Source organism: Curtobacterium sp. MCBA15_013, assembly GCF_001865095.1.
GTDB lineage: Bacteria > Actinomycetota > Actinomycetes > Actinomycetales > Microbacteriaceae > Curtobacterium.
This window is the reverse complement of record NZ_MJGQ01000015.1, coordinates 227,933-274,425: the sequence shown is the minus strand read 5'-3', so window position 1 is coordinate 274,425 and position 46,493 is coordinate 227,933. Positions and strand designations below refer to the sequence as shown.

Below are 46,493 nucleotides of genomic sequence, written 5' to 3'. Positions count from 1 at the left end.
GCTGCGCGCTGCGCTGCGCGCGCCCCCTCGTGCACCGGCGCGATCTGCTCCCGCACAACCGAAGTCCCTCCGAACCACGTCGTCGCGTGGTTCCGAGGGACTTTCGTTGTGCGGAGCGCGCGCGGCCGCGCGCGGCGCGCCTGCGCGCCCGCGCTACCGCCGGCGGCCGCGGCCCGTCGCCGGCTCGACCGCGGGGATCCGCACGTCCAGCGAGCCCGGGTCGATCTTCGCGCGGAACGCCACGATCTCGCCCACCGGGTCGCCGTCGATCTCGAACTCGTCCGGCTTCGCCAGGCGCAGCGTGAACTCCTCGCCGCGCAGGTACCGCAGCGGGCGCTCCTGCTTCGCGGCCGTGGTGATCCGGCGGCCGATCACGGTGTCGGACAGGGCCGACCGGCGGAACCACCGCAGGATCCCGTTCTCCCAGAACACCCGGGCGGCGATGCGCACCCAGCCGAAGAACCCGCGAGGCCGCATCACGACGATGTCGAACACCCCGTCGTCGATCTCGGCATCGGGCAGGAGCATGGCGTTGGCCTGGAGCATGCCGCAGTTGCCGACGATGACCGAGTGCGCCCGGACCGAGCCGTTGCGCGCCGACTCGTCGAGCCGGTACTTGAACTCGAAGCCGTCGGTGTCCCGGACGGAGCGGAACAGCGAGTCGAGGTAGGCGAGCCACCCGACGCGCTTCTTCAGCTCGGGGCGCGTGTTCGCGAGCATGCGGGCGTCGAGCCCGAGGCCGGCCATCACGACGAAGCCGAACCGGTCGCGGGAGCCGTCGGGACGCTCGACACCGAGCAGTCCGAAGTCGATCGAACGGTCGTGCCCGGTGAAGATCGCCTTGGCCATCCCGCCGAGGTCGTCCAGCGGCAACTTCATGTTCCGCGCGAGCAGGTTTCCCGTGCCGCTCGGCAGCAGCGCCAGCGAGGCGTCGGACCCGTGCACCACCTCGGCCACGGCGCGGACGGTCCCGTCCCCGCCCGCGGCGGCGACGACGTCGGCACCGGCTTCGAGCGCGGCGCGGGCCATGCCGCCGCCCGGGTCCTCCTCCGTCGTCTCGAACCAGAGGGTCTCGGCCCAGCCGGCCTCCTGCTGGTGCTTCTCGACGGTGCGCTTGAGGGTCGGCAGGTGGACCTTGACCGGGTTGTAGACCACCGCGGCCGTCCGCTGCTCGGTCTGGAGGGCGTCCTGGTCCGCGGGCGCGGTCTCCGAAGGGGTCGACATGCACCAACGGTACCGATCGAAGCCTGGAGGCGCGGGTCGGGCCCGCACCGCGCCTCCAGTCCGTCCGCAACTCGGCCCCTTTAGGATGGTGCGGTGATCGATCCCCAGCTGCTGCGTGACAACCCGGACGTCATCAAGGCCTCGCAGGAGGCGCGCGGCGCCTCCGTCGCCGTCGTCGACGAGGCCGTCGCCGCGGACGCGGCACGGCGGAGCGCGATCACCTCGTTCGAGTCCCTCCGGGCCGAGCAGAACGCCTTCGGCAAGACCGTCGCGAAGGCCCCGAAGGACGAGAAGGCCGCGCTCGTGCAGCAGGCCCAGGCGCTCGCCGCGAAGGTGAAGGAAGCGCAGGCGACCGTCACCGCGGCCGAGGAGTCCTTCAACGCGGTGGTCCGGAGCATCCCGAACGTCGTGCTGCCCGACGTGCCGAAGGGCGGCGAGGACGACTTCGTCACGCTCCGCACCGTCGGCACGAAGCCGGAGTTCGACTTCGAGCCCAAGGACCACGCCGACCTCGGCGAGCACCTCGGCATCATCGACATCCCGCGCGGCGTGAAGGTCTCCGGCTCGCGGTTCTACTTCCTGCGCGGCCTCGGTGCCCGGCTCGAGATCGCCCTGATGTCGCTCGGCCTCGACCGTGCGATCGCCGCCGGCTTCGAGCCGCTCATCACCCCGACGCTCGTGCGCCCCGAGACCATGGCCGGCACGGGCTTCCTCGGCGAGCACGCGGCCGAGGTCTACCGGCTCGAGGCGGACGACCTCTACCTGACCGGCACGAGCGAGGTCGCCCTCGCCGGGTTCCACGCCGACGAGATCCTCTCCTTCGACGGTGGCGACGGCCTGCGGTACGCCGGCTGGTCGACCTGCTACCGGCGCGAGGCGGGGTCGGCGGGCAAGGACAACCGCGGCATCCTGCGCGTGCACCAGTTCAACAAGCTCGAGATGTTCGCCTACGTCCACCCGGACCAGGCCGAGGCCGAGCACGCCAAGCTCGTCGGGTACCAGGAGCAGATGCTGCAGGACCTCGGGCTGCACTACCGCGTGATCGACGTTGCGGGTGGCGACCTCGGCACGAGTGCGGCGCGCAAGTACGACATCGAGGCGTGGGTCCCGACGCAGGGCACCTTCCGCGAGCTCACGTCGACGTCGAACTGCACGACGTTCCAGGCTCGGCGCCTCGACATCCGGTACCGCACCGAGAGCGGGAAGACCGCGCCGGTCGCGACCCTGAACGGCACGCTCGCGACGACCCGGTGGATCGTCGCGATCCTCGAGACGCACCAGCAGGCCGACGGCTCGGTCGTCGTGCCCGAGGTCCTCCGTCCCTACCTGGGCGGCGTCGAGGTGATCGAACCCCGATGAGCACGCAGGGTCGGTTCGTCGACGGTTCGGCCGGTGCGGGTGCGCCGGCCCGGACGAAGCGCTGGTTGGTGGCGCTCGACATCGACGGCACCACCATGCGCGAGGACGGTGTCGTCACCGACACCGTGATCGCCGCGCTCCGCGATGCCGAGGCAGCCGGGCACGAGGTCATGCTCAGCACCGGTCGCAGCGAGGGCATGACCGTCCCGCTGCTCGACACGCTCGGCATCCAGCCGAAGTACCTCGTCTGCGCGAACGGCGCGCTGACCCTGGGACGCCGGTCCGACGGTTCCTACGAGCGGGTGCACGTCGAGCAGTTCGACCCGAGCGAGGTCCTCCGGACGATCCACGGCGCCCTCGAGAACGCCGCGTTCGGCGTCGAGGACCAGACCGGTCACTTCCTGCTCTCCGGCAACTTCCCCGACGACACGATGACCGTCGCCGGCGAGCACGTCCCGTTCGAACGGCTGCTCGGCGTCGAGGCGACCCGTGTCGTCGTCATCTCGCCCGGCCACGACACCGAGGACTTCCTGCAGATCGTCGAGCGGATGGGGTTGCACAAGGTCTCGTACTCGGTGGGGTGGACGTCGTGGCTCGACATCGCACCCGAGGGCGTGACGAAGGCCACCGCGATGGAGCGGGTCCGTGAGTGGCTCGACATCCCGCGCTCCCGCGTGTTCGCCGCGGGGGACGGTCGGAACGACATCGACATGCTCCGGTGGGCCTCGACCTCGGGGCGCGGCGTCGTCATGGGGCAGGCACCCGAGGACGTCGTGGACGCGGGCAACGAGCTCACGGGCGGCGTGACCGACGACGGCCTGGCGGCTGCGCTCGACTCCCTGCCGCGCTAGCCCGGTAGACTTCCCGGGACGCGATCACGTCTCGCCACGTGGTCGTGTCGCTGGAGGGTTGTCCGAGCGGCCGATGGAGCCTGTCTTGAAAACAGGTGGGCAGAGATGTCTCGTGGGTTCGAATCCCACACCCTCCGCCATGGACACACGCCTGCGCTTGATCCGCGTCAACGACGCCGCGACGCTCGCGGCCGTCGTCAGTGCGAGCGCCGACCACCTGCGGCCGTGGGAACCGACCCGTTCGCCCGCCTACTTCACCGAGGCGGGGCAGCACGACGTCATCGTCCAGGCCCTCGCGGCCGAGCGTGCCGGCACGTCCGTCCCGTTCGTGATCGAGTCGGTCGACGGCGAATTGCTCGGCCGGATCACGCTGAGCGGCATCACCCGCGGTGCCCTGCAGTCGTGTGCGATGGGGTACTGGATCCGCGCCGACCGGGTCCGGCAGGGGCATGCCTCCCGAGCGGTCCGGGCCGCTGCGGCGCACGCGTTCGAGGTGCTGCGGCTCCACCGTGTCCAGGCGGAGACCCTGCCCGAGAACGTGGGCTCGCAGCGTGCACTGCAGGCAGCGGGGTTCACGCGTTACGGCCTGGCGCCCGAGTACCTCAGGATCGCCGGGGCGTGGCGCGACCACGTCATGTTCCAGCTCCTCGCTCCGACCGACCGGTGAGCTCCCGGCTCAGCTGACGAGCCCCGTCACCACGTCGTGCACCACCCGGGCGGCACGCGCGGCCGCATCGTCGAGGTGCTCCTTGAACTCGTCGCCGTCCGGCGCGCACAGGTCGCTGATGCACCGGACGGAGACGAACGGCATGGCGTGGACGTGCGCGAACTGCGCGATCGCCGCCGACTCCATGTCGACCGCCGCGACCGCGGGGAACGCCGTCCGGAGCAGACGCGCTCGACCCTCGGTGACGAAGATCTCGCTCGAGCCGATCGTGGCCGAGCGGAGGCGGTACCCGGCGTCCGAGGCGAGTGCCAGCTCGACGAGCCGGTCGTCGGGCTCGTACCCGGTGGGCATGCCCGGGACCTGGCCGAGCGCGTACCCGAACGCCGTCGCGTCGGCGTTGAGGTTGACGTAGCGGTCCCCGACGACGACGTCGCCGATCTCGACGCCGTGCATCAGCCCACCGGCCGTCCCGACGCTGATCACCGGGATGCCCGAGCCGAAGTCGTGGAACGCGTGGGCGACCGCTGCCGTGGCGTTCGTGAACCCGATGCCGCTGCGGCGCACGGCGACCGTGGCGCCACCGACGTCGAGCAGGTGGTGTTCGTCGTGGCCGCCGACCGGACCGTCGAGGATCGGGACACCGCCGAGGAGCCCGGCGAACGCGGACACCTCTTCGCTCATGGCGGCGATGACGACCGCGATCGGGGGAGGGAGTTGCACTGATCGATGATCGCACGGGCCGCCGACCGTCGGGACACCGGGACACCGGGACACCGGGACGCGTACCGTGCACCGTGCGCGAGGAGATCCAGGGGGCGGTGTGGTCGAGGTCGTCGAGTACCGAGCGGAGTGGCCGCGGCGCTTCGCGGTGCTGCGGACGGCGTACGGCGCGGCGCTCCTCGCCGCCGGGGTCCCGCACCGCATCGAGCACGTCGGGAGCACGGCGGTGCCCGGCCTCGCGGCGAAGCCCGTGATCGACGTCGACGTGGTCGTCGGGGCAGCGGACGTGCCCGCGGCCGTCGAGGCCCTCGCTGCGATCGGCTTCGTGCCGCGCGGCGACCTCGGCATCCCGGGGCGGCAGGCGTTCCGCACGCCCGAGCGCTTCGCCCCGAGCAACACCTACGTCGTGGTTGAAGGATCGCTCGCGCTCCGCAACCACCTCGGCGTGCGCGATGTCCTGCGCGCGGACGACGCACTCCGCGAGGAGTACGCCTCCGTGAAGCGTCGGGCTGCCGCCGAGGCGCTGGACATCGACGACTACCTCGTGCGCAAGACCGCGGTGCTCGACCGGGTGTTGCGCGCGGCGGGTCTCACCGACTCCGAGCGCGCGTCGATCGCCGATGCCACCGCGGGCATCACCGGCCGAGGGGCCCACGGCTGACCCCTGACGCGCGGGTGTGACCCGACCGGCTGCGATCGTCCGACTCGCGGCGGTCGTGCGCACATCGTCCCGCCGTCGTGACCGTTCCGGTTCGCGGATCACGGGATTCGCGAACCGGAACGGTCACGCGCCCCGCAGAGCCCGTCGTCCCGCAGCGTCCCGACGCTTCAGCGCGCCGCGGCGTGTCCCGACGCCTCGCCGCTGTGTGTCCCGACGCCACGCCGTCGCGCGGAACGGCGGGCCGGGCAGCGAGCACCGCCGAGCCCATCGACAGCGCTGGCGTCAGGCCGACGCCAGCGCCGGGTAGAGCGCGGTGAGCGGGGCGCTCAGTCCCGCGCGGACGTCGCGGCTGACCTGGTCGGCGAGGACCTCGTGCTCGCCGGCCTCGAGGGCGTCGTAGATCGCCGCCACGATGTCCGCCGGGTCGGCCTTCTCGACGTCGAGGTCGGCCGTCATGCCGGTGTCCGTGTAACCGAGGTGCGCTCCGAGGACCTGGGTCCCCTGGGGTGCGAGCTCGAGGCGCAGGGAGTTCGTGATCGACCAGAACGCGGCCTTCGAGGCGGAGTAGCCCCCGGCCAGCGCGATCCAGCTGAGCACCGAGTGCACGTCGATGAGCGCGCCCCCGGCCAGCGACGGCGCGAAGGCCTTGGCGACCCGGAGCGCACCGAAGACGTTCGTGGCGAAGACGTGCTCGACCTCGTCGACCGAGGTCTCGAGGAGCGGCGCGGAGCCACCGATGCCGGCGTTGTTCACGACGACCGTGGCATCGGCTGCTGCGCGGGCGGCGGCGTCGACGCTCGCCTGGTCGGTGACGTCGAGGGCGAGCGGCACGATGCGCTCGTCGTCCCAGGTGCGCGGGGTCCGGGCCGTGGCGTAGACCTTGGCGGCACCGCGGTCGAGGGCCTGCTGGACGAACGCGGCGCCGAGGCCGCCGTTCGCTCCGGTGACGAGGACGGTCGCGTCGGTGAGGGTGGTCATGATGGGCTCCTGTCGAAGAAGGGTGGGTACGGAAAGTGAACCTAGCACGGTGTGTCTGGATTCCGAACCCAGGTAGGATGAACACATGCTCGGCATCCTCGGCGGCGACGAGCGCTGCCCCATCGCGCGGTCCCTCGACGTCCTCGGCGAGAAGTGGACGCTCATGATCGTCCGCGACGCCCTCGCGGGGTCGACCCGCTTCAGCCAGTTCCAGCAGAGCCTCGGGGTCCCGCGGGAGGTCCTCACGGCGCGCCTCGGCTCCCTCGTCGAGGGCGGCGTGCTCGAACGCCACGCCTACAAGCCGGACGGTGGACGGGTCCGTGACGAGTACGTCCTCACCGAGGCCGGCCGCGACCTCTCGCTGGTGCTGCTCGCTCTCGGCGGGTGGGCGGACCGGCACCGGCCGTCCGAGCGCACGTCCGACCTCCGCTTCGTCGAGGCCACCACCGGCGAGCCGGTCGAGGCGGTCGCCGTGACGCGCAGCGGGCACCGCCGCGTCGCGCTCGACGCGCTCGAGGCGGTCATGGAGGGCTGATGGTGCGAGCAGGCGGGCTGGCGTGACCAGCGTCGGACGGGAGGCGCGGGTCGGCCCCGCACCGCGCCTCCCGGACCGCAGGCGCGTGCGTCAGCGACGCACGCCGCACCCGCAACTGGCGCCGAGCACCAACTCGGCGGGGACGAGGTCCCGGTGCCACTGGTTGTCCGCGTCGAGGCCGAGCACCCGGTCGACGGCGGCGGTCGCCATCGTCTCGATCGGCTGCCGGACCGTGGTGAGCTGCGGGTTCGTGTAGTCGGCCTCGACCGCGCCGTCGAAGGAGACGATCGCGACGTCGTCGGGCGCGGACAGTCCGAGCTCGAAGAGGGCGCGCAGCAGCCCGACCGCCTGCATGTCGGAGCTGACGAAGACCGCTCGGGGGCCGGAGCCCTCGCCGAACATGCGGAGACCGGCCTCGTAGCCGCCCCGTCGGGTGAAGTCGCAGCGGACGATCGGGCCGTCGGGCAGCCCGGCGTCGCGGAGTGCTCGCATCCAGCCCTGCTCGCGGAGCTCCATCGAGCCGGCGTGCCCCATCACCAGGCCGATCGAGCGGTACCCGTGCTCGACGAGGTGCTGCGTGCCGTCGTACGCGCCACGGAGGGCGTCGACGCCGATGCTCGCGTAGTCGGGGACCTCGAAGAAGGTGTTGAGCAGGACCATCGGGATGCCGGGGTCCGTCACGGTGGACAGGTCGGGCCGCGTCATGATGCTCGTGACGATGATGCCGTCGACCTGCCGGGCGGAGAGGCTGCGCAGGCGCTCCCGTTCCTGCGCGGCGTCGCCGTCGCTGTTGGCGAGCAGGACGTCGTACCCGCGCGCGGCGGCGGCGTGCGTGACCGCGACCCCGAGCTCGGACCAGAACGGGTTGTCGAGCTCGGGGACGATGAGTCCGAGCATCTTCGAGGACCCGGTGCGGAGGGCTTGAGCGCTCGCGTTCGGGCGGTAGCCGAGCACGCGGATCGCCTCGCGGACACGTGCCGCGGTGGCCGCTGCGACCGGACGGGGTCCGTCGTGCACGACGTAGCTCACGACGGAGGTGCTCACGCCGGCGTACCGGGCGACGTCGGCGCGGGTGACCGCCCTCGGGGTCGTCGGGACGGTCACGGGTGCCACCTTCGTCGGGTCGGAAGTCGCGTTCGGGTGCCGGCCCGTGCGGACCGACACCCGAACACCACTTGCTAGTCGCTGGCGATACTAGACGAGCCCACCGCCTCGACCGTCTCCGGGGCGTCGCCGAAGTCCGGCACCTCGAGGCGGACGCCGCCCTGCAGTGCGGACTGGTGGGCGATGATGCCGGGCAGCGTGAACCGGGCGGCGGTCCAGGCGTTCACCGGCGGCAGGGTCCGGTCGACGACGGCGCGGACGAAGTCGTCGGCGAGGAACTGGTGGCTGCCCTCGTGTCCGGTCGGCACGCCGGCGTACTCGGCCGGCAGGCGCGACGTGTCGTGCACGGCCGCGTAGCCCGAGACGAACGCGTCACGGAGCGAGGGGTCGACGCCGGCGAGGCGGGGGTCGTCGAGTTCCATCGTCGCCTGGGTGTCGATCTGGTCGCTGATGTCGTGCGAGTCCTCCTTGTCCTGCCAGACGCTGACCTTGGCGAGCTGCTCGAAGCTCGCCTCGGTGCCGAAGTAGCGGAAGCGGGACTCGCGGATGTGCGACGGGTAGCCGACGCGGCGCATCTCGTTGATCCGCATGACCCCGCCGTTGTCGAGCTCGAACAGCGCGGTGGCGTTCGAGAAGTCGTTGTCGAACTGGCTGATGTCCTTGTCGAAGACCCCGTCGCCGCGGTCGTCCTTGACGCCGATGCAGCTGACGCTGACCGCGTGCCCCGGGATCGCACCGAGGACCCCGCCGACCGAGTGTGTCGGGTAGAGCATGGGCGGGTAGCTGGCGGTGCGCTTCCAGTCCTCGCCGCCGCTGAACTGGTACGCGGCGTAGAAGCCGAGGTCCATGTCGTGCACGTAGTCGCCCTCGGCGTAGAAGACACGGCCGAAGGCACCCTCGGCGACCTTCGAGCGGGCGAACACCGTCGCGGGGTTGTAGTAGCTCGTCTCGCCCATCATGTAGGTGAGCCCGGTCTCGCGGACGGCCTCGATGATGGCCTGGATCTCCTCGACCGAGATCGCCATCGGCACGGCCGAGTACACGTGCTTGCCGGCGCGGAGGGCCTTGACCACGAGCGGCCCGTGCGTCCAGCGCTGCGTGAAGATCGCGACGGCGTCGACGTCCGAGGCGAGCACGGCGTCGAAGTCCGGGAACGTGCCGTCGAGGTGCTGCGACTCGACGAGCTCGGATGCCCGGTCGTCGACGAGGTCGGTGACGAAGACGCGGTCGACGTCCGGGTGCAGCTTGAACAGCTTGGCGAACTGGGGGGCGAACTGGCCCGCGCCGACCATTCCGACAGAGATCATCAGTGACCTTTCCAGGTGGGGGATGCGTCGCCGGGCAGGTCGCTCCGATGCGATCGAGGGCCATCCTGACACCGATGTCTACACGTGACAACCCCTGATTCAAACCAAGAAAAAGCCTCTTGCCACCCGCTGTCCCCACGTGTAGATTCCCGGCTCACGGACTGCTGCACGTCAGTCCACCGCAGACGAAGGAGTCGCGATGGCCACCGAGAGCCCTGTGTCGTCACCCTTGACGACGGCCAGCACGAGACGGAGGAGTCGGGCGACCGACCTCGCCCGTGCCGGCACCACCTCCCCGCGACGCCGGCCCAGGAACGACCTCTGGCTGGCGCTGATCTTCATCGCCCCGGCATCGGTCGGCTTCGCCGTGTTCCTCGCGTGGCCCACCGTCCGGGGCATCTACCTCAGCTTCACGTCGTTCAACCTGCTCACACCGCCGGTGTTCACCGGCCTGCAGAACTACGAGCGCCTGGTGCAGGACTCGATCTTCTGGCACTCGATGGCGGTGACGGTCGAGTACGTCCTGCTCAACATCGGGTTCCAGACGATCCTCGCGCTGTTCATCGCCGTGATGATGCACCGCCTCACCAAGTCGACCTTCGTCCGGGGCATCGTCCTCGCGCCGTACCTCGTGTCGAACGTCGTCGCGGCGCTCATCTGGCTGTGGATCCTCGACACGCAGCTCGGCATCGGCAACGAGATCCTGTCGGCGATCGGTGTGGGCCGCATCCCGTTCCTGCAGAGCGACTTCTGGGGCATCCCGACCATCGCGTTCATCAACGTCTGGCGGAACGTCGGCTACACGGCCCTGCTCATCTTCGCGGGCCTGCAGGCGCTGCCGGAGCAGGTGTACGAAGCCGGCCGCATCGACGGCGCCAGCGAGTGGAAGATGTTCTGGCGCATCACCGTGCCGCTGCTCCGACCGATCCTGTCGCTCGTGCTCATCATCACGATCATCGGGTCGTTCCAGGTGTTCGACACCGTCGCCATCGCCACCCAGGGCGGACCCGCGAACGCCACGAACGTCGTGCAGAACTACATCTACAACCTGGCGTTCGGCCGGTTCCAGTTCGGCTACGCGTCCGCCGTCTCGGTGGCCCTCCTCATCGTCCTCAGCATCATCACGATCATCCAGTACCGACTCTCGCGTTCCGGCGAGAGCGACCTGGACTGACGGCCAGAGCACACGGAAGCGAGTCGAAGATGACCAGCACCCTGCCCCCGGTGGTCGAACCGCAGACCACCCGCGCGATCACCACCCGCGGCGGCCCCCGACCGCCTCGTCGGACGCCCTCCGTCGGACGGGTCATCGCCTGGATCGCGATGATCGCCGTCATCGTCGTGACCCTGTTCCCGTTCTACTGGATCCTCCGCACCGCCCTGTCCTCGAACGGTGCGATCTCGGCCGACCCCACCTCGCTCCTCCCCACGGGCTTCAGCCTCGGTGGCTTCGAGCGCGTGTTCGGCCTGCAGTCCACGAAGGAGGCGCTCGCCCAGGGCGGGTCCGGCGCTGCCATCAACTTCTGGCAGTACCTGCTGAACTCCGTGCTCACCGCGACGATGATCACCGTCGGCCAGGTGTTCTTCTCGGCCGGGGCGGCCTACGCGTTCGCGCGGTTGCGGTGGCCCGGGCGGGACCGCGTCTTCGCGGTCTTCCTCGCCGGACTGATGGTGCCGACGATCTTCACGCTCCTGCCGAACTTCACGCTGATCAAGTCGCTCGGCCTCGTCGACACCCTGTTCGGGATCGCCCTGCCGTCGATGCTCATGACGCCGTTCGCGGTGTTCTTCCTCCGGCAGTTCTTCCTCGGGATCTCCCGCGAGGTCGAGGAGGCGGCACTCATCGACGGCGCCGGCAAGGTCCGGGTCTTCTTCCGGCTCATCCTCCCGATGGCCTCCGCCCCGATCGCGACGCTCGCCGTCCTGACGTACATCACGGCGTGGAACGACTACTTCTGGCCGCTGATGGTCTCGTACACCGACAGCTCCCGCGTGCTCACGGTGGCGCTCGGGGTCTTCAAGTCGCAGTCGCCGCAGTCCGGCACCGACTGGGCCGGGCTCATGGCCGCGACGCTCGTGGCGGCGCTCCCGATGATCGTGCTCTTCGGCGTCTTCGCCAAGCGGATCGTCAACTCCATCGGCTTCTCCGGCATCAAGTAGGGATCCGCACATGACGAACTCCATCACCCGCCGCGCCCTCTTCGCCGGCGGAGCGTCCGCCCTGGCGCTCGGTGCGCTCGCCGCCTGCTCCACCACGGGCACCCCGAACCCGCGGAGCGGTGCGACCGGCACGGTGTCCTACTGGCTCTGGGACTCGAACCAGCTGCCGGCGTACCAGGCCGTCGCCAAGGCCTTCGAGCGCGAGAACCCCGGCATCACGATCAGGATCACCCAGCTCGGGTGGGCCGACTACTGGACGAAGCTCACCGCCGGGTTCATCGCCGGCACCGCGCCGGACGTGTTCACGGACCACCTGTCGAAGTTCCCGCAGTTCGCCGACCTCGACGTGCTGTACAAGCTCGACGAGCTCGAGGCGACGTCGGGGATCCGTGACGACGACTACCAGTCCGGGCTCGCCCAGCTCTGGAAGGGGCGGGACGGCCACCGGTACGGCTCGCCGAAGGACTGGGACACGGTCGCGATGTTCTACGACCAGAAGGTCATCGCGAAGGCCGGGTACACCGCCGACGACCTGGCCGCCCTGTCCTGGAACCCCGATGACGGCGGCACCTTCGAGCGCGCCGTCGCGCACCTCACGATAGACGGCAAGGGGCGCCGCGGTGACGAGCCGGGTTTCGACAAGACGGACGTCGCCGTCTACGGGATGAGCGCCAACGGCAGCGGGGGCGACGGGTTCGGGCAGACCCAGTGGTCGCCGTTCACCGGGTCGATCGACTGGTTCTACACGAACAAGAACCCCTGGGGGAACCGGTTCCGCTACGACGACGCCGGGTTCCAGAAGACGATCTCGTGGTACTTCGGGCTCGCCGAGAAGGGCTACATGCCGAAGTACGGGGTCTTCTCCACGACGACCGGACCGGACGTCCAGCTCGGCTCGAAGAAGGTCGCGCTCTCGTTCAACGGCTCGTGGATGATCGGGACGTACGCGAACCTCCCGGGCATCGACGTCGGCATCGCGCCGACGCCGACCGGGCCGATCGGGCACCGCGCGTCGATGTTCAACGGTCTCGGCGACTCGATCACGAAGCAGGCGCGGAACCCGGAGGCAGCGGCGAAGTGGGTCGCGTTCCTCGGCAGCGCTGCCGCCCAGGAGATCGTCGGCCGGGCGGGCATCGTCTTCCCGGCACGCCGATCGGGGACCGACGCAGCGGTGGCGGCGTACGCGAAGCGGGGCCTCGACGTGACGGCCTTCACCGAGCAGGTCGAGGACGGCACGACGTTCCTGTTCCCCGTGACCCGGAACCCGGCCGACGTGCAGGCCCTCGTGCAACCGGCGTTCGACGACATCTACGCGAACGGCAAGCCGATCTCGACGCTGACCGGCGTGAACGAGCAGGTCAACAACCTCCTCGCCCTCACCTGAGCCGCCGTCGGTCGACCGCCTGGAGGCGCGGGTCGGGCCCGCACCGCGCCTCCGGTCCGCACGTGGGGGACTGGAGGCGCGGGTCCGGCCCGCACCGCGCCTCCAGTCCGCCCGTTGGGACGCCGACGCGCGGGTCCGGGCCGCACCGCGCCTCCAGTCCGCCCGAGGGGACGCGCACGCCGACGCGCGGACGTGCGCACCCTGACGACGACTGCGCGTGGTGGAACGCGCGCACTCGTCGTCAGCGCGCGCACTCCCGCCCGCGCCCGCCCGCGCCCGACCGCGCCCGCCCGCGCGCCCCGCCGCCCGCGCCCGCGCGCCCTACCGCTCCGGCGCGCGCTGGAACCCGATCTCGAGCAGCAGGTTCGCGTGCGACCGCTGGTCGCCCGTCGCGATGACCAACCCGGTCTCGGGCGCGCGGACCGCGTCGTAGAACGCGAACCGGTCGAGCGCACCGAGCGGCACGTCCGGCCCGAGGATGCGCCGGTAGCCCTCGTGCGCCGCGACGACGGTGTCCGCCGGAGCCTCCATGACCGTCGCCGCCTCGACCGGGACCGCGTCGAGCAGGGTCGTCAGGACCTCGTCGACGTCGAGCAGTCCGGGGCGGAAGTTGAGGTGCACGAGCGCGGCGCCGGGACGCATCGCCGTCGCGAACGGGTAGTTCCCATCGGCGACCAGGACCTTGGAGCCGTGCCCGAGCGACGCGAGCGCGCTCAGCGTCGGTTGGTGGGTGAGGGTGTAGCGCAGCATCATGCCTCCGTGGGGGTGACGAGTCGGGCGACCGATCCACCGGCGACCAGACGGGGTGCGACGACGACGTCGACGGGAGCCGGGTCGGCGTCGGGGTCCGTCAGGCGCGCGTGGATCAGGTCGGCGGCCCGGACGGCGAGCTCGTGCGTGGGCTGCACGATGACGGTGAGCTTCGGGACGGTGGCCTGGGCGAGCTCGAGGCCGTCGAACCCGAGCACCGAGAGGGCCCGGCCGAGGGTCAGCCCGGACTCGTTCAGTGCGATGACGGCTCCGAGGGTGAGTTCGTAGTTCGCGCAGAAGACCGCTGTCGGGCGGTCCGGCTGCACGAGGAGCCGCTGCATCGCCGCCTGCCCGTGCTGCACCGTGAGGGGCCCCTCGACGACCGAGTCCGGTCCGAGGACACCGCCCTCCCGTTCGACCACCGCACGGAAGCCCGCGGTGCGCTCCCGCATGGTGGAGACCGCGGGGTCACCCGCGACGACCCCGACCCGGCGGTGCCCGTGGTCGAGCAGGTGGCGGGCGGCGAGGGCGCCGGCGCCGCGGTTGTCGAGGAAGACGCCGTCGGTGGCGAGGGCGTCCGCACGCCAGTCGATCTGCACGACCGGCACGCGCTCGGCCGCACGCGCCAGGGCCTCGACGTCGTGGTCCGACGGCACCGCGATGATGCCGTCCACCATCCGGCTGAGGAGCAGGTCGACCGCGCCCGCGGCGGCGTCCGGGCTCGACGAGACGATGACGCTCGTCCCGTGCGCCCGGAGTGCGCTCTCGACCCCGGCGATCACGGTGAGGTGGAAGTCGTTGTCGAGCGCCGGCAGCAGGACGCCGATCGTGCCGGACCGCCGGGAGCGCAGGCTCCGGGCGAACCCGTTGGGCCGGAACCCGAGCGTCGCCGCGGCCCGTTCGATCGCCTGCGCGTTCTCGTCGCGGACGGTGCCGCCGTTGTAGAACTTCGAGATCGTCGCGAGCGAGAGCCCCGTCGCCCGCTGCAGGTCCTTGTAGGTCGCCGTCACCCGACGCCCCCGGGGATCGTGCCGTCCTCGTCCCACAGGTCGTGCCAGCTGTCGGCGCCTGACCACAGGAACACCTGCCCCTTGATGAGCCGGACGCCGCGGTCGACGTCCTGCATCGCCCGGAGTTCCTCGTCGGTGAGCGGGTCCGTCAGCGCGCCGTCGAGGTTCGCGCGGTACTGCTCGGGCTTCACCGAGAACGGGATCGGGACCTGCCCGCGCGCGACCGCCCACTTGAGGCAGACCACGGCGGGGTGCACGCCGTGCGCCTCGGCGATCCGCCGGACGACGGGGTGGTCGACGTCCACGGGGTCGTCGTCCTCGCGGTCGCGCTCCGGGCGGGACGGTGACCCGAGCGGCGAGTAGCCCACGGGCTGGATGTCGTTCGCGCGGCAGAAGTCGAACAGCTCCGGTTGCTGGAACGTCGGGTGCAGCTCCATCTCGTTGAGCGCCGGGAGGACCCGGGCGTCGCGGAGCAGCAGCCGCAGCTTCGGGACCGTCGTGTTCGACGTGCCGAGGTGTCGGACCAGTCCAGCGTCGACGAGCCCCTCGAGCGCCCGCCAGAGCGCGAGGTACGCGGCGTGGTCGTAGGGGCGGGCCGACCGGTCGCGGTCCTCGACCGAGGCGTGCGGCGCGTGGTGGTTCGGGAACGGCCAGTGCACGAACACCGCGTCGAGGTGGTCGACCCGCAGGTCCCGGAGCGACCGCTCGACCGACGCGACCGCATCGGTCGGGTCGTGCGCGTCGTTCCAGACCTTCGACATCACGAAGAGGTCCTCGCGCGGGACACCGCTCGCCGCGATCGCGGCACCGACCTCGGGCTCGTTGCCGTAGACCGAGGCGCAGTCGACCAACCGGTAGCCGGCGTCGAGGCCGCCGCGGACTGCCGCCGCCACCTCGTCCGGGCCGTACCGGTCGGAGCCGAACGTGCCGAGTCCGATCGTCGGGATGCGTGCGCCGGTCCGCAGGGGTCGGCTCGTCGGGACGTCCACGGTGGCCTGCTTCCTGCGCGTCGTCGCGCATCACTCAACGTTTCACCCATGCGGGTGCAATGCACGCTACCGTAGAACCGTCTCCAGGACGAAACGTTTCGCTCGACTCGAGGAGGAGTCATGCCCGAACCCCACGACCTGCCACGGATCGACCCGGCAGCCCTGCCGGCGCCGGTCGACGTCAGCGACAACTCGGTGGCGCTCGCTGCCGTCGCCGCGGTCGTCGGTGCCGGCCCGTACGAGGCGACCTGGGAGTCGCTCCGCGGGTACACGCCACCGCGCTGGTACGAGGACGCCAAGTTCGGGGTCTTCCTGCACTGGGGCGTCTACTCGGTGCCGGCCTTCCGGAACGAGTGGTACTCGCGGGACATGTACCGCGCGGGCACGCCCGAGTTCGAGCACCACGTGGCCACCTACGGACCGCAGTCGGAGTTCGGCTACAAGGACTTCATCCCGTCGTTCACGATGGAGCACTTCGACCCGCAGGACTGGGCGACCCTGTTCCGTCGGGCGGGCGCGCAGTTCGTCGTCCCCGTCGCCGAGCACCACGACGGCTTCGCGATGTACGACACCGACCGCTCCCGGTGGAGCGCGGCCCGGATGGGGCCCGAGCGCGACGTGTTCGGCGACCTGCTCCAGGCGGTCGACGACGCGTTCATGGTCCGCGGCGCTTCCTCGCACCGGGCCGAGCACTGGTTCTTCATGAACGGGGGCGCCCGGTTCGACTCGGACGTGCTCGACCCGCGGTTCATCGACTTCTACGGCCCGGCCCAGCGCGAGGAGACCGCGCCGAACGAGCGACACCTCGAGGACTGGCTGCTCCGGACCGTCGAGGTCATCGACAAGTACCGGCCGCAGGTGCTCTGGTTCGACTGGTGGATCGAGCAGCCCGCGTTCGAGCCGTGGCTGCGCACCCTCGCCGCGTACTACTACAACCGTGCCGCCGAGTGGGGGCGCGAGGTCGTCATCAACTACAAGTGGCAGGCGTTCGCGGACGGCGCCGCCGTCTACGACATCGAGCGCGGTGCGATGGGGGACATCCCGCCGGTCGTCTGGCAGAACGACACCTCGGTGTCCAAGTCCGCCTGGTGCTGGATCGAGGGGCACGACTACAAGACCGCGCGCGACCTCGTCGCCGAGCTCGTCGACGTCGTCGCGAAGAACGGCGTCCTCCTGCTCAACGTCGGCCCGAAGCCGGACGGCACGATCGCCGAGCCCGAGCAGCGGCTGCTGGAGGGCATCGGCCGGTGGTTGACCGCCAACGGCGAGGCGATCTACGGCACCCGTCCCTGGCGCGTCTTCGGCGAGGGTCCGACCCACGTCCAGGCGGGGTCGTTCGTCGACGGCGCCGCTCCGGCCCACACGTCCGAGGACGTCCGGTTCACCACCCGCCACGACGTCACCGGCGAGTACGTCTACGCGGTCCTGTTCGCCGACCCGGCGGACGGTGTCGCGCGCATCCGCTCGTTCGGCAGCGGGACGAACCTGCTCGGACGGCCGATCCGCAGCGTCGAGGTGCTCGGCGCCGACGGCGAGGTGCAGTGGACGCAGACCGCCACGGCGCTCGAGGTCGTGGTGCCGACCGGTACCGATCCCGATTCCGGCCCGGTCGTGAAGGTCTGGCTGCGTCCGGAGGAGCGGCAGGAACGGACCGACTCGCTGCACGGGTGAGCGAGCGGTCCGACGGTGACCACCCTCGGACTGGAGGCGCGGTGCGGGCCCGCACCGCGCCTCCAGTCCGTGACACTGGAACCGTGGAACGACGCGCAGTGATCCTGGAGGCCGCCGCCCGTGAGTTCGAGCGTGTCGGCTTCGCCGCCACGACGATCGCGGCCGTCGCCCGCGAGGCGGGCGTCTCGCAGGGCGCCCTGCATTTCCACTTCCCCACCAAGCTGTCCCTCGCGCTCGGGGTCATCGACGAGCAGAACGTGCGGACGTTCGACGTCGTGAGCCACCACGACGCGTCGCCCGCCGAGGCGCTCGTCCGGGCCTCCCGCGGCATCGCCGGCATGCTGCTGACCGACCCCGTCGTGAGCGCCGGCATCCGGCTCTCGCTCGAACGCGGCGAGTTCGGTGCCGCGACCGCCGCCTTCTACGACCAGTGGATCGGTGGGATCAGTGACCTGTTCCGCCTCGCGATCGCGAGCGGCGAACTCCGGACGGACCTCACACCCGAGCAGCTCGGCGCGACCGTCGTCCCGATGTTCACCGGGGTCCAGCTCGTCTCGGCGGTGCGGACCGGCCGGCAGGACCTCTTCCCCGCGGTCGCGACGATGTGGCGGATGGTGCTCACCGCAGTCGCGGAACCCCGGCACCGGCCCCGCTTGCTGGGGGTCGTGGCGGACGCGTTCGGCACGGCAGACTGACGCCGTGGACACCAGCGAGCACGGCACCCCTCCGTACGGCGACCCCGCGCTCGCGACGTCCGGGGTCGAGCGGGTGGGGTGGTCCGCGAGCGTCGTCGCGCTGCACGTCGTCGCGACCGTGCTGCTCGCGGTCGGGTTCGTCGCCGTCGCGGTGACGCTCTGGTCCCTGTTCGTCACGGTCGACGACGGTGGCGGCGCGAACATCGGCGCCGGGATCCTCGGGGTGTTCGGCCTGGGCGTCGGTGCGCTCGGGCTGGTCGTGCTCGCCGCTGCGGGCAGTGCGGCCGCGGTCACCCGTGTCCGACGCCGACGAGCGCACTGACGCGGGACGGCCCGGGGGCCGGGTCGCTGCGGGTCAGCGGTCGTGGAGCTCGCGGTCGCGGAACCACTTCAGCAGCCAGGCCGCGCTCGTGCGGTCGAAGGACCGCGGGAAGTCGACGCCGTCGGTGAGGAACGGGCTGAAGCCCTCCTCGGCGGCGATGTCGGAGTCGTCGAGCGACCGGTAGGCCATCGACCAGCCGTCGAACCGACGGCGTTCGATGTCCTCGCGCACGAGGGACTTCACCTCGCCGTGGCGGGGGTCGCGCGCGATCGCGGCGAACCGGTCGTCCACGCTCCACGCCGGGCCCTCGAGCAGCTGCATGAAGCGGCCGTCCTTCGCCAACAGGATGCCGGAGACCCCCAGCGCCTCGTTCCGGAGCCGCGACCCACGCAGGAGTTCGGTCAGGGCGGCGTCGTCGAAGGGGGTGGCCGCCCGGCTCATGTAGACGATGGAGACGAGCACGGCTCCATCTTGGCGCGGGCCGCCGACGACACGAAATGGTGTCCGCTAGACGTAGTCCCGTCAGTCCGCGGACGGGGCCGGTGCGCCGACCGGGGGCTCCCGCACGTCGAGCGTGGTGCGGTTCCGGGTCGCGGGGGCGGCGAGCAGCGCCACGACGAGGAGTGCGGCGGGGACGAGCATCGCCGCCTGCAGGCCGAGGTGCTCGCCGAGGAACCCGAGTGCCGGAGGACCGGCCAGGAACGCGATGTAGCCCGCGGTCGCGACGACGGACACCCGTCGGTCGCCATCGGTCGGGTGGTCGCCGGCGGCCGAGATCGCGAGCGGGAAGCCGAGGGCGATGCCGAGACCCCACACCCCGGCGGCGGCCGCGGTCAGCACGGGGCTCGGCGACACCACGACGAGCAGCACGCCGACGGTGCCGACCGCCGCGCACACCCGGACGACCGGGGCGCGACCGAACCGGGCGACGAGGGGCGTGCCAGCCGTCCGCCCGACGAACATCGCGAGGGCGAAGCCGGTGAAGACGAGGGACCCGACGGCCTCGGGGGCGCCGTGGTCGGTCGTCATGAGCAGCGGGAGCCAGTCGCTCGCGGCACCCTCGGCGAACGCCATCGCCAGGGTGATCACGGCGATGAGCAGCACCTGCACCGTGAGCACGGCCCGGAGCCGCGGAGCCGGTGCGGCCGCGAACGACGCCTCGGGCGCAGCGCGGGGGACCGGACGGAGGTTCAGGGCGGCGAACGCGGCGAGTGCGGCCATGACGACGGTGGCGCCGAGCAGGTGCCCGAGGACCGGCGTCCGGGCAGCGGTCACCGCGATGCCCGCCACCCCGCCGAGGACCGTGCCGAGACTGAAGCAGGCGTGGAGCAGCGGGACGACCGGCCGACCGATCCGCCGTTCGACCGCGGCCGCCTCGACGTTCAGGCCGATCTCGGCGACGCCGGACCCGAAGGAACAGCCCGCCCCACACCCCGGCGGCGAGCTGCGCGGGGGCGGACAGGGCGACGAGGAGCATGCCGACGACGGGCAGGACCCCGCCGAGGACGATGAGCGGCCGGGTCCCGAGGCGCCGGACGAGCACACCGGCGCCGAGGATCCCGATCATCGAGCCGATCGAGAGCCCGAGGATGACGATGCCCATCGCCTCGATCGAGGCCCCGAGCGCGTCGCGGATCGCGGGCGTGCGGGTGATCCACGAGGCGATCCCGAACCCGGTCATCGTCGACGTGGCGAAGAGTGCCGCGCGGTGGCGCTCGATCATGGGTCCATCAGAACGTCCCACCGTGGTCGAGTCAAGGGAACGGCGCAGACCGCCGGTGCGAGGTCAGCGCAGCATCCCGAGCGAGCGCGCCGTGGACACCGCAGCCGTCCGCGAGGCGACCCCGAGCTTCGAGAACACGTGTACGAGGTGGGACTTGACCGTCGCCTCGCTGATGTGGAGCCGCGCCGCGACCTCGCCGTTCGCAGCGCCGGCGGCGACGAGCTCGAGGACCTCGATCTCCCGCGCCGAGAGCGACACCTGCGGGGTCCGCATCCGGGCCATCAGCCGGCCGGCGATCGCGGGCGCGAGCGCGCTCTGGCCGGACGCCGCCGCCCGGACGGCCGCGATCAGGTCGTGCGGCGGCGCGTCCTTGAGGAGGTACCCGCTCGCGCCGGCCTCCACCGCGCCGAGGATGTCGCCGTCGGAGTCGTAGTTCGTGAGCACGAGGACGTACGGCGCGGCGTCGAGCGCACGGATCCGCCGGGTGGCTTCGGCACCGGAGGTGTCCTGGCCGAACTGCAGGTCCATCAGGACGAGTTCCGGCGAGAGGTCGACGGCGAGCTCGACCGCGGTCCCCGGCGTCGCCGCCTCGCCGACGACCTCGAGGTCGTCCTCCGCGTCGAGCAGCGCGCGCAGGCCGGCCCGCACGACCGGGTGGTCGTCGGCGATCAGGATCCGGATCACGGCACCTCCAGGACGGCGACGAGGGTGGTGCCGCGTCCGGGTGCCGAGTCGATCTCCAGCCGTCCGCCGAACTGGCCGACGCGGTCCCGGGCCGCGCGCAGGCCGAACGAGTCGGACGCGACCGCTCGCGACAGGGCGGTGACCGGGTCGAAACCGACGCCGTCGTCCGAGACCGTCAGTCGCGCCTCCTGGCCGTCGACCGCGAGTGACAGCGCGACGTGCGTGGCGTGCGCGTGCTGCACCACGTTCGCGACCGCGCCCTGGGCGATGCGCAGCAGCGCCGTCTGGACGTCCATCGGCAGCACCACGTCGGGCACGTCGACGGTCACGGTCAGGCCGTCGCCGGACCACTGCTGCTCGGCGAGCCGCCCGAGCGCCGCCGGGAGTCCCTGGTCGAGCGACGGCGGCGTGAGCTCACGGATGAACCGCCGGGTGTCGGCGAGTCCGTCCGCCGCGGTGTCACGTGCGAGCCGGATGTGCTCCAGCCCGGGGCGCTCGCCGTCCGCGCGTTCCGCGGCGTGCAGGAGCATCTGGATGCTCGACAGGCCCTGCGCGACGGTGTCGTGGATCTCGCGGGCGAGGCGAGCCCGCTCGGCGAGGACGCCCTGTTCGCGCTCGGTGGCGGCCAGGCGGTCACGGGTCGCGATGAGTTCGGCGACGAGCGCCTCGCGCTCCGTGGCCTCGCGCGCGAGGGCGCGGTACCCGAGCCCGATGAGCAACGCCACACCGGCGCCGACGAGCGGGCCGACGACCCCGCCGACCGTGAACCCGCCGTGCAGACCGAGCGCGACGACCGCGACGAGGGTGGCGACCACCACGGCGACCGGACCGACCACGCGGGGGAGGACGTGCAGGTACAGGAAGAACAGCGGGAAGACGAGGTACGCGGCCTCGGGCACGAGCACGAGCAGGGCGATCCAGACGAGGCTCAGCGCGACGAGCCAGACCCCGCCGGCGATCGCACGACGGCGCTCGGGGGTGCGGGCGGCAACGGCGCCGAGCAGGTAGACGCCGGCGAAGACGACGCTCAGCCCGAGGGGCACCCAGGGCCGCGGGCCGTCGCTCACCAGCACACGGATGACGACGAGGGCCAGGAGCGCGGCGGACAGCACGTGCAGGCCGGTCCGGAGACCGACGAAGACCGGGGTGAGCGTGCTGTGCGCCATGACGGTCCCAGCGTACGGAGCCAGGTGCGGGACCGGATCAACCGAAAGTTCGATCGGGGGACCAGTCCGGTCGACGATGTCCGCTGGGACCGGCGCGGCGAGGCTGGACGCGTGGTCGCGGAGGGTCCGTGACCGACGTGGTCGCGGAGGGTCCGTGACCGTCGTGGTCGCGGAGGGTCCGTGACCCGGGAAGGGACCATCGTGTTCGTCGCCTGGCGCGACCTCCGGTTCGCTCGCGGACGCTTCGTGCTCATCGGCTCCGTCGTCGCGCTCATCACCCTGCTCGTGGGGTTCCTCGCAGGCCTCACCGGCGGGCTCGCCGCCCAGAACGTCTCGGCCGTGCTCGACCTGCCGGGTGACCGACTGGTCCTGCAGCAACCGTCCGACGGGCAGCCGTCCTTCGGCGAGTCGACCATCGGCCAGGAGGCGCGGGTCGGCTGGCAGACGGCGGCCGGCGTCGACCAGGTGGTCCCGGTCGGGATCGTCCAGGGGCGGGCGACGTCGGGTCACGACGACGGGTCGGCGGTCGGGGTCGCCCTGTTCGGGCTGGCCGCCGACCACGGCGGCTCGGCCGACGCGCGTGGCTCGGTCGCCTCGCTCGCACCGACGCGGGACGACCAGGTCGGCCTGTCCGCCGGCGCGGCCGCCGACCTCGGGGTCGACGTCGGCGACCACGTGACGATCACGGGCACCACCTACCGGGTCGCCTCCGTCGGCGGCGACGCCTGGTACAGCCACACGCCGGTCCTCGCGATGACCCCGGACGCCTGGTCCGCGGCCGATCGGCGGCTCGGCGGCGACGGCGACCCCACCGTCCTCGCGGTGAGCGGGTCGCCCGACTGGGACGCCGTCGCCACCGCGACCCACACGTCGGCCTCGTCGCACCTCGGCTCGCTCACGGCCCTCGAGACGTTCCGGTCGGAGGTCGGTTCGCTCGCCCTGATGATCGCGATGCTGTTCGGCGTCTCCGCCCTCGTCGTCGGCGCCTTCTTCACGGTGTGGACCATGCAGCGCGCGGGCGACGTCGCCGTCCTGAAGGCACTCGGTGCGAGCACCCGGTCGCTCGTCCGGGACGCCCTCGGCCAGGCGCTCGTCGTGCTCGTCGTCGGCATCGGCGTCGGGACCGCCGCGGTCGTGGGACTCGGGGCGCTCGCCGGCGGTGCGCTGCCGTTCCTGCTCAGCCCGCTCACCACGCTGGTCCCGGCGATCGCGATGGCGGCCCTCGGGCTCGCCGGAGCCGCGGTCGCCCTCCGGACCGTCACCGCCGCCGACCCCCTCACCGCACTCGGGAGCAACCGATGATCACCCTCGACGACGTCACCCTCACCTTCCCCGACGGCGACCGCCGCGTCACCGCGGTCGACCACGTCTCGCTGACGGCACGCACCGGCGAGGTCACCGGGATCACCGGCCCCTCCGGCTCCGGCAAGTCCTCGATCCTGGCCGTCGCGGCGACGCTCATCCGGCCGGACTCCGGCCGCGTGGTCATCACCGGTGCGCGGGGCGACGCGGTCGACGCCGCCGCGCTGTCGCGGGACGAGGCCACCGCGCTCCGACGGGAACGCATCGGCATCGTGTTCCAGCAGTCGAACCTGTTGCCGTCGCTGACCGCCCGCGAGCAGCTCCTCGTCATGGCGCACCTCGGCGGGGCGCGGGCCGGGCGGCGGAGTGCGGCGGTCCGCGATCGGGCCGACGACCTGATCGACGCGGTCGGGCTGTCCGGGCACGCCGACAAGCGACCGGCCCAGCTGTCCGGTGGGCAACGGCAGCGGATCGCGATCGCCCGCGCCCTCGTGCACGAGCCGGAGGTCCTGCTCGTCGACGAACCCACGAGCGCACTCGACCAGGAGCGCGGCGCGGCGATCATGTCGCTCATCGCGCAGCTGACCCACGAGCGCGGCACCGCGACGATGCTCGTGACGCACGACCTCGTGCACCGGGGCGCGCTCGACTCGCTCGTGACCGTCGTCGACGGACGGGTGGTGTCCGACGCGGCGACGGGCGACGGGCGCATCGCGGCCTAGGATCGGGCACATGGCGACCGTCCTCCTCGTCCGGCACGGACGCACCACCGCGAACGCGACCGGCGTCCTCGCCGGACGGACGGCGGGCGTCGCGCTCGACGCCGTCGGCCGCGAACAGGCCGCACGGACGGCCGGACGACTCGCCGCGGTCCCGCTCGCCGCGGTCGTGTCCAGCCCGCTCGAACGGTGTCGGCAGACCGCCCGCGCGCTGCTCGGTCGCCAGCCCGGCGAGCCGGAGACCCGCATCGAGCGGGCGATCACGGAGTGCGACTACGGCGAGTGGCAGGGCCGGAAGCTCGCGGACCTCGCGAAGGAGCCGCTCTGGCGGACGGTCCAGGCGAACCCGAGCGCCGTCGTGTTCCCCGGCGGGGAGTCCATGCAGGGGATGCAGTCGCGCGCCGTCGCCGCCGTCCGCCGGATCGACGCCGAGGTCGAGGCCGCCCACGGTCCGGGCGCCGTGTGGGTCGCGGTGAGCCACGGCGACGTGATCAAGTCCGTGCTCGCCGACGCCCTCGGCATGCACCTCGACCTGTTCCAGCGAATCGCGGTCGGACCGGCGTCGGTGTCCATCGTGCGCTACGGCGAGCACCGTCCTGAGGTCGTCGCCTCGAACACCGAGTCGGGTGACCTGACGTGGCTCGCGGCCGCACCGGCGCCGAGCGCGGACGCCGCGGTCGGGGGCGGCGCCGGCCACGACGACCCCGCCACCGGTCCCGCTCCTGCCGGAGCCTGAACGACTGTCGCCCGGCGCTCCTACAATGCGGGGTATGCCCACCATCGTGCACGGCTTCGACTGGCCGGACCGTCTCGTCGTCGGGACCGTCGGCCGTCCGGGCGAGCGGTCCTTCTACATCCAGGCGCGTGACGGCCGCCGTGTCACGAGCGTCGCGCTCGAGAAGGAGCAGTCAGCCGTCCTCGCGGACAAGATCGACGAGCTCCTGGACGAGGTCGCGACCGTCGAGGACAACCGGTTCAGCGTCCCGCCGTCCGCGCCCGCAGAACTCCGTGACGGTGAACCGCTCGACCAGCCGGTCGAGGCCGAGTTCCGTGCCGGCGCCCTGAGCCTCGGGTTCGACCCCGCCACCGCCCAGGTGGTGATCGAGGCGTACCCCATCGACGACGAGCTCGAGATCGTCGCCGAGACGACCGAGGACGGCGAGGAGATCGAGGCCGTGGTCGAGATCCCCGAGCCCGCCGAGCTGTTCCAGGTGAAGATCCCGGTCGGCACCGCCCGCGCGTTCGTCGAGCGCACGCGGGAGATCGTGGCCGCCGGCCGTCCCCCAGGGGCCGCATGAGCGACGGGTCGCTGTCCATCCGGGCACGCATCCGGGAAGCCTCGAACGCCACCTTCCTCGCCGACCTCGACGGCGAGGCGGTCGTCTACAAGCCGATCGAGGGGGAGCGACCGCTCTGGGACTTCCCGGACGGCACCCTCGCCGATCGAGAGGTCGCGGCGTACCTCGTGTCCGAGGCGTTCGGCTGGGACGTCGTCCCCCCGACGTGGATGGGCGAGGGGCCGTTCGGCCGCGGCATGGTCCAGCGGTGGCAGGACGTCGATCCCGAGCAGGACGCGGTCGACCTCGTCCCCACCGAGGACGCCGAGGCCGAGCTGTCCGGCGACGGAGCACCCCGCTGGCGGCCGGTGCTGGAGGCGATCGACGAAGCGGACCGTCCGGTGACCCTCGTGCACGAGGACACGACCGCACTGCGGCGGATGGCGGTGTTCGACGTCGTCGTGAACAACGCCGACCGCAAGGGCGGTCACGTCCTCGCGATGCCGGACGGTCACCGCTTCGGTGTCGACCACGGGCTGACCTTCCACGTCGAGCACAAGCTGCGCTCGGTGCTGTGGGGGTGGATCGGCGAACCGCTCGATGCGGACGAGCTCGAGGGCATCGACCGGGTGACCGACGCGCTGCACGGCGATCTCGGTGCCGCACTCGACGAGCACCTCACGGTGGCGGAGGTCGACACCCTGCGCGCCCGGTGCGCGGCGCTGCGGGCGGTCGGGCTGTTCCCGCCGCCACCGGGACACGGTCCCGCCGTGCCCTGGCCGCTCTTCTAGCGGACCGCTCGGCCGCCGGCGCGGAGATCGGGTCGGCGGGTTCCGTCGGGTGCGGAACCCACCGACCCGTACCGCGTCCCGCCTGCCGGGGCGCGGTGGCCCGTGGCGGTCGGACGGAGCGCGCCGTTGCCCTCCGGGACCCCACGGGGGTCGACCGGCCGAGGACGGATCAGGTGCCATCGGTCGGTCATCACCACCTCACCGATGCTGTCGGTGTCCCGACAGCATCAGTTCACCGACGTGGTCGGTTCACCGACGAGGTCGGTCAGGTGGAGCGGTGATCGCGGCCGGGGTCTGGGGCAGCTGTGGCGTCAGCATACGACCGAGATCGCCGGAGGAACAGACCCTGCCGTCAGATTGTCCAGTCGTCCCGGAAGAGCGCTCCACCGCGGCGCGATCCCAGGTACGACCCGACCACCGCGACGCCGAGGTCGTCGTTCTCGGGCGCGACGACCTTGCCGTCCACCCGCTTCGCCATCGCGTCGATGAAGCGCGCCAGCCCCGGGTCGTCGCCGAGCCGGAAGAACGTCGTCTGCGCGCCGAGCCGTCCGGCGTTCTCGAGCTCCCGGACGGACAGCGCGATCGTGATCGGGTCCGGCGGGTACCCGAACCACACCTGGCCGTTCGGTTCGAGGTGCGAGGTGGGCTCGCCGTCGGTGACGATGAGCAGCACGGGCTGGGCGGTCGGGTGCTTCCGGAAGTGCCGGTTCGCGAGCAGCAGGGCGTGGTGGAGGTTGGTGCCCTTGTCCCACATCGCGTCGAGGCCGACGAGTTGCTCGATCTCCATCACCTCGGCTTCGCGGCCGAAGGCGATGAGCTGCAGGTCGTCGCCGCGGAACCGTGTGGACACGAGGGTGTGGAGTGCGAGCGCGGTGCGCTTCATCGGCACCCACCGGTCCTCCATCGCCATCGAGAACGAGGTGTCGACGAGCAGGGCGACACAGGCCTGCGTCCGCGCCTCGGTCTCCTGCACCTCGACGTCGTCGATCTCCAGGCGGACGCCGGGGCCCATCCGTCCCGAGGCAGCGGTGCGGGTGAGCGCGTTCGTGATCGACCGCGTGACGTCCCACGGCTCGGTGTCGCCGTACTGCCACTGCCGGGTCGCACCGGAGGGTTCGCCGGACGCACCGGAGCGGCGGAGGTCTCGGGCGCCCTGGCGGCCGGACATGCGCTCGGCGACGTCCCGGAGCAGGCTCTTCCCGAGCTGCCGCATCGCCTTCGGGGTGAGCCGGAGCTGCCCGTCGGCACCGCGGCGCATCGCACCGGAGTTGCGCAGGGCCTTCTCGAGCTGCTGCAGGGTCCTCGCGTCGACGACGGCGTCGTTCCCGAGCTGGCGGCCGAGGGCGTCGAGGTCGAGGTCGTCGAGGTCGGAGCCCGGTCCGGCCTGCGCGATCTGGTCGGCGAGGGCGTCGAGGTCGGCGATGTCTTGGAAGACCCCGGTCCCGTCGCCGAGCCCGAGGCCCTGCTCGCCCTCCATCCGCTCGGAGCCGCCCCAGTCCTCGCCCGGCCGGAGCGAGCGGAGGGTGTCGTCGAGCTGGGCGAGCTGTCCCATCAGGTCGGGGGAGCCGAACGCCTGCTGGGCGAGGGCGTCGAGTTCGTCGCGCTGCTCCTGGGTCATCGAGTTGCGCATGCGCTGCGCCGCGGCCGCCCGGGCAGCGAGGTCGTCGAGCAGTTCCTCGACGTTCTGCGGGTCCGACGGGAAGTACTGCCCGTGCTCGGCCATGAACGCGTCGAACTGCTCCTGCGTGTCCGTCCCCGCACGGTGGTCCTGGAGCAGGGTGTTGAGGTCGCGCATCATCGCGGCGACGTCCTCGCGGTCCTGGTCGGTGGCGCCCTCGAGCGCCTGCTTCATGCCGGCGAACCGCTGGTCGAGGACCTCGCGGCCGAGCAGGTCCTTGATCTCCTCGTACTTCTGGCGCGCGGACGGGCTCGTCCAGTCGTAGCCGCTCAGTTCCTGCACCGCGGTGGCGGGCGACGGCGACAGGCTGTCGAGCTGCATCTCGGCGAGGGCTCGGTCGCCGTCGTCGATCTCGGTGTCGCGGGCGAGTTGTCCGCGTTCCGCGAGCACGGCCTCGTCGAGCAGCTGCTTGACCTGCTGCAGGGTGCCGTCGAGGTTGTTCTTCGCCGTCAGCTCGCGACGTCGCTCGGCCACGCGGCGGGCCAGGTCGTCGAGGCCGCGCTGGTCCTGACCGCCGCGGCGCAGGTACTCCCGGATGGCGCGCTCGGGCGAGGTGCCGCCCATGACGTCCTCGCCGATGGCGTCGAGCGCCTCGGCCAGGTCGACCGGGGGAGCGAGCGGGTCCGGGCCGTCCTCGTACTTCCCGTAGCGGGCGTCCCGCGCCAGGCGTCGGTTCGCCCTAGCCATAGACGGCTTCGCCCCCGCCGGACTCCTTGCTGATCCGCCGGGCGAGGAAGAGCCCCTCGAGCGCGAGTTCGATGGCGCCGGCACGCTCGCCGTCGTCGGTCGCTCCGAGCCGTTCGCAGATCTGGTCGTACAGGTCGGACTCGCCGATCGACGGCAGGCCCTCGAGGAAGGCGCGGGCGCTGACCTGCTCACCCGTGGTCACCATCGTGCCCCCGTCGAGCGCCTCGACGAGGACCGCGAAGTCGAGCCCGCGGAAGCGCGCCCGGACGGTCTCGGCGGTCGCGGTCCGGAGCAGGTGCTCGAGCACCTCGTCGGCGCGGTCTTCCTCGCCGTTCTCGAACTCGATCTTCCCGCCGAGGACGTCGATCGCGGTCTCGAGGTCAATCGGCCGCGCGACCGCGTGCTCCTCGCCTTGCCGCGCAGCGCGGTGCACCGCGGCGGCGGAGATCGTCTCGGCGCCGGCGATCGCGAAGCGGGCGCTGACGCCGCTGCGCTGGTCGACCGCACTCGATCCGCGCAGGGCACGCGTGAACCGGGCGAGGATCTCGACCAGCGCGTCCGGCACGTCGGCGGTGAGCCGCGCCTCCTGGCGGATCACCGCGATCTCGTCCTCGAGTTCGATCGGGTAGTGGGTGCGGATCTCGGCGCCGAAGCGGTCCTTCAGCGGGGTGATGATCCGACCGCGGTTCGTGTAGTCCTCGGGGTTCGCGCTGGCGACCACGAGCACGTCGAGCGGCAGTCGCAGGACGTAGCCGCGGATCTGGACGTCGCGCTCCTCCATCACGTTGAGCATCGCGACCTGGATGCGCTCGGCGAGGTCGGGGAGCTCGTTGATGGCGACGATGCCGCGGTGGCCCCGGGGGACGAGGCCGAAGTGGATCGTCTCGGGGTCACCCAGGCTGCGGCCCTCGGCGACCTTCATCGGGTCGACGTCGCCGATGAGGTCCGCGACGCTCGTGTCCGGAGTCGCGAGCTTCTCGACGTAGCGGTCGTCGCGGTGCCGCCAGCTGATCGGCAGGGCGTCGCCGAGGTCCGCGGCCCGGCGGATGCTCGCCGTCGTGATCGGTTCGTACGGGTGCTCGCCGAGTTCGGAGCCGGTGATGACCGGCGTCCACTCGTCGAGCAGGCCCTGCAGGGTGCGGAGGAGTCGGGTCTTGCCCTGTCCGCGTTCGCCGAGCAGGACGACGTCGTGCCCGGCGATCAGGGCGCGTTCGAGCTGCGGGACGACGGTGGTGGCGAAGCCGTGGAGGCCGGGCCAGGGGTCGCGGCCCTCGCGGAGGGCGCTGAGCAGGTTGTCGCGGATCTCGGCGCGGACCGTCTTCTGGAGGTGGCCAGAGGTGCGGAGCTCGCCGACCGTTCGGATGTCGGGTCGGGTCACCTCTTCGACGTTACGCCGTTCGGGCCTGGAGGCGCGGTGCGGGCTGGCACCGCGCCTCCAGGCCACCTGCTTGTGAGTTTTCATAGCAATTGCAATGATTGGTGTTCCGGCATCGGAGCCGGATTCGATTAGGGGGATCCGGCTCCGAGCCCGGAACCCGTTCGTTTCCGGATCTGAACCATCTCGTCGATCTGGGCGTACGTTCCCCTCTCGTGAGCAGCACGACGAACGGGGCGATCAAGAGCCTGGTCCCCGCCAGGATGGACAGACTGCCGTGGACACGGTTCCACTGGAGTGTCGTGGTGGGACTCGGCGTCTCGTGGGTCCTCGACGGCCTCGAGATCCAGATCGTGTCGAACGCCGGGTTCCAGGCCGACCTGGACCTGTCGACGCAGCAGGTGACCTCGCTCGGCACCATCTACCTCGTCGGGCAGGTCGTCGGCGCGATCGTCTTCGGTCGGATGTCCGACCGGCTGGGTCGTCGGAAGCTCTTCATCCTCACGCTGGCCATCTACCTGATCGGCTCCGGCATCGCGGGGCTCGCGCAGGACTTCTGGTTCCTCGCGGCCTTCCGGTTCGTCGCCGGGCTCGGCATCGGCGGCGAGTACGCCGCGATCAACTCGGCGATCGACGAGCTCATCCCCGCGAAGTACCGCGGGCACGTCGACATCGCGATCAACGGCACCTACTGGGGCGGCGCGGCACTCGGCGCGTTCGCGAACATCTACCTGCTCGACACGGCCAACTTCGCCGAGAACATCGGCTGGCGCATCGGCTTCTTCCTCGGCCCGGTGCTCGGCATCGCGATCATCTTCCTGCGGCGGCACATCCCGGAGAGTCCGCGGTGGCTCATGACGCACGGACGCGAAGAGGAAGCCGAGGCGACGGTCACGCAGATCGAGGAGTCGGTCGAGAAGTCCACCGGACACCGGCTGCCGGAGGTCGACGAGTCCAAGGCGATGACCGTCACGCCGACGGAGAACGTGAAGTTCCGGACGATCGTGAAGGTGCTGTTCCGGCAGTACCCGACCCGGACCCTGGTCGGCGCGACGATGATGATCACGCAGGCGTTCCTCTACAACGCGATCTTCTTCACCTACGCACTGGTGCTCACGAACTTCTTCGGCCTGAAGACCGCCGAGACGAGCGTGTACTTCTTCCCGTTCGCGATCGGCAACCTGCTCGGACCGATCATCCTCGGTCGGTTCTTCGACACCTGGGGTCGTCGGCAGATGATCTTCTCGACGTACCTGGTGTCCGGGCTCGTGCTCGCCACCTCGGCGTTCCTGTTCCAGGCGGACGCGATCAGCGCCGGCGTGCAGGTCGTCTTCTGGTGCATCTCGTTCTTCTTCGCCTCGGCGGGTGCGTCCAGCGCCTACCTGACCGTGAGCGAGATCTTCCCGCTCGAGCTCCGGTCGCAGGCGATCTCGTACTTCTTCGCGCTGGCGCAGATCTTCGGTGCCGTCGCGCCGCTCATCTACGGGGCGCTCATCGGCGACGGGTCGTCCCGCGAGCCGTTGTTCTGGGGGTACCTGCTCGGGTCCGCGGTGATGATCGCGGGCGGTGTCGTGGCGCTGATCTTCGGCGTCGACGCGGCCCGGAAGGGGCTCGAGGACGTCACGCAGCCCCTGTCCGTCCTGACCAAGGAAGCGGACGCGGCGCGGAAGTAGTATTCCGTATGCGGAGTGTTTAGCGCCGCGCTCCGGGGTCTGTCATCGTCCTCGCATGGCAGTCCTCCACAGCACGACAGTGTCCTGCACGGTCCACGGGCCGACCACTCGCGAAGCCGGCGGCGTGGGCCGTGCGTGATCCTGGCGGCATGGAGCGAGCACAGCACCGACCGGGTCGCGACGACGACGATCCGCACGGCATCCGACGCAGTCTGCTGCGGGACGCGGTCTTCGCCCGGCTGCTCGACAACGTGCTGCGCGGGGTCTACCGCCGTGGCCAGCGGATCCGGCTCGACACGATCGCGGCGGACATGCGGGTGTCCCGGACCCCGGTGCGCGAAGCGCTCGTGCCGCTCGAGAACCTGCGGCTCGTCTCGGTGCAGCGGTACGTCGGGGTGGTCGTCGCGCACTGGACCGTCGACCACATGATCGAGCGGATCCGGATCGCGCGGACGATGATCACCGAGCCCTCGGCGGGCGCGGTGCGGTGCGCGGATCGCTTCGACGTCGCCTGGCTCCGCGAGTGCGTGACCGAGGGCGGGGTCTTCGTCGAGCTCGGTTCGTGGTGGCTCCGCCGGAGCGGTGCGGCCGTCAGCGCCGACTGGCTCCTGTCCCAGCGTGCCGTGCTCGACGCGTTCTTCACGGACGACGTGGCGCTGGCGAACGGGATCGACGCCGTGGTCGCTCGTCGGGAACGCCGGAAGATCGCCGAACGCGCGACCACCGCGGCCGAGCGGGACGCGCTCGACGAGTGCGCGGTGGCGCTGGTCGAGCTCGCCGATGCCCTGATCGGCCTGCCCGAACGGTTCCGGGCGGCCGCCTGAGCACTCACCGCGGATTCCGGGGCCGCTCGCACTGAATCGACAGGCGGGCGCATGGCAGGGTGGTCCGGTTGCCGTCCCCGCGGCACCGGGACCGACCGGGCCAGCGCGGGACCCCACGGTGCCCGACAGGGAGGGCACTGCCCGCGTGCTCGTCCGCTCGAGCACGCACCGTGTCCGCACACGACAGGAGTGCCCGTGAACGACGTCCGCGACCGATCCCACCGGCTGAACCGAGCGACCGGGATCGCACGGCACGGACGTCTCCGGCACCGCAACCCCGTCGGCACCGCGATGAAGGTGCTCTCCGGCGTGGCCGCGGTCGCCCTCGTGAGCACGGCGTCGGTCGCCGCGATCGCCGCCAAGCAGGTCACCGACGACTTCGGCGACGGCGTCGCGATCCAGGGGCAGCCAGCGCAGCCGGCGAAGGGACCGGCAGCGCTGAGTTCGTACCAGGGCGGCTTCAACATGCTGGTCGTCGGCACGGACAACGACCCCGAGCAGGGCACGGCGTACGGCGAACGCGACGCCACGTTGAACGACGTCAACATCCTGCTGCACGTCTCGGCCGACCACACCAACGCCACCGCGGTGAGCATCCCGCGAGACCTCGTCACGCCGATCCCCGCGTGCCGCAAGCAGGACGGCTCCGGGACGACACCCGCCATGGCAGCGCAGCCGATCAACAGTGCGTGGGGCGAGGGCGGGCTGAACTGCGTCGTGCAGACCGTGCAGGGGCTGACCGGCCTCGACGTGCAGTACTCGGCGGCGGTGTCGTTCCAGGGCGTCATCGAGATGTCGAACGCGATCGGCGGTGTACCGGTGTGCGTCGCGCAGCCGATCCACGACCGCTACACGGGGCTCGACCTGCCGCAGGGCACCTCGACGCTGCAGGGTGACCAGGCGCTGGCGTTCCTCCGCTCCCGGCACGGTGTGGGCGACGGTTCGGACCTCGGGCGGATCTCCAGCCAGCAGGCCTTCCTGTCCTCGCTGCTCCGCACGGTGAAGTCGAACGACACCCTCACCTCGCCGCCCACCCTGTACAAGCTGGCCCGGGCAGCGGCCTCGAACATGCAGCTGTCACAGAGCCTCAACGACGCCGGCACGATGGTGGAGATGGGGCGGGCGCTCCAGGACCTCCCGCTCGCGCAGGTCAACTTCGTGCAGTACCCGGGGACGACCGGTGGCACGGGGGTGTACTCGGGGAAGGTGCAGCCGTCGGCGGAGCTCGCGGCGCAGCTGTTCGCGAAGATCCGGGCGGACCAGTCGTTCTCGCTCGGCGCGGACAGCACCGGGATCGGGGCGGAGCGCGCGGCGGGCGCGGAGTCTGCCGCGGGGACGTCGGCCGCGGGGGCCTCTGCTGGCGCGGCCGCGGGCGTCGGGTCCGCTTCGGGTGCCGGCGGCTCGGCTGCCGGCGCGGGGTCGGGCACGGGGAGCGCGGGGGCGGGTGCCGGTGCGAGCGGCGCGGGCGCGGCTGCCGGTTCGGGTGCGGGCCTCGGTACGGATGGTGCGGGTCTTGGTACGGATGGTGCGAGCGCCGGTGGAGCCTCCGCGCCCGCGAGCAGCCCCGCGGCGACGGCTCCGGCCGAGACCCTCGACGGCTTGCAGGGGCAGTCCGCCGACGAGCAGACCTGCTCGAAGGCCTTCGGCTCCTGACCCCCGTCCCCGAGGTTTCGCGCCCACCGACACTCCACGCGCTCCCCGGCCCGTGAGATGTCGCCCAGCGCGAAGAACCGCCAGCGAGCCCAGCGAGCCCAGCGCACCCGAACCACCGAGAGCGGGGGCGCGGTGGTGGGCCGCGCCCCCTGGTCACTCCTCGGTCTGAGCCTCGCGCGATCGGGCGCGCGTCGGGCTCGCCGCCCAGGAGCGACATCGGTGCTGTGTCGCGGCGACGGGGTGAGACCCCGGAATGTGATGGCCGCGCCTCGACGATGCTATTGACCGGGGTACGGGTGGACAACCCCCGACTGTCCCCACTTCGGGGGACCCTGCCGTGCGCCCGACACAGGGTCGGTGTCGAGACAGTGCTCGACCTCCTGTATGGTGGTGGGAGCGCTCGCGAGAGTGCTTGGAGACGTCGCATAGTCCGGCCGAGTGCACCACCCTGCTAAGGTGGAGTCCCCTTTGAGGGGACCGAGGGTTCAAATCCCTCCGTCTCCGCGGCACACGAAACCCCGGTCCTCCAGGACCGGGGTTTCGTCGTTCCCATGGCGGACCGGGCGCATCGAATGCGCGGCGCGACCACCGCCGGACGGGAGGCACGGTGCCAGCCCGCACCGCGCCTCCCGTCCGTGCGTGGGCGCCGTGACTGCCGCGCACCTCGTGAGCAGAAATGGTCGGGCGCGCGCACGTGACCCGACCATTTCTGCTCACGAAACCTCGCGGAGCGCCGAGCCCCGCGCCCCGCGCCCGCGCGTCAGACCGTCGCGACGCTGCCCGTCGGCACCGCGCCGCGCGAGCGCGCGCGCCGCGCCGCGCCCGCCGCGACGGACGTCAGCACCACGGCCGCCGCCGTGATCCCGGCCCCCGCCCAGATCGGCGAGGTGTACCCGAGCCCCGCCGCGATCGTGAGCCCACCGATCCAGGCGCCGAGCGCGTTCCCGAGGTTGAACGCCGCGATGTTCGCCCCGCTCGCCAGGGTCGGCGCGTGGTCCGCGTACTGCATCACCCGCGTCTGCAGCGCCGGCACGGTGGCGAACCCGAACGCCCCCATGAGCACGAGCGCGATCACGGTGAGCACGGGCGAGGCCGCCACTGCCGCGAACACGGCGAGCACCACCGTGAGGGCGACGAGCACCACGAGCAGCGTGCCGTCGATCGACCGGGACGCGAGCTTGCCGCCCGCGAAGTTGCCGACGAACAGACCGATGCCGAACACGATGAGCAGCCACGGCACGGCGCCCGACGAGAACCCGGACACCGAGGTCAGCGTGTACGCGATGTAGGTGAAGGCGCCGAACATCCCGCCGTAGCCGAGCACGGTGATGCCGAGCGAGAGCCACACCTGGCCGGAGCGGAAGGCGCCGAGCTCCCGGCGGAGCGAGGGGACCGCGGCGTCGGCCGAGCGGACGGTGGGGACGAGCAGGGCGACCCCGACGAGGGCGACGACACCGATCGCCGCGATGGTCCAGAACGTGGCGCGCCAGCCGAGCGCCTGGCCGAGGAAGGTGCCGAACGGGACGCCGAGCACGTTCGAGGCGGTGAGCCCGGTGAACATCAGGGCGACCGCGGACGCCCGCTTCTCCTTCGCGACCATGTTCGACGCGACCACCGAGCCGATGCCGAAGAACGCCCCGTGGCAGAGGGCCGCGATGACCCGGCCGAGCATCATCACGCCGTACACCGGCGCGAGGGCGGACAGGGTGTTGCCGATGACGAACAGCACGAGCAACCCGATGAGCACCGGCTTCCGGGGGAGTCGGGTGGTCGCGGCGGTGAGTCCGAGCGCGCCGACGATGACGGCGAGGGCGTACCCGGTGACGAGCCACCCGGCGGTGGTCTCGGTCACGCCGTAGTCGGCGGCGACCTCGGGCAGGAGCCCGGTGATGACGAACTCGGTCAGGCCGATGCCGAATCCGCCGAGTGCGAGGGCGATGAGTCCCGCGGGCATGGATGTCCTTCCGTTGTGCGGTGCAGCTGGGCCGCGTACGCTGGTTGTTGCAGACGCGGGATATCGATAGTTGCACACGCGGGGTATCCGCGCAAGCAACCAATCCTGCCCGGAAGCACACCAGGAGGCCCCTCATGTCCGTCGACGACTCCTCCGTCGCCGTCCGCGCCCACGGCTGGCGCACGCTCGCGGCCCTGCACGGCCTCATCGAGACGCGGCTCGAGCGGGCGCTGCGCGCGGTCGACCTGTCGGTCGTCGAGTTCACGGTGCTCGACGCCCTCCGCCGCCAGGACGGCTTCCACATGCGCATGCAGCAGCTCGCCCGGGCGGCAGCGCTCAGCCCGAGTGCGACGACCCGGCTCGTGAACCGCCTGGAGGAGCGCGCCCTCCTCACCCGCGTGCTCTGCGCCGACGACCGCCGCGGGCTCTACACGGAGCTCACGCACGCGGGCCAACGGCTCCTCGACGAGGCCACGCCCGTGCACGCCGCCGCGCTCGAGGAAGCGCTCGCCGAGGCGCGCGAGGTCCCCGAGCTCGAGGAGCTCGCCGTCGCGGTCGACCGGCTCGAGGGTGCCACCGTCTGAGGTCCAGGAGGCGCGGCCCGACTCCGCCCTGCACGCTACGGTGAGCGGGTGGTGCGGCGGACAGGACTCGTGGTCGGTTTCGCGGTCGTGGTCGCGCTGGCCCTCGGTGGCTGCGTCGCCACGCAGGGTGCCGACGCCGACCTCGCTGTCGAGGCGTACGTCGAACCGGGTGACGGATCGGCGGCGACGGTCTCGGACGCGTCCCGTGGTGCGGCGACGATCGGGATCGACGGCGTCACGGTGACGGACGACGGCGCCGGGCTGAACGACCTGCCGGCTGGCGTCGGTGCACTCGCCCGCACGGCGAATGACGGTGGAGCCGCACCCGAACTGCTCGTCAGCAACTTCTCCGAGTCGATCGGGGACTTCTCGCCCGAGGTCGGCACCGCGCTGCTGTCGGACGCCGGGAACCGCTCGCGGGTCGCCGAGCGCCTGGCGGAACTCGCGTCCGATGCGCACATGCGCGGCGTGCAGATCGACCTCGAGTCGCTCCGGAGCCGCGACCGTGCCGGGCTCGTGGCGTTCGCCGCGACGGTCGAGGACGCCGTGCACGAGCGGCTCGGGTCGGACGCCGAGGTGTCGATCGCGGTCATGGCCTCGACGGAGGAGCGGGGCTACCGCGACACCGGGTACGACCTCGGTGCGCTCGCGGACCACGTCGACCGGTTCGTCCTGATGACGTACGACCAGCACGGGCCCTGGAGCGGTGCCGGCACCATCGGGTCCCTGCCGTGGGCGGAGCGGGTGGTCGATGCGGCCGAACGCTCGGGCGTCCCGGCCGACCGGATCGACCTCGGCATCGCGGGGTACGGGTACGTGTGGGGCGGCTCGGGTGACGCGCAGGTGAGCCCTGCCCGGGCGCGGGAACTCGCGGGCGACGATGCCCGGTGGTCGGCCCGGACCGGCGAGTGGTCGGCGACGCTGGACGACGGCCGCGAGCTGCACTGGTCCGACGCACGTTCCTACCGGGCGCGGGTCGCGCTCGCCGAGGACCTCGGGCTGCACGGCGTGGCACTGTGGTCCCTGAACACGCTGGGACTGCCTGGATCGGAGGCGACGTGAAGCTCTTGCTGACCTCGGGAGGCGTCACCAACCCGACGATCCACGCCGCGCTCGTGTCGATGCTCGGCAAACCGGTCGAGGATGCCAACGCCCTCGTCGTCCCCACGGCGCAGTGGGGGCATCCGATGTGCGGACCGGCCTCGGTCCGGGACCTCGTGACCGGCGGTCCCGACTCCCGCGCCTTCACCGGCCTCGGCTGGGCGTCGATCGGCGTGCTGGAGCTCACGGCGCTGCCGACGATCGACCCCGAGCGGTGGCGGCGGTGGGTCACGGGAGCCGACGTCCTGCTGGTCGACGGCGGGGACGCCACCTACCTCGCCCACTGGATGCGGACATCCGGGCTCGCGGACCTGCTGCCCTCGTTGCCCGACACGGTGTGGGTGGGCGTGAGCGCCGGCAGCATGGTCATGACGCCGCGCATCGGCGCGTCCTTCGTCGCGTGGCCGTCGGCGGTCGACGACGTGACGTTGGGAGTCGTCGACTTCTCGATCTTCCCGCACCTCGACGCGTTCCCGGAGAACACCCTCGAGAACGCCGAGCGGTGGGCGGCCGAGATCGGCGTTCCGACCGCCTACGCCATCGACGAGCAGACCGCCGTGGCGGTCGACGGTGGCTCCGTCCGGGTCGTCTCCGAGGGGCGCTGGGTGCAGCTCGCGCCGTGACGGTATCGGCACCGACCGGCGGACGCCCGTCAGCCGGCGACCGGGGGATGCCCGCCGTCCGGACGGTCAGCGGGCGCGCGGGGGAGCGGTCGTCGACCGGACGACGAGCGACGGCGGCACGAGGACCCGGGTCGGCTCCGGCCGCTCGGCGGCACCGATCAGCTCGACGAGCCGGTCCGCCGCGAGTCGCCCGACCTCGTCGTTGTGCGGGTCCACCGTCGTCAGGCGCAGCAGGGGTGACGCGGCGAGCGGGGTCTCGTCGTTGCCCATGACCGACACGTCCTGCGGTACCCGGAGCCCGGCCTCGTGCACGGCGGCGATCGCGCCCATCGCCATGACGTCGTTCGCCGCGAACACCGCGGTCAGGTCCGGGTGGTCCTCCAGTGCGCGGACGGTGCCCCGGTAGCCGGTCTGCTCCGAGGTCGGTCCCTCGCCGTACACCAGTGGCTCGATGCCGGAGGCGACCATCCGGGCGACGGTGGCCTCGCGGCGGACGGCAGCCGGGCCTCCCGAGCCGGTGACGTGGGCGATGCGGCGGTGACCCAGGCCGACCAAGTGATCCGCGGCCAGACGTCCGCCGGCGGCTTCGTCGGAGGCGACGACGTCGAGTCCTCCCGGGACGTCGGCGCGTGCGCCGGCGATGACGACCGGGGTGTCCGCGGGGACGACGAGGTCGGGGAAGCCCTCGGCGGCGAGCACGACACCGTCGACACGGAGCGAGACGAGGTCGTCGAACGGGGAGGAGTCGAGGTGGGCGTTCGCGCGGGTGTCCGCGAGCGTGAGGCGCAGGCCGTGCGGGGCGAGCGCGTCGCGGATGCCGTCGAGCATCGGGACGTACCAGGGGTTCCGGAAGTCGTCGACGACGACGCCGATCGTGCGCGTCCGCGTGCCGGCGAGGATCGCGGCGGCACGGTTGGGGCGGTAGCCGAGCTCGGCGGCCGCGGCGAGGACGGCTGCCCGGCGGGTGTCGGAGACGCCGGGGTCGTCGCGCATCACCATCGAGACGAGCGACTTCGAGACACCGGCACGGGTCGCGACGTCGATGATCGTCGGTGGTCGGGACACGCGGCTCCTTGACAGGACATGGGTGGGTGCGTCTACAGTCTACCGACGCTCTCTGGAACGTTCCAGAGCCATCACCGACTTCTCGAGGGAGAGAACATGAGCGACAGCATCGGCGTCGCCGTCATCGGCGCCGGCATGGCCGGCAAGGCCCACATGGCCGCGTGGCGGAACGCACCGTCCCTGTTCGGTCACACGCTGCCGCCCGTCCGGCTCGTGTCGGTCGGCGACGTCTACGAACCGCTCGCGGCCGAGGCTGCGACGCGCTTCGGGTACGACCGGCACGACACCGACTGGCGAGCGATCGCCGAGGCCGACGACATCGACGTGGTGAGCGTCGTCGTCGCGAACACGCTGCACCGCGAGATCGTCGAGGGGCTCCTCGCGGCCGGCAAGCACGTGCTGTGCGAGAAGCCGCTCTCGGACTCGCTCGACGACGCCCGCGCGATGGCGTCCGCGGCCTCGCTCGCGGCCGGTCGTGGTCTCACCGCCCGCGTCGGTTTCACCTACCGACGCGCTCCCGGGCTCGCGGCGATCAAGCAGCTCGTCGAGGACGGCACCCTCGGTCGCGTCCTGCACGTCTCCGCGCGGTACTGGACGGACTACGGCTCCTCGCCCGACGTCCCGTTCTCGTGGCGCTTCGCAGGGGCCCCGGGAACCGGTGCACTCGCCGACGTCGGGTCGCACCTCGCGTACGTCGCCGAGTTCCTGGCCGGCGAGGTGCAGAGCGTCAACGGCGGCATGTTCACCACGGCCATCACGAAGCGGCCGATCGCCGCCGGGTTCGCCCTCCGTGGCCAGGCCGTCCCGTTGACCGGGGAGTTCGCCGACGTCGAGAACGACGACTACGCCACGTTCAACGCGCGCTTCGGCGACGGCTCGGTGGTCGGTTCGCTCGAGGTCTCCCGGGTCGCGACCTCGCACCCGAACGGCCTCGTCGTCGAGGTGTTCTGCGAGCACGGCGCCGCACGCTGGGACCAGGAGCGCGCATCCGAGATCGGACTCGCGCTGCAGTCCGACGGCTCCCGTCTCGGTGGCTACCGTCAGGTCGTCCTCGGCCCGGACCACCCCTACGTCGCCGGCGGCATGGCGATGGACGCTCCCGGTGTCGGCTGGGGGCAGAACCAGATGTTCGAGTACCAGGCGCGTGCCTTCCTCGACGAGGTCGTGGGCAACACGGCCGACCCGCTGCCGGCGAACGCCACGTTCGACGACGGCGTCCACAACATGGAGATCCTCGACGCGGTGGCCCGGTCCGCTGCCGACGGAGGAGCAACCGTCGACCTCACCGCAGCGTCCGTCACCGGAGGAGCACACGCATGAAGCTCGGTCTCTACAACGCGATCTTCCACGACCGCCCGCTCGCCGCGGCGCTCGAGGCCATCGCGGGCAACGGCCTCACCGGCATCGAGCTGAACACCGGCGGGTTCCTGCCGCCGGTGCACGTGCCGAACGTCGACGAGATCCTCGACGACGACGAGGCGCGCGACACCTTCCTCGCGCAGTTCGACGGGACCGGCGTCTCGATCGCCGGCCTGAACTGCAACGGCAACCCGCTGCACCCGGACCCGGGGATCGGGCCGAAGCACGCGGAGGACGTCCGCCGCAGCATCCGGCTCGCGGCCCGTCTCGGCCAGGACCGGGTCGTGACGATGTCGGGCCTCCCCGCGGGGGAACCCGGCGGCACCCGGCCGAACTGGATCGTGAACGCCTGGAACTCCGCCGCGCTCGACGTGATCGAGTACCAGTGGAGCGTCGCGGTGCCGTTCTGGCAGGAGATCGACGCCCTCGCCCGCGAGCACGGTGTCAAGGTCGCGCTCGAGCTGCACCCGCAGAACGTCGTCTTCAACCCGGCCACGATCCGCGAGCTCGTCGAGCGCGGCGGGCTGACCAACGTCGGCGTCGAGCTCGACGCGTCGCACCTGTTCTGGCAGCAGATGGACCCGGTGGCGGTCGTCCGCGACCTCGGGCCGCTCGTGTTCCACGCCGCCGCGAAGGACGTCCGGATCAACCCGCAGGCCGCGATCAACGGCGTGCTCGACAACTCGTTCCGTCGGCTCTCGCCGGACGAGCCGCGCACGAACCTCGGCGGGGACGAGTGGGCGAACGAGTGGCCGACGCCGTCCGCGTGGGACTTCGTCGCGCTCGGCAAGGGGCACGACGAGGCGTACTGGTCGGCGTTCCTCGAGGCCCTGCGCGAGGTGGACCCGGACATGTGGGTGAACATCGAGCACGAGGACACCGAGCTCGGCCGCGAGGAGGGCGTCGCCGTGGCGGCGCAGGTCCTGCTGGCCGCCGACGCGTCGCTGGCGGCTCGCGTCTGACGCGCAGCGGGATCCGGACTGGAGGCGCGGATCACGTGCGCCGATCGGCGCACGTGACCCGCGCCTCCAGTCCGTCGCCGTGTGTCCGGCGACCCGGTCGGTGACGCATCCCCCGGTCCCTGTCACCGGGCCGTTGTAGCATGCACGACACCTGTCCTGAGCCGAGGAGGCCTGCGTGCCGGAACCGACCGACCCCGCCTTCCCGATCGAGCGCATCCGGGACGTCGGTGACGACATCACCGCCGCCGTCTCCACCGTCGTCGACGGCAAGACCGAGGCCATCCGCACCGCCCTGACGGTGATGCTGGCCGAGGGACACCTGCTCGTCGAGGACGTCCCCGGCGTCGGCAAGACGGTGCTGGCCAAGGCGCTCGGCGCATCGGTCGGCGGGTCCGTGAACCGCATCCAGTTCACCTCGGACATGCTGCCGTCGGACGTCACCGGCGTGAACATCTTCGACCAGTCCTCCGGCACCTTCCGGTTCTCGCCGGGGCCGGTGTTCGCGAACGTCGTGATCGGCGACGAGATCAACCGCACGAGCCCGAAGACCCAGTCGGCGCTGCTCGAAGCGATGGCCGAGGCGCAGGTGACCGTCGACGGCGTGACGCGCAAGCTGGACAGCCCGTTCATGATCGTCGCGACGCAGAACCCGATCGACATGGAGGGCACGTACCCGCTGCCCGAGGCCCAGCGCGACCGCTTCATGGCCCGCCTGACGATGGGCTACCCGAGCGCCGACGCCGAACGGCAGATGCTGACCAACCGCGGTGGGGGCGACCCGCTGGCGCACCTCCGTCCGATCGTCGACGTGGACACCCTCCGCGACCTCATCCAGTCGGTGCGCACGGTCCACGTCGCGCCCGACGTCGAGGCGTACATCGTCGCGATCGTCCGGGCCACCCGCAGCCACCCCGACATCGTGCTCGGCGCCAGCCCGCGGGCCACGCTGCACCTCGCCTCGGCCGCCCGTGCCCACGCCGCGCTGCTCGGCCGTCCCTTCGTCACGCCGGACGACGTCGCCACGCTGGCGCCGGTCATCCTCGCGCACCGGCTCGTGCCGGTCGCCCGCGGCCTCGGTGGGACGGGCGACGACACCGTCCGCGACATCGTCGTGCGCATCGTGTCCGACACGGCCGTGCCGTTCACGGCGACCCCCGTCCGCTCCTGATGTCCGGGTCCCCGGCGCCGACGTCGCTCGCGCTGCGTGCTGGCGCCCTGCGCTCCGGGGCGCTCCGGTACGGGCGGCGGGGCCTCGCGCTGCTGCGCCGCACGCCGTTCCCCCGACCGACCGTGCGCGGCTGGACCGTGATCGCGGTCGGCATCGGGCTGATCGGCGGCGGGCTGGTGGGGACGACGAGCGTCGCGGTGTCCGCGGGGCTGCTGCTCCTCGTGCTCGTGGTGCTCGGCATCGTCATGGCGTTCGTCGTCGCCGCACCGCTGCGCGGCAGCCGGAGCACGGCGCGCGCGATCGTCCAGGTCGGCGAGGTGTACCGCGAGCGGATCACCCTCGGCGGGACGAGCCTGCCGATCGGCCCGCGGTCGATGCTCCTCGTGCGCGAACAGCTCGACGACGCCCTCGTCAGCATGTCCACCGCCGAGACGTACGCCGCGGTCGGGCCGAACCTCCCGCCGGCGGTGCTCGACGTCGAGGCCCTGGCGATGCACCGTGGGCGCAGTGTGGTCGGCCCGGTGACGATCCGCGTCGAGGACCCGTTCGGCCTGCTCCGCATCGACCGACCGGTGGTCGCCGCGGAAGAGGTCGTCGTCGTCCCGGCATCGACCCCGCTCGCGTCGCTCGACGCGGGTGCGCTCGCCGGAGCCGTCTCCGCCGACGAAGGACGGGTGGGGCAGGGCGGGTCGGCCGATGACAGCGAGCTGCGTCCCTACCGCCCGGGTGACCCGATCCGCCGTGTGCACTGGGCCCAGAGCGCCCGCCGCGGGGAACTCCACGTCCGTCAGACCACGCAGGCGCAGCCGCCGGAGGCCGTCATCGCGCTCGACGTCCGACGCGAGTCGTACCAGCGCCTCGGCCGCGACGACCTGGCGGAGCTCTCGGACCTCGGCGGCGACGCCGCGTTCGAGCACGCGGTCGTCGTCGCCGCGAGCGTCGCACGGGCACTGGCTGCACGGACCTCGCGCGTCGTGCTCGTCAGCGACGGACCGTCCGGCAGCACCCGGCACGCGGGGGACGCCGGCGGACTGACCGACGTGCTCGTGGGGCTCGCCGACGTCCGGGTCCGCTCCGACGCCCGTGAGGTCACCGAGGTCCTCCCGGACGTCCGCGGCCGCGACGTGCACGGCATGACCGCCGTCGTCACCGGCAACTGCACGGCAGAGCAGGCCGCCGAGCTCGTCTCCGCGACGACCGGGTCGAGCCGGGGGATCCTGGCGACCATCGTCCCGCCGGACCCGGTGGTGCGCGGCATCCTCGACCGCGGCGGGTGGCGGACCCTGGTGGTCCCGGTCGCCGGTGCCCACGCGCCCGGGAGCATCCGGTGAGCGGCGTCGCCACCCGTCCGGCTCCGCCCCGGGGCGAGGCGCGGCGCGAACCCGAGCGACGGGTCGACCGACCGGACTCGCCGAGCCCGTGGGTCGTCGCACTCGCACCGGTGCCCGTGCTCATCGCCGCGCTCGCCATGCGTCCCCTCGTGCAGGGCGTCGCGTGGTGGGTGTCCGGCGTCCTCGTCGCCGCCGTCCTCGTCGGCACGATGCTCGCGGTCCGTCGTCGGGCGCCCGGGGTGCGGTTCGTGGCACTCGTCGCGGCGCTCGTGGTCTGCTCGTGCGCCGCTGCGGTCGTGAACGACGTCCAGCCACTCGGGTGGCTCGACCGGAACGGCGCGCTCGGCGAGACGCTCGCGGCGATCCGACTGAACCCCGCACCGCTGCCGCAGTCCGACGCGATCCGGCTCATCGTCACGGTCGCGATCGGCTGGGTCGCCGGCGTCTCGCTGTTCCTCGCGGCCGTCGCCCCGACCGCCGCACTCGCCGCCGTCCCCGCGCTCGTGATCCTCATCGTGCCGGGCGTCGTGACCGGAGCCCCCGCGGCACCCGGGCTCGTGATCGCCACCGGCATCGCCTTCCTCGTCCTGCTCTGGCTCTCGGTGCGGCCGGTCCAACGGGCGTTCCCCGCCGCCGTCGTCGGGGCGATCGGACTCGTCGTCGCCGTGGGACTGCCCGCGATCGTGCCGCTCAACGCCAGCTGGTTGTCCGGCGTCACCGGGGCGATCCAGTCGCCCGTGCAGCCCGGACGCCCCGGCACGCTGCTCAACCTCGGGCAGGACCTCCGGCAGCCGAACGAGCTCGAGGTGTTCCGCTACCGCTCGTCCGACGGTCGGCCGGAGTACCTGAAGCTCGCGAACCTCGACGAGTTCGGCACCGGCGACTGGGTGCCGACCACCACCGACGCCGCGAAGTCCGAGACCGCCGACCAGCAGCAGTGGGCGGTCGGCATCAACCCGCGGCTCTCCAGCCGCGGCGACGTCACGATCCGGGTCACCGGGCTGTCGAGCAACTACCTGCCCGTCCCCGCCGGCGCGGTCTCGATCGAGTCCCGCTCGACGAACCTCGACCTGTCGCAGTGGCGCTGGATGGGGGAGTCGAGCACGGTGCGTTCCACCGGCCCGGCCACTCCGCGCGGTGCCACCTACGAGGTGTACGGTGCCTCGACGTGGTCCGGCGAGTACCTCGACGCGATCGCCGGCTCCGGCCTGCTCGGACGTGCCGACGGTCGGGGGTTCGCGACGCCCTCGGCGAACCAGCTCCGGACCGACCGCGAGCTCCCCGACAAGCTGCCGGTCAGCATCGCGCGGACGGCGCAGCGCGTCGCGGGCAGAGCGGCCACCGACTACGAGAAGGGCCGCGCGCTCGAGCAGTGGTTCCGCAGCGACCTGTTCACCTACTCCGAGACCGCGCCGGTCGAACAGGGCTACGACGGCGACAGCATGGACGTCGTCGCGAAGTTCCTGCAGGTCCGCGAGGGCTACTGCGTCCACTTCTCCTCGGCGATGGCGGTGATGGCCCGCACGCTCGGCATCCCGTCGCGCATCGCGGTCGGCTACCGGGCGGGCTCCACGCAGGCCGACGGCGAGTACACGGTGTCGAACCGGCAGCTGCACTCGTGGCCGGAGCTCTACATCAAGGGCGCCGGCTGGGTCGCGTTCGAGCCGACGCCCGACTCCGACGCCGCCGCGACGCCCTCGACCGAGGCCACCTCCACCCCCTCGGCCGCCGCCCCGGAGACACCGCTGCCCGCCCCGGGCGAATCCGCTCCCGCCACGTCCGAGAGGCCGACGCCGAGCGCGTCCGCAGCGCCGGGAGCCGCCGGGTCGACCGGTGGCGGAGGCAACGGACCGCTCGGGCTCGCGGTGGGGCTGGTGATCGCCGTCGCGCTGCTGGTGTCCCCGGCGCTCGTCCGGGCACTCCGCCGTCGGACGCGACTCGGCGCGGTGCGATCGGGCAGGTCGCCAGCGGTGAACGCCTGGCGTGAGGCGCTCGACGACGTCGCCGACCACGGCTACGCGCCGGGTCTCGCGCCACCGGGTGACGCCGCTGCAGCAGCGCGGACGGCACGTGCGGTGCTCGGGCGGCTCCGGCCGTCGGTGCCGGCGACGGTGCTGCCGCACCTCGAGACGATCGTCGACGCGGTCGACCGGGAGCGGTTCGCCGCGGGCGGTGCAGCGTCGGTGGACGCTGCGGCGTTGCTCGCGGCGGTCCAGGAGGCGCGGGTCGCCCTGGACGCCTCGGCCTCCGGTGCGCGGGTGCTCCGGTCGCGCCTGGTGCCGCCGAGCCTGCTGCCGTCGTCCGCGTGGTCGCACGAGGGGCGGCGCGCGCGCCGCAGCGCGGCGTAGCGCCGCGCGTAGCGTGCCGCGCGCCGCGCGCTCGTAGCGTGCGAGGTTCCGCGCGCGGT

At 72.1% G+C, this 46,493-nt stretch carries 43 protein-coding genes and 2 tRNA genes; 29 read left to right on the top strand and 16 right to left on the bottom strand.

The window, feature by feature from the left end:
- Positions 1–153: 153 nt before the first annotated feature.
- Positions 154–1,224, bottom strand: coding sequence for a diacylglycerol/lipid kinase family protein (locus BIV01_RS10790; RefSeq protein WP_083403430.1), 1,071 nt, complete (start codon positions 1,222–1,224; stop codon positions 154–156).
- Positions 1,225–1,317: 93 nt separating this feature from the next.
- Between BIV01_RS10790 and serS the strand changes: the two genes are divergently transcribed.
- The 4 genes from serS to BIV01_RS10770 all read left to right on the top strand — a co-directional run bounded on the left by serS (position 1,318) and on the right by BIV01_RS10770 (position 4,101).
- Complete coding sequence (gene serS, locus BIV01_RS10785) at positions 1,318–2,583, top strand: serine--tRNA ligase (protein WP_070418122.1); 1,266 nt, start codon at positions 1,318–1,320, stop codon at positions 2,581–2,583.
- Entirely contained in the window at positions 2,580–3,434 is an 855-nt protein-coding gene (locus BIV01_RS10780) for an HAD family hydrolase (RefSeq protein WP_175473690.1), read from the top strand. The genes serS and BIV01_RS10780 overlap by 4 nt, the downstream gene beginning before the upstream one ends.
- A gap of 52 nt (positions 3,435–3,486) precedes the next feature.
- A tRNA-Ser gene (locus BIV01_RS10775) sits at positions 3,487–3,574 on the top strand.
- Positions 3,574–4,101, top strand: a complete 528-nt coding sequence (locus BIV01_RS10770; protein ID WP_071302810.1) for a GNAT family N-acetyltransferase — start codon at positions 3,574–3,576, stop codon at positions 4,099–4,101. Before BIV01_RS10775 ends, BIV01_RS10770 begins: the two co-directional genes overlap by 1 nt.
- A gap of 9 nt (positions 4,102–4,110) precedes the next feature.
- On the opposite strand, the gene mtnN is transcribed toward BIV01_RS10770, so the two are convergent.
- Positions 4,111–4,821: a 5'-methylthioadenosine/S-adenosylhomocysteine nucleosidase gene (gene mtnN, locus BIV01_RS18985; protein ID WP_175473689.1), complete on the bottom strand. Its 711-nt coding sequence runs from the start codon at positions 4,819–4,821 to the stop codon at positions 4,111–4,113.
- Positions 4,822–4,921: 100 nt separating this feature from the next.
- Here mtnN and BIV01_RS10760 point away from each other — a divergent pair, with 100 nt between their 5' ends.
- Positions 4,922–5,482: a GrpB family protein gene (locus tag BIV01_RS10760; protein ID WP_071302809.1), complete on the top strand. Its 561-nt coding sequence runs from the start codon at positions 4,922–4,924 to the stop codon at positions 5,480–5,482.
- Positions 5,483–5,764: 282 nt separating this feature from the next.
- Here the strand turns inward: BIV01_RS10760 and BIV01_RS10755 are convergent, their stop codons facing one another.
- Positions 5,765–6,460: an SDR family oxidoreductase gene (locus tag BIV01_RS10755; RefSeq protein WP_071302808.1), complete on the bottom strand. Its 696-nt coding sequence runs from the start codon at positions 6,458–6,460 to the stop codon at positions 5,765–5,767.
- An 85-nt stretch (positions 6,461–6,545) separates the two neighbouring features.
- Between BIV01_RS10755 and BIV01_RS10750 the strand changes: the two genes are divergently transcribed.
- Complete coding sequence (locus tag BIV01_RS10750; RefSeq protein ID WP_071302807.1) at positions 6,546–6,995, top strand: winged helix-turn-helix transcriptional regulator; 450 nt, start codon at positions 6,546–6,548, stop codon at positions 6,993–6,995.
- 90 nt (positions 6,996–7,085) lie between these two features.
- On the opposite strand, the gene BIV01_RS10745 is transcribed toward BIV01_RS10750, so the two are convergent.
- On the bottom strand, positions 7,086–8,099 hold the full coding sequence (locus BIV01_RS10745) for a LacI family DNA-binding transcriptional regulator (RefSeq protein WP_229087208.1): 1,014 nt from the start codon (positions 8,097–8,099) through the stop codon (positions 7,086–7,088).
- A 74-nt stretch (positions 8,100–8,173) separates the two neighbouring features.
- Positions 8,174–9,406 carry a Gfo/Idh/MocA family protein gene (locus tag BIV01_RS10740; protein WP_071302806.1) on the bottom strand — a complete coding sequence of 411 codons (1,233 nt, stop codon included), beginning with the start codon at positions 9,404–9,406 and terminating at the stop codon, positions 8,174–8,176.
- Between the two features lie 199 nt (positions 9,407–9,605).
- On the opposite strand from BIV01_RS10740, the gene BIV01_RS10735 reads away from it, so the two are divergent.
- The 3 genes from BIV01_RS10735 to BIV01_RS10725 are packed head-to-tail and all read left to right on the top strand — an operon-like array spanning position 9,606 to position 12,950.
- Positions 9,606–10,580 (top strand): carbohydrate ABC transporter permease, encoded by a 975-nt coding sequence (locus BIV01_RS10735; RefSeq protein ID WP_083403428.1) that lies wholly within the window; start codon positions 9,606–9,608, stop codon positions 10,578–10,580.
- Positions 10,581–10,609: 29 nt separating this feature from the next.
- Complete coding sequence (locus BIV01_RS10730) at positions 10,610–11,566, top strand: carbohydrate ABC transporter permease (RefSeq protein WP_083413954.1); 957 nt, start codon at positions 10,610–10,612, stop codon at positions 11,564–11,566.
- 10 nt (positions 11,567–11,576) lie between these two features.
- Positions 11,577–12,950, top strand: a complete 1,374-nt coding sequence (locus tag BIV01_RS10725; RefSeq protein ID WP_071296045.1) for an ABC transporter substrate-binding protein — start codon at positions 11,577–11,579, stop codon at positions 12,948–12,950.
- A 321-nt stretch (positions 12,951–13,271) separates the two neighbouring features.
- Here BIV01_RS10725 and BIV01_RS10720 read toward each other — a convergent pair whose 3' ends face one another.
- From BIV01_RS10720 to BIV01_RS10710, 3 genes are read right to left on the bottom strand one after another with little or no spacing between them, the layout of a single operon-like run.
- Complete coding sequence (locus BIV01_RS10720) at positions 13,272–13,700, bottom strand: RbsD/FucU domain-containing protein (RefSeq protein WP_071302897.1); 429 nt, start codon at positions 13,698–13,700, stop codon at positions 13,272–13,274.
- The gene (locus tag BIV01_RS10715; RefSeq protein ID WP_071302805.1) at positions 13,700–14,710 is read right to left on the bottom strand and encodes a LacI family DNA-binding transcriptional regulator; all 1,011 of its coding nucleotides are present in this window, start codon (positions 14,708–14,710) and stop codon (positions 13,700–13,702) included. Before BIV01_RS10715 ends, BIV01_RS10720 begins: the two co-directional genes overlap by 1 nt.
- Positions 14,707–15,699 (bottom strand): aldo/keto reductase, encoded by a 993-nt coding sequence (locus tag BIV01_RS10710; RefSeq protein ID WP_071302804.1) that lies wholly within the window; start codon positions 15,697–15,699, stop codon positions 14,707–14,709. Before BIV01_RS10710 ends, BIV01_RS10715 begins: the two co-directional genes overlap by 4 nt.
- Positions 15,700–15,819: 120 nt before the next feature.
- Here BIV01_RS10710 and BIV01_RS10705 point away from each other — a divergent pair, with 120 nt between their 5' ends.
- The 3 genes from BIV01_RS10705 to BIV01_RS10695 all read left to right on the top strand — a co-directional run bounded on the left by BIV01_RS10705 (position 15,820) and on the right by BIV01_RS10695 (position 18,387).
- Complete coding sequence (locus tag BIV01_RS10705; protein ID WP_071302803.1) at positions 15,820–17,370, top strand: alpha-L-fucosidase; 1,551 nt, start codon at positions 15,820–15,822, stop codon at positions 17,368–17,370.
- An 83-nt stretch (positions 17,371–17,453) separates the two neighbouring features.
- Positions 17,454–18,065, top strand: a complete 612-nt coding sequence (locus BIV01_RS10700) for a ScbR family autoregulator-binding transcription factor (RefSeq protein ID WP_175473688.1) — start codon at positions 17,454–17,456, stop codon at positions 18,063–18,065.
- A gap of 4 nt (positions 18,066–18,069) precedes the next feature.
- The gene (locus BIV01_RS10695) at positions 18,070–18,387 is read left to right on the top strand and encodes a hypothetical protein (RefSeq protein ID WP_071302801.1); all 318 of its coding nucleotides are present in this window, start codon (positions 18,070–18,072) and stop codon (positions 18,385–18,387) included.
- 33 nt (positions 18,388–18,420) lie between these two features.
- Here the strand turns inward: BIV01_RS10695 and BIV01_RS10690 are convergent, their stop codons facing one another.
- From BIV01_RS10690 to BIV01_RS10675, 4 genes are all read right to left on the bottom strand, one after another.
- Positions 18,421–18,849, bottom strand: coding sequence for a BLUF domain-containing protein (locus tag BIV01_RS10690; RefSeq protein ID WP_083295228.1), 429 nt, complete (start codon positions 18,847–18,849; stop codon positions 18,421–18,423).
- Positions 18,850–18,909: 60 nt separating this feature from the next.
- Positions 18,910–19,677: an MFS transporter gene (locus tag BIV01_RS20090; RefSeq protein WP_217642548.1), complete on the bottom strand. Its 768-nt coding sequence runs from the start codon at positions 19,675–19,677 to the stop codon at positions 18,910–18,912.
- A 496-nt stretch (positions 19,678–20,173) separates the two neighbouring features.
- Complete coding sequence (locus tag BIV01_RS10680) at positions 20,174–20,794, bottom strand: response regulator (RefSeq protein WP_071302800.1); 621 nt, start codon at positions 20,792–20,794, stop codon at positions 20,174–20,176.
- Complete coding sequence (locus tag BIV01_RS10675; protein ID WP_071302799.1) at positions 20,791–21,960, bottom strand: sensor histidine kinase; 1,170 nt, start codon at positions 21,958–21,960, stop codon at positions 20,791–20,793. The genes BIV01_RS10680 and BIV01_RS10675 overlap by 4 nt, the downstream gene beginning before the upstream one ends.
- A 201-nt stretch (positions 21,961–22,161) precedes the next feature.
- Here BIV01_RS10675 and BIV01_RS10670 point away from each other — a divergent pair, with 201 nt between their 5' ends.
- The 5 genes from BIV01_RS10670 to BIV01_RS10650 are packed head-to-tail and all read left to right on the top strand — an operon-like array spanning position 22,162 to position 26,049.
- Positions 22,162–23,262: an FtsX-like permease family protein gene (locus BIV01_RS10670; protein ID WP_071302896.1), complete on the top strand. Its 1,101-nt coding sequence runs from the start codon at positions 22,162–22,164 to the stop codon at positions 23,260–23,262.
- Positions 23,259–23,984, top strand: a complete 726-nt coding sequence (locus BIV01_RS10665; RefSeq protein ID WP_071302798.1) for an ABC transporter ATP-binding protein — start codon at positions 23,259–23,261, stop codon at positions 23,982–23,984. Before BIV01_RS10670 ends, BIV01_RS10665 begins: the two co-directional genes overlap by 4 nt.
- A 10-nt stretch (positions 23,985–23,994) precedes the next feature.
- Positions 23,995–24,717: a histidine phosphatase family protein gene (locus BIV01_RS10660; protein ID WP_071302797.1), complete on the top strand. Its 723-nt coding sequence runs from the start codon at positions 23,995–23,997 to the stop codon at positions 24,715–24,717.
- 34 nt (positions 24,718–24,751) lie between these two features.
- Positions 24,752–25,279, top strand: a complete 528-nt coding sequence (locus BIV01_RS10655) for a DUF3090 domain-containing protein (RefSeq protein ID WP_070418140.1) — start codon at positions 24,752–24,754, stop codon at positions 25,277–25,279.
- Positions 25,276–26,049 carry an SCO1664 family protein gene (locus BIV01_RS10650; protein ID WP_070418141.1) on the top strand — a complete coding sequence of 258 codons (774 nt, stop codon included), beginning with the start codon at positions 25,276–25,278 and terminating at the stop codon, positions 26,047–26,049. The genes BIV01_RS10655 and BIV01_RS10650 overlap by 4 nt, the downstream gene beginning before the upstream one ends.
- 352 nt (positions 26,050–26,401) lie before the next feature.
- On the opposite strand, the gene BIV01_RS10645 is transcribed toward BIV01_RS10650, so the two are convergent.
- Positions 26,402–28,414, bottom strand: coding sequence for a vWA domain-containing protein (locus BIV01_RS10645; RefSeq protein WP_139199297.1), 2,013 nt, complete (start codon positions 28,412–28,414; stop codon positions 26,402–26,404).
- Positions 28,407–29,792, bottom strand: a complete 1,386-nt coding sequence (locus BIV01_RS10640; protein WP_070418142.1) for an AAA family ATPase — start codon at positions 29,790–29,792, stop codon at positions 28,407–28,409. The genes BIV01_RS10645 and BIV01_RS10640 overlap by 8 nt, the downstream gene beginning before the upstream one ends.
- Before the next feature lie 212 nt (positions 29,793–30,004).
- Here BIV01_RS10640 and BIV01_RS10635 point away from each other — a divergent pair, with 212 nt between their 5' ends.
- The 4 genes from BIV01_RS10635 to BIV01_RS10620 all read left to right on the top strand — a co-directional run bounded on the left by BIV01_RS10635 (position 30,005) and on the right by BIV01_RS10620 (position 34,443).
- Entirely contained in the window at positions 30,005–31,462 is a 1,458-nt protein-coding gene (locus BIV01_RS10635) for an MFS transporter (RefSeq protein ID WP_368073351.1), read from the top strand.
- 149 nt (positions 31,463–31,611) lie between these two features.
- Positions 31,612–32,286, top strand: a complete 675-nt coding sequence (locus BIV01_RS10630) for a GntR family transcriptional regulator (RefSeq protein ID WP_071296032.1) — start codon at positions 31,612–31,614, stop codon at positions 32,284–32,286.
- Between the two features lie 195 nt (positions 32,287–32,481).
- Entirely contained in the window at positions 32,482–33,939 is a 1,458-nt protein-coding gene (locus tag BIV01_RS10625) for an LCP family protein (RefSeq protein ID WP_254791820.1), read from the top strand.
- A gap of 414 nt (positions 33,940–34,353) precedes the next feature.
- A tRNA-Ser gene (locus BIV01_RS10620) sits at positions 34,354–34,443 on the top strand.
- 256 nt (positions 34,444–34,699) lie between these two features.
- Here the strand turns inward: BIV01_RS10620 and BIV01_RS10615 are convergent.
- Positions 34,700–35,893 (bottom strand): MFS transporter, encoded by a 1,194-nt coding sequence (locus tag BIV01_RS10615; RefSeq protein ID WP_071302796.1) that lies wholly within the window; start codon positions 35,891–35,893, stop codon positions 34,700–34,702.
- Between the two features lie 134 nt (positions 35,894–36,027).
- Here BIV01_RS10615 and BIV01_RS10610 point away from each other — a divergent pair, with 134 nt between their 5' ends.
- Genes BIV01_RS10610 through BIV01_RS10600 form a run of 3 tightly spaced genes read left to right on the top strand, consistent with a single transcriptional unit; the run spans position 36,028 to position 38,201 of the window.
- Positions 36,028–36,477: a MarR family winged helix-turn-helix transcriptional regulator gene (locus BIV01_RS10610; protein WP_070418145.1), complete on the top strand. Its 450-nt coding sequence runs from the start codon at positions 36,028–36,030 to the stop codon at positions 36,475–36,477.
- 48 nt (positions 36,478–36,525) lie between these two features.
- Positions 36,526–37,539, top strand: coding sequence for a glycosyl hydrolase family 18 protein (locus BIV01_RS10605; RefSeq protein ID WP_083413950.1), 1,014 nt, complete (start codon positions 36,526–36,528; stop codon positions 37,537–37,539).
- Positions 37,536–38,201: a Type 1 glutamine amidotransferase-like domain-containing protein gene (locus tag BIV01_RS10600; protein WP_071302795.1), complete on the top strand. Its 666-nt coding sequence runs from the start codon at positions 37,536–37,538 to the stop codon at positions 38,199–38,201. Before BIV01_RS10605 ends, BIV01_RS10600 begins: the two co-directional genes overlap by 4 nt.
- A gap of 66 nt (positions 38,202–38,267) precedes the next feature.
- Here BIV01_RS10600 and BIV01_RS10595 read toward each other — a convergent pair whose 3' ends face one another.
- The gene (locus BIV01_RS10595) at positions 38,268–39,266 is read right to left on the bottom strand and encodes a LacI family DNA-binding transcriptional regulator (RefSeq protein WP_083403425.1); all 999 of its coding nucleotides are present in this window, start codon (positions 39,264–39,266) and stop codon (positions 38,268–38,270) included.
- Between the two features lie 96 nt (positions 39,267–39,362).
- Here BIV01_RS10595 and BIV01_RS10590 point away from each other — a divergent pair, with 96 nt between their 5' ends.
- The 5 genes from BIV01_RS10590 to BIV01_RS10570 all read left to right on the top strand — a co-directional run bounded on the left by BIV01_RS10590 (position 39,363) and on the right by BIV01_RS10570 (position 46,434).
- Positions 39,363–40,586: a Gfo/Idh/MocA family protein gene (locus BIV01_RS10590; RefSeq protein WP_071302794.1), complete on the top strand. Its 1,224-nt coding sequence runs from the start codon at positions 39,363–39,365 to the stop codon at positions 40,584–40,586.
- Positions 40,583–41,587 (top strand): sugar phosphate isomerase/epimerase family protein, encoded by a 1,005-nt coding sequence (locus BIV01_RS10585; RefSeq protein WP_071302793.1) that lies wholly within the window; start codon positions 40,583–40,585, stop codon positions 41,585–41,587. Before BIV01_RS10590 ends, BIV01_RS10585 begins: the two co-directional genes overlap by 4 nt.
- Positions 41,588–41,762: 175 nt before the next feature.
- Entirely contained in the window at positions 41,763–42,755 is a 993-nt protein-coding gene (locus BIV01_RS10580; RefSeq protein WP_083295231.1) for an AAA family ATPase, read from the top strand.
- Positions 42,755–44,086, top strand: coding sequence for a DUF58 domain-containing protein (locus BIV01_RS10575; protein WP_071302792.1), 1,332 nt, complete (start codon positions 42,755–42,757; stop codon positions 44,084–44,086). Before BIV01_RS10580 ends, BIV01_RS10575 begins: the two co-directional genes overlap by 1 nt.
- Positions 44,083–46,434 carry a transglutaminase family protein gene (locus BIV01_RS10570; protein ID WP_071302791.1) on the top strand — a complete coding sequence of 784 codons (2,352 nt, stop codon included), beginning with the start codon at positions 44,083–44,085 and terminating at the stop codon, positions 46,432–46,434. The genes BIV01_RS10575 and BIV01_RS10570 overlap by 4 nt, the downstream gene beginning before the upstream one ends.
- The last annotated feature ends 59 nt before the right edge of the window (positions 46,435–46,493 follow it).

Bases quoted from the DNA above. Each gene is read 5' to 3' on its own strand.
- BIV01_RS10590 (WP_071302794.1), top strand. From the start codon at position 39,363: ATGAGCGACAGCATCGGCGTCGCCGTCATCGGCGCCGGCATGGCCGGC.
- BIV01_RS10755 (WP_071302808.1), bottom strand. From the start codon at position 6,460: ATGACCACCCTCACCGACGCGACCGTCCTCGTCACCGGAGCGAACGGC.
- BIV01_RS10615 (WP_071302796.1), bottom strand. From the start codon at position 35,893: ATGCCCGCGGGACTCATCGCCCTCGCACTCGGCGGATTCGGCATCGGC.
- BIV01_RS10575 (WP_071302792.1), top strand. From the start codon at position 42,755: ATGTCCGGGTCCCCGGCGCCGACGTCGCTCGCGCTGCGTGCTGGCGCC.
- BIV01_RS10645 (WP_139199297.1), bottom strand. From the start codon at position 28,414: ATGGCTAGGGCGAACCGACGCCTGGCGCGGGACGCCCGCTACGGGAAG.
- BIV01_RS10720 (WP_071302897.1), bottom strand. From the start codon at position 13,700: ATGCTGCGCTACACCCTCACCCACCAACCGACGCTGAGCGCGCTCGCG.
- BIV01_RS10650 (WP_070418141.1), top strand. From the start codon at position 25,276: ATGAGCGACGGGTCGCTGTCCATCCGGGCACGCATCCGGGAAGCCTCG.
- BIV01_RS10610 (WP_070418145.1), top strand. From the start codon at position 36,028: ATGTCCGTCGACGACTCCTCCGTCGCCGTCCGCGCCCACGGCTGGCGC.
- BIV01_RS10660 (WP_071302797.1), top strand. From the start codon at position 23,995: ATGGCGACCGTCCTCCTCGTCCGGCACGGACGCACCACCGCGAACGCG.
- BIV01_RS10585 (WP_071302793.1), top strand. From the start codon at position 40,583: ATGAAGCTCGGTCTCTACAACGCGATCTTCCACGACCGCCCGCTCGCC.
- BIV01_RS10665 (WP_071302798.1), top strand. From the start codon at position 23,259: ATGATCACCCTCGACGACGTCACCCTCACCTTCCCCGACGGCGACCGC.
- BIV01_RS10790 (WP_083403430.1), bottom strand. From the start codon at position 1,224: ATGTCGACCCCTTCGGAGACCGCGCCCGCGGACCAGGACGCCCTCCAG.
- BIV01_RS10750 (WP_071302807.1), top strand. From the start codon at position 6,546: ATGCTCGGCATCCTCGGCGGCGACGAGCGCTGCCCCATCGCGCGGTCC.
- BIV01_RS10705 (WP_071302803.1), top strand. From the start codon at position 15,820: ATGCCCGAACCCCACGACCTGCCACGGATCGACCCGGCAGCCCTGCCG.
- BIV01_RS10730 (WP_083413954.1), top strand. From the start codon at position 10,610: ATGACCAGCACCCTGCCCCCGGTGGTCGAACCGCAGACCACCCGCGCG.
- BIV01_RS10780 (WP_175473690.1), top strand. From the start codon at position 2,580: ATGAGCACGCAGGGTCGGTTCGTCGACGGTTCGGCCGGTGCGGGTGCG.
- BIV01_RS10740 (WP_071302806.1), bottom strand. From the start codon at position 9,406: ATGATCTCTGTCGGAATGGTCGGCGCGGGCCAGTTCGCCCCCCAGTTC.
- BIV01_RS10725 (WP_071296045.1), top strand. From the start codon at position 11,577: ATGACGAACTCCATCACCCGCCGCGCCCTCTTCGCCGGCGGAGCGTCC.
- BIV01_RS10735 (WP_083403428.1), top strand. From the start codon at position 9,606: ATGGCCACCGAGAGCCCTGTGTCGTCACCCTTGACGACGGCCAGCACG.
- BIV01_RS10770 (WP_071302810.1), top strand. From the start codon at position 3,574: ATGGACACACGCCTGCGCTTGATCCGCGTCAACGACGCCGCGACGCTC.
- BIV01_RS10630 (WP_071296032.1), top strand. From the start codon at position 31,612: ATGGAGCGAGCACAGCACCGACCGGGTCGCGACGACGACGATCCGCAC.
- BIV01_RS10675 (WP_071302799.1), bottom strand. From the start codon at position 21,960: ATGGCGCACAGCACGCTCACCCCGGTCTTCGTCGGTCTCCGGACCGGC.
- BIV01_RS10655 (WP_070418140.1), top strand. From the start codon at position 24,752: ATGCCCACCATCGTGCACGGCTTCGACTGGCCGGACCGTCTCGTCGTC.